The organism is Bradyrhizobium sp. LeoA1Lang, assembly GCF_055413685.1.
Window position 1 is genome coordinate 1 of sequence record NZ_JBVAPG010000062.1, and the last position, 47,193, is coordinate 47,193.

The following is a 47,193-nucleotide window of genomic DNA, read 5'->3' on the forward strand; positions in this document are numbered from 1 at the left end:
CCTCGACGCGACGATAGGAGTCACCTTCCTGCCTGGCATCAAGCATGGCATTTGCCATCGTTACACCTCCACCGATCCGCTCATGCCAGGCTGTATCGCGCGCAAGCCGAAGGATGGCTAGGTGGGGGCCTCATGCCGGTTACGAACAATAGTTCGACCGACATTGGATCGCTTACGCCGAGGGTCTTACGCCCCAGAATATGTGAAGGGTCGCCGGTCTTGAGCGACCGCAGGACGGCGCAGATCGTCGTCTTGCCGTAGCCATTGGCGCCCGAAACGAAAGTATGCTTGGTAAGTTGCGGATTACCGCTGGCTGTTGAGTTACGGAACCGCCCGATATTCCTGATAGCGACAATCTTTTTAAGCATGCATCACTCCCCCTGCACCGTTTAACCTATGGTTGTGCAACGGAAAAGGGGGAACGAGCAACGAGGGTAGCATTGAGCTTCTGACCAAATAATCTTTGGTCGATATCCTTGGGCGAGCCGGTCACGCCCGCGGGCCTGGTGCGATCTATTATTGTTTGTGCTTTCGTGAACCCTTCTTTCCCGGTGCCGCGCCTGCGTTTCCGGGTGTAGATGCGCGCAGCAACTTGTCGAGCTGTTGCTGAACAACACGACCGACTTTGAACGGGTATTTTCGCCAGTAGCTATAGAATTCGGCCGCCGTGGTGAACTCGCCCTTGCTATCTCGGAGATCTTGTATGCGGTTTTCCTGGTGGTCAAGAAGAAGCTCGAGGCTCGGTGGGCATCAAGCCGACCCTGGATCCGTAGAAAGTCGAGGGGCCTTCTATCGGATGGCAGAGATAACCCATCTTGGTCCCCGGATAGAGAGAAGCGCCAAACGTTTATGCTTGCGAGTTCGGCTTGGGGTCCAAATGCAGCGGTCGAATCCCCGCACAAGCTCTCTCCAGACCACCTCAGAAAGCCGGTATCCGGCCTGGACTTCAGTTGGTGGGGTACGGTGGTGAACTAGTATAGCGCAAGACGATTTTGACTGTTTTTTTCGCACAAGAGCAGCGCGGTTGTCCTTATCGCAAATCAAATCCGGGCATATTGATGATGCAGTCCGCCTGGATTAGCTGGCAGATAATGCGTCCCCTTCTTTGGATGGTGCGTGGTACAGGTGCATCCATGTTCAACGACAGGTGAGTTCGCGAGTCGTTGTAGTAGCCCATATACGACAGCAGCACGTGACGACGATGAACTTCCGGCCGCGATGCTCGATGAAAGTCAAAAGCTCTCCCAAACGGAATGCGTGTTGGCGCGCGTGAACTCCTCGATGAGAAGCACATGGGGGCGACCAGGATCGTCCAAAGCCCTTTGATTGATAATCCGAAACGTCTTATTTCTTCGCTCGAAACCTTGTCCGTCAGGGCGCGGCACGAACCCTTCAAAAAAATCTTCATAGGTAGTGCTCTCATGGAATTGGATGTCTTTGATTCGAAGCGGGTCTCCGTCAGTCAGCACATCTGCTGCTAGCCGTGCTGCGCGTGATTTGCCCGTACCCGGCAAACCCGAGAGGACAACGAATTTTGTTTTTCCAAATTCGGTCGCCGCCTGGGCGATCTTGCTGATCAGAAGCTGATCGTAATCTTTCATGTCTGGCTTGGCGGTCCTGTCGACTGGCCGCATCAAATAGCGAATATATGCGGCGCGGTTCGTGCGTGCTTCCGGAGGAATACTGGGAAGCGGGCTGCCAAGTAGCTCGTCGAGTATTGTGACTGTCGACGGTGGGAGCGTCCGAAATCCGTCAACGTCCGCTTCGGAGGGAATTAGCAAGCCCCCTATCCCAGCACGATTGAACCATGGTGTAATGTGCCTCGGATCATCCGTCAGCGCGGATCCGAGCGCGTTTAGGGAAGTGCCGGAATACCCAGCGTGTTGCTGGCGAAAGCTTGCGATCTTGGCAAGCGCGGTCGGAACTTCGTGCTCATAGTGCAAATGACCGAGCACGCGATTGACGTCCTGCCAATGCAACCGGTCGCCTAAATGACGAAATGCGCGCCACATCGCGCGCAAAGGCAGAATGTCAGCGTCCTCTGGAACGCCGTCCGGCGGTCTGCCCCTGTTGTCTGGTTTGGCGAGAAGAACGCGATTCGCAACCTCGGCGCCTAATGCTGCAATGTGCCGATTTGTACCCACCAAGGCCTTGTCGAGGCTGGACCAACCGTCTATTACGGCACGCCCAAACCGCGTTGTCCGAAGCGTGCCGTCATCTTCGACGGTGAGCAAACCCATCTCTTCGAAGGCGCTCTTCCAAGTTCGAAGACGTTGCTCCGATACATTCGGGTCTGGAGCTTGGCCCCCGGTTTTTCTACTAGAGAAGAGATCGACGGCGCGTTTGAGCTGCTCTCTCGCCCCTGCGTAATCGTTGGTCCGAAACCGCTGACCATCCGTCATCAGGAACGCCCACAAATAGTGCGGTGCCGTGACGTCTGGAATGACGAGATCGACGTCTGGCGACTCGTGGCTTGATGTTGGCCAAGGCATCTTAGGGAACTATCGGGAATACTGGATCAAGCTGCTTGTTTGGAGTCGCAGGAGTTTTCGGATAGGAATGTTGCGATGCGATCGTAAAGGTCTTGCGTCTGCCTAATCTGGCACTCCCAAATCACGCATGGCATCCAACCTAGCTCTTGCAGGTCCTTTAGCACCCGCTCATCACGAGCGACATTCCGGGCGAGCTTTCGTTCCCAGAAATCTCGGTTTGAACCTGGTATGGTGGCCTTTCGGCATCCTGGATGCTGCCAAAAGCAGCCATGCACAAAGATGACTTTGCGAAGTCGTGGGAAAACTAAGTCGGGGCAGCCGGGTAAAGTGCGTCGGTTAAGGCGAAAGCGGAATCCCAGCGAGTGGGCAAGCCGTCGCACGGTTCTTTCGGGCTGGGTATTCTGACCGCGCACCCGGGCCATCATTCTCGATCGCTGCTCCGTCGTAAATCTATCGACCATTTGACGCCGTCCTGCCTGGGACTAACTACTTCACCAAAAATGGTGAGCTTGCTCACTGTAAGCATCAATTATGACCGATTCCAAGAAAAGAGGCGAATCGCGTCGCTTTAGCGTTGCACGTTGCTGACCTGCTGGTGCATCTCGCGTCCCAGCGCAGAACCCCTCGCTTACCCCCTTCCCGTTCAGCAATTGGTGCCGCCCAGGCGCCTGTGTGCGGCCAGTCCGTGCGCCCGATCGCCCCCCCGGCAGGAGGGGAGTTCAGCCAAATTCCGGCGAAAAGCTGGCCGATTTCCTTGGACGACCAATTAAGATGTGGGTATGCGCTTGGTCGCCGCGCTTCGCGCTTCCTCGCTTGGCCAATTTCTGAGGACAGAGGCCGCTAGTTTGCACCTCGCCTCTGCAGCGGGTTCGGCAGCAGCAGGACCTACCGATCATAAACTGGAATCACGGAGGTGCGCGGCTGATCGGCGCTCTCCGAGATCATCCTCTCGACTCGTCGAGCAGGTCGTTGCGAAACTCGCCAAGAGCCCGGCCGACGACCTCGATCATGTAAGCGCGATCCGCCCTTATCCCGGAGGCGATCACGAAGGACCAATCTATCGGCGTTGTATCCAGGCCACGCGGGCGCGGCGGCGGCTCCGGCTTAGGCATGTTTCGGGACCAGCGCTCCAGCACCTCCCCTTGGGCTCACCAGGCGCGCGCCCGCCCCTTGGCGATCCTCAGCGCTTCCTCGTATGTCACCAATCTGCTCCCTCGATAACTGCCACCGGGCCGGGCTGGACGCACCATGCGCACCTTATCACAAACCTTCAAGATGATGAGGCACGTCTGGAATGCAGACAGCATCGGAGCGGCTGGTACGGGAGGTGACCCGCTGACGATGTGCAGGGGCGCCGTGTCCTCCATATGCAGCTCTACGGCGATAGAGGTCGCCAATTCGAGGTTGCCCGCGTACCCCGCGGCCATACCTCGCGGAACAATCCCAATCACCGTGCCGGGAGCTAGCATCGAGCCGCTCAATACCGCGTCCTGAAACTTTGGGCCGGCCAAAACGCGAATCTTGGTGGCTAGGGAAGCCGTGGTGACGATGATCATATCGTCAATGGCGATGCCACTCTTCGAGATCGCATCCGCCAATAGCGCACGATCATCGGCCACGCGGGGGCGCGCACTTCTCGCCGCGCTCGGGATCGGCGTGATACCGTGCAAGATACCGACTGGAGCGATCGCCATTGCTGCGTTGCTCGAGAATAGAGCGGCGTCTACGCCTGATGCGTACGTTGGTCTGCGGCGGCCGAACAGGTCGTCTTGATGATCCGGCAATAGGATTGCCAGCCGATCGTTTATGGCCAGATTGCATTCATGTCTTCCGCCAGCCGACCGACTGCTCTAGCGAGCTGCTTGCGCTTTCACATTGGGCTAAAGTGTGGTGCCAGGGCCATCAATCAGGCATTTACTGGAACTACTCGGCGAGCAACTTGGTCAGATGTACGGAGAGCGCTTCGGCTATTCGCGCCAAAACAAGCAAGCTTGGATTGCGTTTCCCACGCTCAATGCCTCCGACATACGTCAGGTCTATCTCGGCTTCGAAGGCAAGTTTCTCCTGGGTCATCCCTCGTTCTTGGCGAATCCTCCGCACATTTTTGCCGACGATTTTGCGCCAATCCTGCATTGCAGGATCGAACATGGTGGGGCATATAGTCTCTAGGGATTATAGTCCCCATCAATGGAATTCCATCATCAAGGCGACACCAATCTGGAAGAAGTTGTCATGTGGCCAGATCACATCCCACGTCTCAGCCCCTTCGCCGAATGCGGGGAGACCACTTCGACGGTTGGATATAAAGATGTATCGAGTGGGATGGTGGTGGCTTCAGTCGAGCTTCCTGCCGAGCTGATCGAACGCACCGTTATTGCGAATGTCTCGATTGAAATAAGCTTATCCGGGGCTGGAGAGATAACTTCCACCGCGAGTGGCCTGGCGTCCAACTACTGCTTTACAAACAGAACTATTTCACTTGACGAGCTCGTCAATATGCTCCTGGAGCCCAGCAACCTTCACATGGAAGAAACGACGGAGGTCGAACTAAGAGTACTGCTCGAAAGACTTCAAAAATCGATCTGCGCCGTACAGCACGCGATTTCTACCATGAAAACCACCGCAAGCTAGCAGGCGGATGTTAGGACGATGCGATATCGGCGGTGGCTGTCCTCTTGGCCTTTCGAAACTCGGTATCACTATCGAGAAAAGCCTCCAACATAAACGGTATCAGCTCCGCGACTTCCTCCCGGCTGCCGTAAGTCTCAGCATAAAAGTCGGCATACTCGCGCAGCCGCTTCGCGAGACTAGGCGCAAGCACAACATTCATTTTCACCGGCGTCCGATCAGGTAACTTCGCAAGCTTCATATCGTCATCTGCCCTTAGCTGCCGATTGAACATCCCGGTATGGCTTCAGCAAAAGATCCTTCGAAACAATCACCCGCAGCGGCCATCCCGGCCGCACGGTAATCGTCGGCTGCACGTCGAGCTCGCGCTCGACAAGGCGCTGCCCTGCGCGATTGGTCGTTTGCTGCGTGCTTTCCCGCAACGCTTTGACGAGATCGCTCTCGTCATTGCCGATCGATAGCTGGGTCCCTACCCCGATCAACGTGGCCAGAGCCACGCCCTTGAGCAATTGCCAGGTGTGGAAATCGACCTCATCCTCGAGCCCGGCATAGCCCGCAACATCGGTGGCCGGAAGGTTCTCGATCACGATTGAATTGCCGTTCGGCAGGATGAGTCGTGTCCAAATCACGAGCGCCCGCTTCTGACCGAATGCAACAACGCTATCGTATTTGCCCACGAGCCGCGTCCCCTGCGGGATCAGGAGATGCTCACCCGTGACCGTATCGTAGACGTTCTCGGTAATCTGGCCGATGGTAGCCCCGGGCAAGTCCGAATTCAGACCCGTAACAAGGCTCGCCGGAATGATCGATCCGGCCATCACCGCGTAGGTGGACGGAGCCGGCACGAGAGCATGAGGATTGGTGGTCTCGGTGTCGGCCTTCGCTCCGACAAAGGCTAACTTCCGCGCTTGGGATGAAGGAATGATCTCGGCGGAACGATCAACCATCGCCCGTGCCGCCTGTGCCAGTTCGGCAGCAGACGGCGCTGAGTCGGAAGCCGGCGGGCGGAAGGCGGATGCCGGATTGGCCGCAAGCTCCATCGTGCCTGCCTGCTTTCTCTTCTCCTGCTTCTCCGACAACCGGAAAAACAACCCCGACTCCTTTGCCTGTTGGGCGATGCGCGCTTGCCGGATCCGCTCCGCGCGCTCGGCATCCTCCTCCGGATTGGTGCGGAAGCCCGCCTCGGGCGTTGCAGCCACCCCCGCCTTCTTCTCGTTCTCGGCAAAGGCCCGACCGACATCGCCGGGCGACGGTGGCCCGAGCCGCGGCACGGAGGGCGGCAGGTCCTCATACGACCTGGGCAGCTTGCTCAACCCCTCAGCCGTCTGCTTTCGGTCGGTATTATAGAGTTCCGTCCGCTCCTCACTCTTGAACAGACGCGGTGGACGCAGCGCAATGATCGTAGCCCCGGCAATGACAAGCGCCACCACCGCGCAGCCGATCATCAAGGCACGTTTGTTGAGGCGGCGGATCGGTCTCGGGCGCGCCCGCAGCTCCAGGGGTTCAGGAGAATCCTGGTCCAGCCGATCCGTCATGAAGCGCTCCCGGTGCTGATTGCCTGCGAGACGGGTCGCGCGTCGATCCGGATGATCCGGACAATGCGTTGCGGGTTCTCTCCCATGCGCAGTTCGGCGGCACCAAACATTCGATCGACAATGTAATAGGAGCCGCGAACGCGATAGTTCACGAGATTGGGGCGACCGTCGGCTCCCGCCACGAACAGAGGCGGCGCCTCGCCCTGCGATAGCCCCGAGGGCATCTGGATGTAGACCTTGCGGCCGTCGTCAAAGGCGCGCAGCGGCCGCCACGGCGGATCGTCGCCTTCGATACGGTATCGGAAGTTCAAACTGTCGAGCCGCACTCCGCGGTCGGCGACCCGTTGCTCATTTTCCTGGGCGGCGGCGTTCTGCTTGTGCAGCGCGACAAGCGTATCGGTGGGATAAGTCCACGAAATCGACGCCATGTAGGTCTGCTTGGTAGACACGAGCTCGAGGTGGTAGGTGCGCCGATCGGTCAGGACCACAAGATTGGTCTGGATATCCGGCAGCGTCGGCTTGATCAGGATGTGAACCCGTCGGGCGTTCCCCTGCCCGCTCGAGGTATCGCCCACCACCCAGCGCACCGTGTCGCCCGTGGAGACATCGATCAGCTCTTCGCCCGGCTGGAGCGCGACGGTCGAGACCTTCTCGGGGCTCGCGTAAAGCCGATAAAGCGCCCCCTCGGTCCAGGGGTAGACCTGGATGGCATTGATGTATCCGGCGCGCGTCGGCTCCATCCGCGCCGCCTTGTTCGCCTTGGCGATCGCCTGCTCCGGCGGAAGCTTTTCGCCCTTCTCGCCCCTTGTCGGGTAAGGCTTGAGCTGACCAGGCAGCGGCAGGATCTTTGGCGTCTCAACCACCTCGACCGGCTTTGGCGGATCCGCCTCGGGACTGGCCTGCTCAAAGGTCAATTCGTCATAGGGTGCTTCAAGGTTGAGCTTGGTCGCGCATCCGCAGAGCATCAATGACAAGGCGAGCATGCTGGCCGACGCGAGTTTCGTGGGGGCGGCAGAATTCATTTGGCGTCTCCGATGAGGTCGCGTGACCAGTTGAGGGAATGAACGTAGAGCCCGAGCGGATTTTTGCGCAGCGTCTCGGCGTCGGTCGGCGGCTTGAGCACCGTGGTGACGAGACCGGTGAAGCGCTCGGTCTTGGCGATGGAGCCGTTCTCGTAGGTGTTTTCCTTCCAGCGGATCTCGAAACTGTCGCTGGAAGCGCGCACCACCGAGGTGACCTCGGCCGTCACCGTCTTGGAGCCGATTTTTGCAAACGGGTCGGTTTCGCGCGCGTAGTCGTTCAAGGCCTGAGCGCCACGGTCGGTCGTAAAGTCGTAAGCGCGCAGCCAGTTCGTCCGGACGATGACAGGGTCGATCGACAGCGAGCGGACGTTTTCGATGAAGCGCGCGAGAAAATGTGCAATCTGCGCGTCTGACGGCTGGTAGCCTTCGAGCGCAGGGCCGACCGCGCGGACTTCGCCGAGCCGGTCGACCTCGACGACGTAGGGAACCACGCCGGAGCGGGCGATCTGGGTCAGAATCGTCAAGCCGAGCACACCGGACAGCCCGACGGCCGCCAGGGCCGTGAGCCGCCAGTTGCTGGCCTGCACGCGTGCGGAGCCCAGCCGCTCGTCCCAGACCTGGGCCGCTTTCTGATAGGGCGTAACCGGCTCGGGCGTCTCACCGTATCGAACGGAGGCACGACGAAAGGGATGGGCTGCCATATGTCAGTCCTCCCCGAGCTTCGGACCAGAGGAATGACCGCCCTTGTCTCCCTCTTTCAGGGTATGGGCCGCGAGCTGCGCCGCTTCTCTGACGTGGCGCCGCTGTGGTGCCGCCGATGTCCCCGCCGCTCCTGATGTCGGTGCGCCGCTTACCGAGCTCCCACTGGCTGCTCCGGAGAGCTGTTCTGCCGCCGTGGCACGGGCCGGGCTGCTAGCAGCCGAAGCTGCCCCACTGAGCGACGCCGCAGATCGAACCGCCGCCATCGATCCGCCGGCGGCCATCCGAAGTCCGCCCGCGGCAACCGCGCCGCTACCGATCACGACCGCCGCTGCACCCGCCACCGTTCCGGCAGCCGCGCCGGCTCCAAGTTGAGGCGCACCCGAAACAAGGCCCGCCGCAATTCCGGGTCCGAAGATGCCGAGCCCGAACAGCGAAAGCGCCGCCAGCAACAGGCTCATCGCGGAAGCGACGTCGATCGGCCGCGTCAAGGTGCTCGAGAGCTGGCCGAAGATGGTGGAACCGATGCCGATGATGATCGCAAGCACCATCACCTTCACGCCGGAGGCCACGACGTTGCCGAGGGTCTTCTCCGCCAGGAACGCCGTTTTCCCCCACAATGCAAACGGCACCAATATAAAGCTCGCCAGCGTCGTCAGCTTAAACTCGATCAGCGTGACGAAGAGCTGGATCGAGAGCACGAAGAAGGCCAGTACGATCAGGATCCAGCAGAACAACAGGATCAGGATCGTCGGCAGGTTGGTCAGGACATCGAAGCCTGTGAACTGGCTCGTCTCCTCAAGAAGCGGGTGCGCGGCGGTAAATCCTGCCGAGGCGACGAACCCGGGCCGGGCCAAATCGGCCGCGCTCAAACTTCCGCCGGACGCCTTCAGCCCGATGCTGGAGAACGAGTTAAAGACGATATCCGCAAGGCTCTTGAAGTTCCCTATGATGAAGGCGAACGCCCCCACATAGAGCACCTTCTTCGCAAGCGTCACCAGGATCTGGTCATCGCCGCGAACGCTCCAGGCGAGCCCGGCGAGCGTCAGATCGATCCCGATCAGGGTCGAACTGAGGAACGAGACATCGCCGGACAGGAGTCCAAAACCTGAATCGATGTAGCGCGAGAAGGTCTCGGTAAATCGATCAATGACGGAGAGATCAGCCATTGGATGCCCCCTCACTTCCCGCCGGTGTAGGCATGGCCGTCGCCGATGAAGCGAACAAACCGCTCTTGCGCTGCCGCGACGGAGGCTTGCTGCTCGGCGGCTCGTAACGTGTCGGCGCGTGCCTGGGTCAGGGATAGGGTCTGCGCCTGCAAAGCCTGCTTGAGCTGCAGGCCCAGCAATTCATTGGTTGATTGCTGGGCCTGGACCGATCCGTTTGCGGCTGAGGAATTCGCCATCAAGGTGCCCAGCGTCTGCCGGTCCGCATCAAGCGTGGATGCGATCGTTGCCTGGGTCACAAGCGACTGCTTCAGTCCTTCGTAGCTATTGTCCCAGCGCGCTGTCGCGTCCTGCACCATGCGATCGGAGGAAGCTGCCGCCGTGTACTGCCGGGGATAAAGCCGTCCAAAGTCGCTTTGGGATTTCTGAACATCGAACGAAAGGCCCTTGGCTTGCGCGATCAGATCGTTCATGCGCGCGATCGTGCTCGTTAGTTGACCCGCCACGCTCGACGGCAACCTTTCGAGATTACGGGCCTGGTTGATGAGCATCTGCGCCTCGTTTTCGAGGCTCCTGATCTGGTTGTTGATCTGATCGAGGGCCCGGGCCGCGCTGAGCAGGGTCTGGCTGTAGTTCCAGGGGTCGTACACGATTGACTGGGCCTTAACCTGTGACGTGCCTTGAACGCCGACCGACAGCAACAAGGACAGCGCCGTCGCAGCCCTTGACGGAACGAACGGACGGAATCCGCGCAGACGAGATCGCAGCATGACTTGCTCCAACTTCTGAATGACTTGCGTTGCGCGTCAGGAGCGGCGCGCCTGTTCGAAGGTTCTGATCAGGTTTGCAGCCCAGTGCAGATCGCGTTCAGCGAGATAGCGCTCGGCAAAATGATGTGGGCCAGTCTTGGCCAAGACGTTTTCGATGACGCGCTGATCCTCGGGGGAGGATGCCGCGGCGAAGGCCAGCGCCACCGGCCCGAGGCCAAGCTCAAACAGGCGGTTGCCGGCGCGCGACTGCAGGTAATAGTCGCGCTTGGGAAAGGCCTCCGCGATGAGCCGAATCTGGGTGTCGTTCAGACCGAAGCGGCGGTAGGTCTCGATCTGGGTCGGCTCGAGGGCGCGCGGATTGGGCAGGAAGATCCGGCTTGGGCAGGATTCAATGATCGCCGGCGCAATCTGGCTGTCGGCGATATCGGCAAGCGACTGGGTGGCAAAGACGACCGCCACGTTCTTCTTGCGCAGCGTCTTCAGCCACTCCCGGATCCGGCTTGAAAACAGCGGATCGTCGAGAAATACCCAGGCTTCATCGAGGACGAGCAAGGTTGGACGGCCGTCGAAGCGCGCCTCGAGCGTGTGGAAGAGATAGGTCAGCACGGGCGCGACCAGGCCCGGCAGCGCCATCAGTTCCTCCATCTCGAAGGTCAGAACGTCTGAGCCGGAGAGTCGGTCGGCATCCGCATCGAGAAAGCGCCCGAACGGACCTTCGAGCGTGTAGGGCTGCAGCGCCTGGCGCAGCGCATCGCGGGCAAGCAGCGCGACGAGGCCAGTCATCGTCCGTTGCGAGACGGGTGCAGAGCCAAGGCTCTTGAGCGCCGACCAGACGGTCTCCTTGACCTCCGGCGTCACGGTGACGCGCTCATGGGCGAGAACACCGCACAGCCAATCAAGCGCCCAAAGCCGCGCCCCCTCCTCCCCGACATCCTTGAGCGGCTGAAACGCGATCCCGCCCCTGGCGCCTAGCTCATACCAGGCCCCGGCCAGCGCGAGGGTCATCGCGCGAGCCGAGCGCCCTTTGTCAAAGATGACGAGCTGCGCGTTGGGATAGCGTCGAAACTGGAGCGCCAGAACCGAGAGCAGCACCGACTTACCTGCCCCGGTGGGGCCGACGACAATGGTGTGCCCGACGTCGCCCGCATGCAAGGACAGCCGAAACGGGGTTGCTCCCTTGGTCTTGGCGACGAGAAGCGGCGGCCCATCGAGGTGCTCGCACCGTTCCGGACCGGCCCACACCGCCGATAACGGGCACATATGGGCGAGGTTGAGCGTATGGACGATCGGCTGGCGGATGTTGGCATAGGCTTGCCCCGGCAGGCTGCCCAGCCAGGCCTCAACTGCGTTGACGCCCTCGCGGATGGTGGTGAAGCCCCGGCTATTGATGACGCGCTCGACGGCGCGGATTTTCTCATCGGCGTAGCGCGCGTCTTCATCACTGATGGTAACCGTCGTCGTGATGTAGCCGAAGGCGACCAGGTCATCGCCAAGCTCGGACAATGCGGCATCGGCGTCGGCCGCCTTGTTGCCGGCATCGGTGTCGATGAGAACGGCCTGTTCGTTGAACATCACCTCCTTGACGATGGCGGCAAGCGACTTTCGCTTGGCGAACCATTGACGGCGGTAGCGCGACAAGGTCGCGTTGGCCTGACTGCGGTCGAGGGGCAGGAAGCGGGTCGCCCATCGATAGGGAACCCCTAACCTGTTCAGTTCATCGAGCAGGCCCGGAAAGGTGACCGCGGGAAAGCCGAGCACCGTCAGCGCGCGCAAATGGTTGCGGCCGATGGCCGGGGATATGCCGCCGGTCAACGGCTCATCGCTCAGGAAACAATCGAGATAGGCCGGAATATCCGGCACGGCGACGAGATGTCGCTTGGTCGAGACGCAGCTATGCAGGTAGGTCAGCGTCTCCTCATCGTTCAGGGGCCAGATCTCGGGCAGGACCGAGGCCATCAGGTCGATCGCGCGGTCGGTCTCCTGAATGAAGCGTCGAAGGTGATCCCGATAGCTGGGCCGCTCGTGCCGCTGGCGGCGTGGGGTTTCGATCGATCCGTCCGAAGCGTCGTGCTGTGCCGGATCATCCTCGTACGCCTGGTCGTGAGCAGGCTGGGGCCGCCCGCTGCGACGCCATCGCATCTCCCCTTGCCTCTCCTGCGGACGTTCCAGAAACAGCCCTTCCAGCCGAGAGACCCGCTCCGCCGGCGGCAAATACATCAATGTTAGATGCAGCACGCTCTCGAAATGCTGCCCGCGCGGACGTGACGGGTCGTCCCACCCCTCACTGGAGCCCTCAAACGCGGCTCGCCGTTCTTCGTCGACGAGCCACGACACCGAATCCGGAAACTGCGAGCGCGGATAGTCCGACGCCGGAATCCGCGTGGCGTCAAAGAATAGCGCCCAACCCGAACCAAAGCGCTTCAGCACGTTGTTGACCCGCGAGGCCACGCTCATCAGCTCGGCCTCGGTTGCGCTGTCGAGATCGGGTCCCCGGTAGCGGATGGTGCGCTGGAAACTGCCGTCCTTGTTCAGGATCACGCCCGGTGCAACAAGGCAGGCCCATGGCAGCCAGTCGGCGAGCCGGTACGCATCACTGCGGAATTCTCTCAAATTCAGCATGCAAGCCAGCCCTTGTGCTTGGTGTGGCGGATGGCGACTTCGACGAAGGCCGGGTCGCGCTTGGCGAGCCAGACCGCGATGCTGTGGCCGACGATCCAGAGCACGAGGCCCGCGAGCCACAGCCGCAAGCCGAGCGCGAGCGCGGCGGATAACGTGCCGATCAGGATGGCAGCGGCGCGGGGCGCGCCACCGATCAGGATCGGCTCGGTGAGCGAGCGATGGAGGACGAGTTCAAAACCATCGGGGCGCATCAGATCAGCGCTCCGCCGCCGAACGAGAAGAAGGACAGAAAGAAGGAACTCGCCGCAAAGGCGATGGAGAGGCCGAACACGACCTGAACCATGCGGCGGAAACCACCGGAGGTATCGCCGAACGCGAGCGAGATTCCGGTTACGGTGATGATGATGACGGCGACGATCTTGGCGACCGGACCCTGGACCGATTCCAGGACCCGCTCGAGCGGAGCTTCCCACGGCATGCCCGAGCCGGCGGCTTGGGCTTCCGAGGCGATTGCAAGCATGCAAGCCGCGGCGGCGCCGACTTCGATCAAGATTGCCTCGCCCAGCTTACCGACGCTGCGAAGGCGAAAACGCACATATGAGTGCAGTCCAGTCAGCATGTGATGGTCTCCTTTCAGGGACGATGGCTTGTGTTTGGAAGTCCGGGCGGGGTTTCGAGCAGGTAGTCACCGGAGGGATCGAGGCCTTTGAGCTCGGCGATTGCTTCGATCCGGCGAGCGGGCCCCCGTCCCTTGATGAAGACGATCAGACCGATCGCTTCGGCAATGAGGCGGCGCGGCACCGTGGCGACCGCCTCCTGGATCAACTGCTCGATACGATAGAGCGCCGCGCGCGCCGAGTTGGCGTGGACGGTAGCGATGCCGCCGGGGTGACCGGTATTCCAGGCCTTGAGCATGTCGAGAGCTTCGGCGCCCCTGACCTCGCCGACGATGATGCGGTCGGGCCGCAGGCGAAGGGTCGAGCGCACGAGATCGGCAAGGCTTGCGACGCCCGGCTTGGTGCGCAGCGCCACGGCGTCCCTGGCATCGCAGCGCAGTTCGCGGGTGTCTTCGATGATGACGACGCGTTCGTTAAGACCGGCGATCTCTGCAAGAAGCGCGTTGGCAAGCGTGGTCTTGCCCGACCCCGTGCCGCCCGCGATCAGGATGCTCCGGCCTTCAGCCACCGCCGCCGTGAGCACCTTTGCCATCAGCGGCGAAGCGATCTGCGCCTTCACATAATCGGAGAGCCGAAAGGTCGTGGTCGCCGGCTTGCGGATCGCAAAACAGGGCGCAAGCGAGACCGGCGGCAGGATGCCTTCAAAGCGCTCGCCGGTTTCGGGAAGCTCCGCTGAGACGATTGGCGAGGCCCCGCTCGCTTCCGCGCGGACATGGCTCGCGACCAGGCGGATGATCCGCTCGGATTCCTGGGCGGTCAGCACGACTCCTGTGTCGGCGCGGCCCACTTTGTGCCGGTCAAGCCAGAGCTTTCCGTCGGGGTTGACCATGACCTCGACGACATCCTCGTCTTCCAACGCAAGCGCGATCGCCGGTCCCATTGCGGTTCGCAGCATGCCGCGGCGCCGTTCGCGGGTTTCGGGCGAGAGAAGGTCAGACATTGCCGACCTCCTCCCGCCCAGCTGGAGACAGCCCCGGCTGCTCACCCGCCGCCTCTTGCGAGCGGGATTCGGTCATGCCCCTTTCGGACGCTCCCAGAGGAGCTCCTTCCTCGATATTCCTCATGAACAAATCTGGCTTCGACGTCGTGACGCGGTCCATCACGTCGGCAACAAGCCGGCTGCCGGAGGCAACGCGCTTGCCGACCTGGGCGACGAACATTTCGAACCGCTCCCGCCCGAGCGCACGCGCCGCGTCCTGGTCGCCCGATGGCAACGGCGACGTGATCGTCAGGTAGTAGCGGACGAATAGCGCAATGGTCTCCGCCATCACCGTGAGATCCCGCTCCGTGCGCTCCAATTGCCGACTGATGCGGTCGAGCCGTCTGACCAGCGCCGCATCGCCGGCTGTGTCGCGCTCCGGATTCAGGAAGCGATCGAGCGCAGCATCGACGATCGCTGACTTGTTGGTTCCCGGGCGCCTGGCTGCAAGCTCGAGCCGCTGCGCCACGCTGTCGGAGACATAGGCTGAAAGTTTTGGTTTCATGGATGGGCCTGTCAGAACGCAGGGAGAAGGTCGTCGTCATCGCGTGTGACGGCGTGGGCACGACGAATTGAGCTCGAGCCGTTCGCCGCACGCTGCATCTGGCTGCGATCGGCATTCGCATCGGTCTCGTCGTCAAGCAGCCGATCTTCGAAAGGTCGGCTCTCGTCGGCTGCGGGTGAGCCCTCTTCAAACAGTGTGAGCTGCTGCTTGAGGTCCCCCTCGTCGCTACCGGCCTGCATCAGCTCGCGATATGGCAGGGTCGCGAGGCGAAGATCGACGAAACGCACTTGATCATGCCAATCGCCTCGTCGTGCGGGTGGGAGATCTGGATAGATGTTGCCGGCAAGAGGCGGTGGCGGAAGGAGCCGCCTCAAAAAATTTGCGTCCTCGTAATGCCGAAGCTTGCGCGCTCGGACCGGCGCAAGGCCCGACACCAGGACGATCGCCTGATCATGCGGCAACTGCATCACTTCGCCGGGCGTGAGTAGCGGCCGCGCCGTCTCCTGGCGGCTGACCATGACGTGGCCAAGCCATGGCGCCAGCCGATGACCGGCATAGTTGCGCTGGGCGCGCAACTCGGTCGCAGTACCTAGCGCATCCGAGATACGCTTTGCCGTGCGCTCATCGTTCGCAGCAAAGGCGATGCGAACGTGGCAATTGTCCAGGATCGCGTTATTCTCGCCGTAGGCCTTCGCGATCTGATTCAGCGACTGCGCGATCAAGTAGGCGCGGATTCCATAGCCCGCCATGAACGCAAGCGCGCTTTCGAAGAAATCAAGCCGGCCAAGCGCAGGAAATTCATCCAGCATCATCAAGAGCTGGCGGCTCTTGGAGGCGCCGGCAGTCGCGTTCAGCGTTTCCGTCAGGCGGCGGCCGATCTGGTTGAGGATCAACCGGATCAGAGGTTTGGTGCGGCTGATGTCTGACGGCGGCACGACGAGATAGAGCGTGACAGGCTTGGCCGCAGCTACCAGATCGGCAATCCGCCAATCGCAGGCTTCCGTGTTTCGGCTGACGATGGGATCGCGGTACAGCCCAAGGAAGCTGACGGCCGTCGACAGCACGCCTGAACGCTCGTTCTCGGACTTGTTGAGGAGCTCCCGTGCGGTCGCGGCAACGACGGGATGCACCTTTGGCTCTGTCTCGGTCCCGAGATGATTGGTGGCCATCATGATCCGCAGCGTCTTCTCAAAGGACTGAGCGGGATCGGCCAGGATCTCCGTGACCCGGGTCAACGTCTTCTGTTCTTCGGCATAGAGGACGTGGAGGATCACCCCGACAAGCAGGGAATGGCTGGTCTTCTCCCAATGGGTTCGGCGTTCGAGCGCCCCTTCTGGATCGACCAGGATGTCGGCGATGTTCTGAACGTCGCGCACCTCGGCCGCGCCCTTGCGGACCTCGAGCAACGGATTGTAACGCGCGCTTCGTGGATCGGTCGGATTGAAGAGCAGGCAATGCGAGAAGGTGGACCGCCAACCGGCGGTCAATTGCCAGTTCTCGCCCTTGATGTCGTGCACCACCGCAGACGAAGTCCAGGACAACAAGGTCGGCAGCACGAGCCCGACGCCCTTGCCCGAACGCGTCGGCGCAAAGCACATGACGTGCTCAGGTCCGTCATGACGCAGGTAGTTGTTCTCGAGCCGCCCCAGAAACACACCCTTGGCGGCGAAAAGACCGGCGGATTTGATCTCCTTGAGGGAGGCCCAGCGCGCCGAGCCGTAAGTCGTCACGAGCTGACTTTGCCGCGCGCGCCAGACCGAGTTGAGAATCGCAAACAGCGCGCCCGCAACCCCGCCCGCCGCAGCAATGGCGCCGCCCTTCTCAAAAATCTCCGGCGCATATGCCTCGTAGGCAAACCACCATTCGAACAAGCGCCAGGGCAGATAGATCGGATAGCCTGAAAGCGAGAACCACGGTTCGCCAAGCCGCACCTGAAATCCGAGAGCTGCTGCCGTCCACTGCGTCGCACCCCACGTTGACGCGACGACGATGCTGAACACGACGACGATCTGACCGACATAGATTTTTGCTGGAAACATTCGGCTTGCCCCATTCACCCCCGTCCCAAGTGAATGGCGCGATGAAAAGAGCGAACGGACGTCGTGTTCAATCGAAATAAAAAACCGTGCCGTCAGCGAGCGCGATATTGATCAAGCGTTGTACAAGCGAGGAGCTTTCGATCATGATCGAGGCAGCATCAGCAAGTGCCTCAACAGCCCGTGAGCCATTGGTTCAAACAGGATTTCGCTGATGGTTCGCTTCTCGAATGCTCGCAGGTGGCTCGCATTAACATCGAAACGAGGTTGCGAGTCGCTTCGGCGAACGATCGCCGACGTATCTGGTCTACGTCGTGCTTGGCGGGGATGCCCACGAAGTGGGAGGTATTATAACACCTCTGGCCGGATTGCCAAAGTTGACAAAGTTGCTTCGCGCTCCCATATTTGCCTTGGAGTTCCGTTCATGCCCAAGACACAGTCGAAACCTTCCACCGCCGGAACCAAAAGTCCGTCCGCTCACGGCGACGGCGTGATGATGGTGCTCAAGCACAAGCCGGCCGCTCTGAAGAACCTCGCTCTTCCCGCGGACGCTCAAGTCGCGATCGTCTCCAAAAGCGCAACGGCTCTGCAGAAAATCCGTGAGCGCAACAAGCAGCTGGCTGGTCAGGCGTTCCGGTTCTTCTCCGAAGCCGGGAAAAAGGCGGCTGTCGTCAACAAGGAGGCGTTCGCGCCCGACGCTCGCGCTCTCGCTGTCCTCGAGGGAGTCCGCATTGCGCAGGAGGACCTTCGGCGGTCAGGGGGCGCCTACGATCTGGACCAGGTCAGGACGCTCCTGCGGGGCATTTCTCGGCAGGCCATCGACAAGCGCGTGCAAGAGGGCAGCCTCCTTGCTGTTCCCGGTCCCAGCAATCACAAAAGCTTTCCGACCCTTCAGTTCAATTCGGACGGCACTGTCGTCGAGGGCCTCAAGTCAGTTCGTGAGGCTCTGCCGACCAAAAATCCCTGGACCGTCCTGAATTTTCTGGCCCAGCCTGATGATCGGCTGAATGGCCGTAAACCGATCGATCTGCTCAAGGAAGGCAAAATCGACCTCGTGGTTGAGGCCGCCCGGCGAATGGCCCAGCAAGGCGCGTGAGTGCACCGCTGCCGCCGGACGATCTGGCTCGCCGTCGTCCCCGCCTGGTCCGACTGCGGCGGGGCACCGTCCTTCATCGGTTTTACACGGCCGAATACGATCCGATCTTTTTCGACACGTCGCGCCTGGGCCGGCTGAACGCCCCTGACGGGAGTTACGGCGTTCTCTATGCCGCTCGGGAAGCATATGGCGCATTCGCAGAGACGTTCCTCCGCGTGCCGGGACGAACCCTGATTGATGCCGGCCTGCTCCGGCGCAAAGCATACGTTCGGCTCGAAATTGCAGCAGACCTTGAACTGATCAGGCTCGCAGGCCCCTCGCTTGCGATCCTCGGTGCGACCGCCGAGGTTGTACATGGCGGCCTGCCTTACGACGCGCCGCAGGCCTGGTCGAAGACACTATTCGACCATCCGCTTCGTCCCGATGGCATCGCCTACTACGCCCGCCATGACGACGAGGGCCTTTGCTACGCGATCTTTGACCGCGCGCGCAGCTCGGTCCGAGAGATCGACCGGGAAACCAACCTGGACCAGGACTGGTTCTGGCAGCTCGCGCGGCGATACAAGGTCGGACTGGCGCCCGGCTGACTCTCGTCGAAGCCGGCCGATCCGCGAGGCTTCGGCCGCGATGGGCATGCCCGCGAGCTGACGAAACAAATTGACCAACGCGTTGGGGCGGAATCCTTCACGCTTCCGCCGAACCGCCGAAGCTGACTGCGAGGGCAGCGTATAAATGATTACCGAATCTTAGGGCATGTTCCTCAGACGGCTTCTCGCGAATTGTCTACCTGCAAGCGGGAACGAGCCGAGAGAGCCGGCGAGCGCAGGGCGAAGACAGTACGGCTCTTCGACTAGCGCCCGATGCCCCGTTTCATTCCGATTGACCAGGAAATCCCCTCCCCACCAACGCTGCCCGTGACGAGTTGTCCGCGGGCGCGCTCCAAAACCGGCCGCCATGGCACGAGCGCAAAATCATGCGCGCGCTCGATCACAGCGAACCGACCGCTGTTCAGCGTCAGCATGCGCCGGTACACGCCAGTGACCTTGTCGCCGGCATTGACCTCGACATGCTCAAGTCCCGTTCGGGCGGAAATATCCGCTGCAGTCCGGACAAGCTCACGGGTCTCCAGCGTCCGTAGCAAATCCCGCGCATAGCGCACCTGGCCATCGTGCTCGCGGGCCAGCCCCTGCTCCATCAGCCATTGGCGCCTCGCCCGCAGCGCCGTCTCGACTTCCGCCCCCATTCCGGTCGATCCGAGAGCCTCGGGCGCTCTGGACAGGAGCTGGCGATCCAGCCAGGTCGCCCCCACGCTTTGCGGCAGGTCCTGAAGACCTTGCCACGACAGCACTGCAATGCGAACCGGATTGCGTGAACGGTGGAGCGCCTCATATCGGAGCGCGCGGTCAAGATAATCCTCGCCAACGTTCCAGCTGCCGTCAGCGAGCCTGTCAACCATCCCTTCGCGCCGCAGCGCTTCCAGCCGGCGCACATGGGATGCGACATACTCGCCTGAGGCTTGCGGGTCGAACCGAGAGTGCAGCCTATCGCTGTAGATGCCATGCTGGGCAGCGGCGATATTCGCGATGGTGCGGTCGATCTCCCGCGGCTCGGCCGGACGAGACCTGAGTTCGACGATGGTATTGCGGACGGGCGGCTCGTCATTGGCGGCAAGAGTACCAATCTCGGCGTAATGCGTTCGTCCGTCGATCCCATCGAGCACCACATAGCGGCGCTCCCTCAATTCATCCGAAAATCCTTCGCCTACGATCCTTCCGATCAGGCGCCGGCTGCCCTGCTCCGGATCGAAGATCGCGTAACTGCTTCCTGCCCGCGAAAGTCCTGCTGCGCCAAGCTCCCGATGCATGGTCTTGATAATGTCGCCGCGTTCACCCATGCGCCTGAGCTTTGGTTCGAGCTCAGCGTCGATCCGCCATCGGCCAGCGCTTTCCTCTTCCGCCAGGCCCATCCGCTCGAGGGTTCGCAGCCGCCCCATCCGTGCCGTCGGCCAGGTCGGTTCGCTTGCGGGTCTTGCGCCAAGACTGAGGCTCCCATCGACCGCCTCGCGCAGGATGGCGCGATCGAGGCGCGTGAATCGCTCGGCGGTGATCTCCTGCCCAAGCTTGCGGGCGGCTTCGATGTCCGTCTCCGGTCCGAGCTCGCGGGTGATGAAATCCGACGCCCGCGCTCGCAAGCCGTGAGCAATATAGTCACGGGCGATGACGAGGTCATCTCCTGCATCATCCTTGCCGCGCAGCACGATGTGACTGTGGGGATGGCCGGTGTTGAAATGATCCACCGCGACCCAGTCGAGCCTGGTTCCGAGGTCCTGCTCCATCTGCCGCATCAGGTCGCGGATGAAGGGCTTCAGATCCGCTAGCTCCGCGCTATCCTCCGGCGCCACGATGAAGCGAAACTGGTGGCGATCCCCACAGCTCCGCTCCGTGAACGCCTTGCCATCGGCGCGGTCGCTTCCCGCATCGTAGAGCTCGCCCGGCTCGCCGGCGCGCGTGACGCCGTCGCGCTGCACATAGCGTAAGTGCGCGCGGACGGCGCTCGTCACGCCCGCCTTGATGCGCACGATGCGCGCCTTGATCACGACGCGACGCTGGCCTGCATGCCGCCCCCGCCCGGCGAGGACCGTACCTTGCGCGCCGCCGCGACCGATGCGGGCACCCGTGAACGACGAAGCTCGCCGCGAGCTGGGAACTGCCTTCTCTGCCTCCTGGCGGACACGCCGCAGATAGCTCGTCGCTCGCGTTGCCTTGCGGTTACCGATCCGCCCGAGCTTCACTTCGAATTCGTCGTCGATCTCTTTCATGGCTGGCGCTCGCGATCCAAGGAGAGCTGCCGATATGTGGCGCATTGGTGGCCGTGCCAAGACGCAGACGCGGCACGCCAACGAGGTCACCACCTTGCAACTGCCTTGGCGACAGAGCCTGCCTCGCGAGCGACAAATCTTGGATGTGCAGGCAACGGCTTATGCGCAATCGAGCGCCAGTGCTTTTATCTTGCCCTCCCGCTTAGCTGCTTAGCTGCCCACTGATTGCTTCACGCTGGATAACGGATCGATTTGTAGAGCATCGCTGCGCGGCGATACGGCGTTCCGCAACAGGCGACGGCACCTTCGTCCAAGTTGAGAGCGTGCAAGCTTGAGCGCAAAATCCATTCCCGGAAATCGCCGCGTCGGCCTCGCGAAGCCGTCCGTGTCCTCTAGATCTCCGGAAACAGGCGTGGAAACAGCACGTCGAGCGTAGCAATCGGAAAGTGCAGCGACACCGGCCCCTTGGGCGTTTCGGACGCAAGAAGACCGGTCGCGACGACATCGTTGAAGACGCGCCGTGCCGTCCGTTCGGGCAGGCTGGTGATGCGCGGGACTTCGCCGCGCTCGAACTGTCCGCGTATGAGCGCTTCCTCCAGAAGACGGGCGGCTTCAGGCTTGAGCTTCTCGCTGCGGTCGACGAAACTCCGCAATCGCTGAGCCAACGTGTCGATCTCGAACAAGCCTGACATGAACGTCACCTGATCGAGGCACACGCGCAGGAACCAGAGAATGAATTCGCTCAAAGCGCGTTGCGAGAGGTTGCCACGGCCATCGAGATCGCCCTGCCGGGGCGTGTCGGCGTGGTCCATCATCCGCCTGTAATCGCCTGGGCCGGTAAGACCACGCGCCAGTCCGCGCGAGATCGACCACAGTCCACGGGCTCCGATGCCGGCCTGATACGCCATGGCGTGGCTCATCAGGCGGCTGACACGACCATTGCCGTCCGCGAACGGATGAATGTAGTTGAAGCGATGATGCGCCGCTGGAATGGCGATGATCCGCGCCGCCTTGCCCAGGCGTTCGAAGCGATAACGCTCCGCGAAATATTCCATAAAGGCCGCGACACGCTCGCTGGAAGGTGGCTGATGCCGGCCGACCGCAACGTCGTGCTCGTTTCGCGACCGCCAGGTGCCGGGCTCCATCGTGAACTTTGTGCCATTGCCGCAGATCCGAAGCATTTCGGGGGAAGCGTCGCGATAGAATTCGCGATGGAGCCAGAGAATGAAATCGATCGAGGCCGGTTCAGGCAGGCGATTGTCGAGCGCCATGGAATCGATTTCGGACTGCACATGGACGTGGGCGGCCGCCTCGATCTGCAGATTGCGCCGCCCTTCGTCGTTGTCGAAATGACCGCCGATCGCGCGTTCGATATCCCGTGGCCGGGTGTTATGACCTTCGATCAGGTTGCTGTAGTAGGTGTTCATGATCCGCACGAGATCCGCCAGATGGGCCGCGGTCTGCGGATGGAGCGCGTAACCGAGCTTGGCGGTTGCCGCCGAAAGGCTCCGCCACCACGTCCGAGATGGCTTCGGAAATCTCCTCCAGCCTAGCGGGCTCGATGCGTTCGACGGTTTCGGGACGTGGGTTCATGTCGGCCGATTTTATGCCATGCTAAGGCATTAAAAATGAATAATTTTCTTGTTAATGGCGGCCGCTTTGGCCGGTCCTGTGGCCGATTTTGGCGAGAAGCTTGGAAGTCAATTTTGGCCGATCCATAACTTCATATAAGTAATTTAAACAACTGCAGAAAATCTTACCTGATGGCCATTTTGGCCGCTTACTTGGCCGATCCCCGCGAAATCCCGCCGGCTGCCCGCCCGGGGCACCCGGCTCCTGCGGCACATGATGCCGCGCTCCGCGGTGACTGTTAGAGCATGATCCAAAAACGTGGAAACCGGTTTTCACTCGCGACAAAGGCAAAGCGTTTGCGTGGGAAGATCATGCACAAACAAAGAGGGATGACGATGCGAAGAAAAGTCACCCGGCTTTAGCCAGGTGGATTCCAGGTCCAGATCGGCCGCGCCACGCCGACAATATCGCACCTCAACACCGGCCCGAAATATCGCGAGTCGAACGAATGCGGGTGTGGCTGCAGCAGAAAGAACTCGCCCTCGACGAGCCTCAAGCACCCCTCCCAGGCCGGCAGCGGCCGCCCGTCGCGGTCCTTGTCGAGCACCTCGGCGATGACCTTTCCGTTGATGGCAATGGTGCCAATCGGGTCCTTGGCGCGGCAGACTTCGTCACCGCCGATAGCGGCGACCTGTTTCAGCAGCGGCACCGGCACGGGCAAGATTTTGTGCGCGATGATGAACAATTCGATCGCCGGCGGCGGCTTGAATACTGCGAGCTCACCGCGCTTCGGCAATCGTGGCTCCAGATAATAGAAGCCCAAGGGCGCGCTGCCCGAGGCGTTGTAGATCAGAAGCGGTACCGCGGGTGCGGACGACACCAGCATGGCAATGATGCCGGCGCACGTGGTCGAGAGAATACCGACCTGGCGCGGCAATTGGGTGCGATCAATCGGCATTGGAGGTCGACCTCCGCTTGTTGGCCTGCGACCATTCAACGAGATCTTCGATGTGGTAGCGGACGTAGCGTCCGTGCTTGCGGTAGGCGGGCCCTCGCCCCTGCACCCGCATCTTCTCCAGCGTGTTCTTGGTGAGCCTCAGCCAGGCGGCGGCCTCGACGGTATTGAGGAACGGCTTGTCCGGCACCTTTTCTTCATTCTTGGTCATTTCGACGCTCCCTATTCCATACCTCCCTGGGATTGAGGTAGGAGAGGAAGCGTCGTCTGATTGTGAGCGGTTTTGGGAGTGGTGAAGATGAGAGGCGCCCGTTTCGCCATCCCGCGCGAGCCAAGCTCGTCAAGCGGGCGACGATCGGCGTGCGCAAGACCGGCATCCGACAACGGCCAGCCAAGTTCTAAAGTAGCTTCAGTTCTGATTGAATCAGAACCGAAGCCCTCGATTCCTGTTTTGATGCGTGTTCTTCACGCGAGCCGGTACCGACTTCGCTTGAAACGTTCTAATACAGCAGATCGCGATAGCCGCCCTTCATCAACTCGGTTCCCTTGGCGACAAGCCGGCGCGTGCGATCCTTGAGAAACTGACTGGGACCGAGCCATTCCTCGGCAACTTTTTTCTCTCCGAAGATCGTGATCGCGATCTGCCGGTAGGTCTTGCCGTTGAGGCTTTCATCGAGCGCGATCAGCGCGTGATGGAGGCGTTCATCGCCGCTTCCCGCCTGCCTTGGAACCGTTCTCACGTCAGCTTCAGTGAAGCGCTGCAATCGCTTCAAGAGCTCGGTCTGCGCCGCAAGGTCAGCAAGGTCGTGCAGTTCGAAGACCGGCGCAAAGGAGGCGGTCAGGACGGAGAGGCCGTGGATTTCGACGGCGACATAGGCACCGTTTCCCTTGATCAGCACGAGTGGAATGCCGTCCACGTTAATGACGGCCCTGCGTTCGACCTTGAAGCCGGCCAGTGAGAACCGGGCGGCGTCTGCATCTGACCTCGGCTTCCGTGCATCCAGGCGGACGATCCGTTTCAGCGCATGGGCGTGCCAGAACACCGGCACCTTGGGTGCATCCAGCCCCGGGTCGGCAAAGGCGGAGAGACCCCATTTTTCGGCGCGGGGAAAGCGTCGCGGCAGCCGCAAGACCTGCGTGCCGTCCTTCAAGGTAATGCAGGGCAGATGTCGCGGAACGGCGCTGCGCCATTCGCCGATGTAGTCGGGATTGCGGCGCAAGAACTCCCAGGCCCAGTCGCTGGCGTCGAAGCCTGTCGCGTCAAGAGACGCGGCGCGGGCGCCTTGGCGCGCTTGATTGCTGGCGTCGTTCAGAACCGCCCCCGGGACGTTGACGTCTTCTCGAGCCGATCGTTTCGATCAAATGGGGCGAGAGGACGGCCCCCGCGAGCAGTTGTCGCGGGGGCCGTTTGGCGTCAGTCCGCCGGGTTCCAGATCAGGGCGAACACGCTGTCGTCATCCTGGCCGGCGGCGCGGCCGAGATTGGCGTAAAGCTTGCGCGGACCGAACTCGGGCGCGGCGAGCGACAGGCTCACATAGTCCCTGCCGCTGTTCTCGCCCCGGCGGATCCAGCCCGCGCCGATCTCGACGCCCTGGGTCACGACGCGGAAGTCGGGATGGGTATCGGCGGTCTTGTCCCGGTTCGGGATGATGTCGATGTCGGCGCGGATGGAGACGGTCCGGAGCTGGCCCTTGTAGCTGCCGTTGTCGTTCTTGGTGACGTATCCGATGGCGGTCATGGTCTTGTCCTCATCTGTTGTTCGCGAGGAGCCGATCCCCTCGCGATGGCGAGACCGTGATGGCGGGCGCAACGCCTTCGAACCCGCATCCACGCGGGGCAGAGCGAATGCGGAGCACCCGACCCGGCAGCTTTTTTGAGAGCGAAGCGGCCGCGAGGAGCCGGAACTGTTCCGGCGGGGAAAAAAGCCGACGGCGAGGGTTTTGAAGAGGCGGGGCGCTTGCCATAGGTCTGTTTGCCACGCGCAGGGAGATCGGACCCGCAGTCAACGGATAAGGACAAGGCCCTGCCCGATCGGGCCGTCGCAGCGCGACATGCGGCGAGCAAGACCAGCACAGGACCGTCTCCATCCGCGCCGACATCGACCTCATCCCGAACCGGACGACAGCGAAAAGCCCTGCCCTGTTTTGCGGAAGAACCCCGCGCGACGTCTGCGCAAGGCCGGTTCGCAGCCGTGAGAACAGCGGCAAGGACGATGTGAGCCTGTCGCCTGCGGCGCCCATGTCGGCCTCCGCACGCGCCCTGCCAATCTGGGGCGCGCTGCATCCGGGTGACGACAGCGTTCGTCCTGATCTGAAATCCTGCGGACTGCCGCCATCAGCCCTGGTGACGACCGCTCGGCGGGGCCATTCCGTCGCCCTGACGCATGATCTTTTCATGCGGGACGACTCCACGCCATTCACGCGGCGCGATGAGGGCCTCCCGATATCAAGCCGGCAAATTCGATGCTATGCTTTCTTCATGCAGGCCGATTCACGGGGCCCGCGCCTTGATGATTTTCTTTGAACGATTGATGGAAGGCCCCATGGCCAAGAAAGCGAAAAAGGCGAAGAAGACCACCGCGAAAAAGCCAAGAAGAAAAAGAAGTAGTTCGTTCGCCGACGGGCCCGACGGCCTGTTCGCGCTACGCGTCGGCGTCCGGTGGAATCCGCTGTGACCACCATCTTGATCGCCTGGTCAAACGGGTCGCGCCGACGGCGGGGACCGACCGACATTCAATATTTGCCGTGAATGTGTCGGCGGTGGAGAGCCGCCGGCTAGACATGATCCGATGAGATGGAATCGGACCATGATCTCATCTCTTTGTTTAAGCATGATCTTCCCACGCAAACGCTTTGCGTTTGTCGCAGGGAAAACCGGTTTCCACTTTTCCGGATCATGCTCCAAAGCGGGGCTGCCCTGTTGATAGGCGCAACCGCGGACTGATATTGTCTGATCTGGTCAGTCGCATTCGGATCGATCTTCAGCCGCCATGCCGTTCTATCGTCCCGAGGAAAACGACCTCGCCTCCGCTGGTGGCGCCGGTTTCTCTCCCGAGGACGTGCCACGCGCCGTCGTCGCCGTCGGCGTCGACATGGTCACCAAGGGCATGGAGATGGCCATTCACGAGCATCGGAAGGCCCAGCTTGTCCTGACCTTGCGGGGCGTCGTCAGGTGCGAAGCCGACCAAAGCGTCTGGATCGTGCCGCCGCGCTGCGCGGTATGGATTCCTGGCAATCTTCCCCACAGCGTGACCCTCGCCGGAAATGTCGAGGTATATCTTCTGTTCGTCGAACCGGATGCGGCCTCGGCGCTGCCCAGGCAATGCTGCACGCTGTCGATCTCGCCATTGCTGGAGCGTTTGCTGCTGCACGTCACCGAGATGCCGGTCCTGTACGACGTCGACGGCGCCGACGGCCGGATCGCCACGGTGCTGCTCGACCAACTGTCTGTAGCGCCCGTCGAGAAGCTGAACTTCCCGATGCCGGTCGACGCCAAGCTGCGCAAGATCGCCGCCGCGATGATGGCCGATCCCTCCGACCGCGCAACGTTAGACGAGTGGGGCCGGCGCATGGCCGTTGCCCCGCGGACCCTGACCCGCGCCCTGAAACGGGAGACCGGCATGAGCTTCGGCCGCTGGCGCCAGCAGCTCCATATCCTCATTGCCCTGCAGCGTTTAGACCAAGGGGCGTCGGTCCAGACCGTGGCGCTCGATCTCGGCTATGAGGGCGCGAGCGCCTTCGTCACCATGTTCCGCAAGGCCCTGGGCAAGCCGCCCGCCCGATGTCTGTCGGAACGCCGCATCGCCGCGTGATCTCCGTCGTATCGCGCGAAGCCCCACGCGCGCACTGACCGGAAATCGCAATATATTGTCCCGTTTGCGGAATGCGGTCAGGCGGGCGATCTCCTATCCTGCCTCTGAGCACTGACACCTCTGGCGCGCCGGGGGGCGCATTCTAGAGCATGATCCGGAAACGTGGAAACCGGTTGTCCCTCGCGACCAAGCAAGGCGTTTGCGTGGGAAGATCGTGTGCAAAACAAAGAGATGAGATCGTGATCGGATTCCATCCAATCGGATCATGACCGAAGGAGCCCGATACATGGATTCACTCAGCAGCGGCCCGGTGGCGGAGATTCTCCAACGCCTCCATCGGGAAGCCGAAGCGGCCGATGCACCGTTGATGCAAACTTACGCGAGCGAGATGACCAATGCCGAGCAGGCGATCACCCGGGTCATCGAGGCGGAGACCAAGGATCTAACCGGACTGTATCATGGTTTCGCCGGCAATTTCCTCAGCGTCTCCCCGGAATTCGGGCGGTTTCTCTACATGTGCGCCCGCAGCTGCAAGGCCAGGCGCATTGTCGAGTTCGGCTCGTCGATGGGGGTTTCCGCCATCTACATGGCGGCAGCGCTGCGCGACATGGGCGGCGGCCGTCTGATCGGGACCGATCTCGAACCCAGCAAGGCGGAGCGCGCGTGGGCGAACCTCGCTGCCGCCGGGCTGGACGACCTGGTCGAGTTTCGGGTCGGCGATGCGCGCGAAACCCTCAAGCCCGGCGTCGGCGGCGACATCGACATGGTGATGCTCGACGGCGCCTTCATCCTCTATCTTCCCATTCTCAAGCTGCTGGAGCCGCATCTGAAGCCCGGCGCGATCATCATCGGCGAGAACGCGTTCTCGGAAGCCTCAGGCTATATCGACTACGTGCGCGATCCGCAGAACGGTTATCTCTCGCTGCCGCTGCCTGTCGATCCCGGGCGCGGCAACGAATTCACGGTGAAGACGAAGTGATCCGCTCGGGGCTGCGACCTCGACATGTCGGTGAATGGAGCGAATTTTTGATGCAACCCGTTCGCGGGCAAATTTCTACGCCGCCGCTCGCGCCCCCGGGCCGACTCACGCGGACGCTGCTGCGATGGCTGATGCGTCCTGCGCGCGTTGCCGCAGTCGAGACGCTCTCGCCGCAGTTTCGGCTGGCCGAGCTGGAAGGCGAAGCGCTCAGGAACGTCGCCTGGACGGCTGGCCAAAAGGTCCAGGTGGCGATCGGCTCGGGCCTCAGCGCGCGGACCTACACACCGATGTCGTGGGACGCCGGCAACGGCAGGATACGCATGCTCACCTTCGCGCATGGCGACGGTCCCGGCAGCCGATGGGCAAGGGACTTGAGCGCAGGCGACACCTGCCAGTTCTTCGGTCCGCGCCGCTCGCTCGATCTATCGGGCCTTGAATCGCCGGTGGTCCTGTTCGGCGATGAAACCTCGTTCGGCCTGGCGGCGGCGCTCCGCGAGTGCCCGCAGGCCGACGGTGCAATCCATATGCTCGAGGCCTCGGACGTCGCGGAGTCGCGGCCGGTGCTGGAGGCGATCGGCCTCGGCCAAGCGACGTTGATCGAGCGCATCGCCGACGACGCCCATCTCGCCGCGGCCGAAGCCGAGATGTTGCGCCTTGCCGCACGCGGCGCGCATTTCGTTCTTGCCGGCAAGGCATCGTCGATCCAGCGCGTAAGCCGGGCCCTGAAAGCAGCCGGCGTCGCATCATCGCGGGTGAAGACCAAGGCCTATTGGGCGCAGGGCAAGACCGGGTTGGACTAGATCATGATCCGATTGGACGGAAGCGGATCATGATCTCATCTCCTTGTTTGAGCATGACCTTTTCGGAAAACCGGTTTCCACTTTCCGGATCATCCTCTAGCCATCCTGTGCCAGTGGAGCGCCGTGCGCTCCGGCTGTTGAATTTGCCTGCGTTGGTGATCCAGGCCCGACGCGGATGGAAACGGTGCTTCCGTGAGCTCTGGAGCATTTTCGGTTGTGATTGAATCAGAACCGAAGCTCTCGCTTCCTGTTTTGACGCGTTTTCTGCGCAGATAGGTCTACGCAATCTGCGTAAACGTGATTGCCATGCGAACCGGTGTCCACCTCGCTTGAAAACGCTCTAGCGCAGCCCGTGCATGATGGACGTCGTCAGCAGCACGGCGGTCGACGCCAGCGCCGACAGGCCGACGATGGCCTGAGCGAGGCAGATGCGCCTGAGCGTTGTTGCTTGCGGGTCCGGAAACCCCCTGAACGGGCTCGCCATCTCAGGCTCCATGATGCGGTGCACGCGCTTGCTTTTTGCGAGCTATAGAGCGAGTCGCCCGATCGCGATCCACTAAATTTGCAGCCTGCCAGGTTGACTCGTCCGCGACTCGGCAACGGAAAATTCGGCTCCGGATCAGGCCGCCGCGCCCGAATCGGGCAGCACAAGCTCAAGTAAACAAAGCATTAATGGCTTTGCATGCGCCGGCACTTTTCCGTGTCGTGTCCGGGATCAAATGGCTGATCGGAAACGCATGCATCGCGGCGCGGAGCTTTCGGCACAAGGGCGTTCCTCGCCATGCAGATGATCGCGGATGATCGTGTTCAGCGTGTTGGCGGGCTCGACAGATTTGCACCCGCATCGGGCGGCGCCGCATCATCTGCCTCTTTCATCACGCCACCGAACGAGGTCGACGCGCTGATGATCGTCATGGGCATCTTCCTGGTGGCCGCCGTGCTCTGGTTCGGACATTGACCGGCGCCCTGATGAGCTCGCTGAGGGCAATGTTGCGCAGTCGAGGTTCGCTCTCCCTTTGTGGTGCGGGTGGGCCCAGTTGGTTGCGTGCGGCCGTGTCGACGAGGTCCGAGGTCGAGAGGCTTTGTGATCGGCGAGATGGCCTGTGGTCGCGCCGGCGGCTCCAGCCGCAGGCCGCAGCCAGAGGCGGGGAATTCCCGGCGGGCATCAGCTCGCCGGCTTGCGTGATTTGGCTTTGGGCTTGCGCCGGTCTCGCCGATAGACCCATCACGACGCGTCATCACCTTGGGCTGCTTGCGCGGCGGAGCCGCCCGCGCCGAACGCCAGCAGGAAGTCGGCGGCTTTGGAGGCTTTGCTCGCGGCGCGGAAGACGGCGCGGCTGTCCTCGCGAAGGACGTTCAGCCAGGCGCCGAGATAGTCGGCATGCCGCACGGTCGGCTTGATCGACAGCGCAGCGCAGACGAAGGCAGCCGTCAGTTCTGCGACCAGCTCTTCATTGGCATAGAGCCTTGACCCGAACGCGCCGGACAGATCACGGTTGAGGCGGCTGGCATGGCCGGTCCAATGGCCGAGCTCATGAAACAGCGTCCGGTAATAGTTGATCTGCTCGAAGAAGGCGGGCTGCGGTGGAATCTGGACGCTGTCGTTCGCGCGATCGTAGAAGGCTTTGGCGCCGCCGATGTGGATCGTGGCGCGGGTTGCCGCGGCCAGCGCCTCGGCCTGCGGCACGATCTCGCGATCCGGCAGCGCGGGTGTGTGCGCAAAGCAGTGGTCGGGCAGGCCGTCGCATTGGTCGACGTTGAAAACCGTATAGCGGCGCAGGAACGGAACGGCGGCCTGTTCCTCGTCCGCTTCCGTGCTCTCGGAGCTTGCCTGCTCGGCCGCTCGCCGGTCCCGCTTCGGAACAAAACGGTCGGCGTAGCAAACGGTGACGCCGTGCTGGCCTTTGCGGACGCTTCCGCCGAGGGTTGTTGCCTGGCGAAAGGTGAGCCAGCGCTGGCAGGTAAAGCCGGCTTCGAACAGCCTGCCCCACAGGATCAGGATATTGATGCCGGAGTACGTCGTGCCTGTCGCGGCGTTTTGCGGCAGCGCGAACCCCTGGCTGCCGCCACCGGTGCCCCACGGCCGCGCCCATGGGAAGACGCCCGCCTCAAGCTCGGCGATGATCCGAGAGGTGATTTCTTGATAGAGGCTTTGTTTCGTCGTTGTGGCACGGCGTTGCGCTGACGTTTTGGACATGACGATCTCCGCTCGCTCCTCTTCCACGCCCGGCCCCCGGAAGGCGGGGTGGGCGGCGAAGAGCGACCGGACAGCCCCGAACAGCAGAGGCAGGCAGCACCGGAACGGCCGGAGCGGATGCGGAGGACCGCGGCCAACGCAAATGATCGTCATGAGCGGCTTTGGCGGGGCGTGGTTGCGGCCTGCCGGTTCGGGGCTATACGGGAGCGCCGCCCACCCCGCCGCCGCGGGCCAGATCAAAATGTGCCGGCCGCCGGCGGCCGGCTCCATCAGGTCTGCTTGTTCGCCGTGGCCGGCGCATCCACGACGCGCTTGACCATCCGATTGGACGGAATCGGATCGATCCGATCTGTTTGTTTGAGGTGACCTTCCGATGCAAACGCTTTGCGTTTGTCGCGACCGGTTTCCACTTCTCAAGATTGTGCTTTTGACACCCTTTTTTCACAAAGGCGCGTGCGGCCAATGAGGATCGCAGTGCGGCGGCTGCGCCAGGGATTGAAGCCGAAGGCCGAGACCGCAAGACGGGCTCGGTTCACGAGAGCCCGGCCCGCAAGCGGGAGCTTGCGGGAGGCGCCTGCTACGAAAGCAAGCCTTGAATTTTTCGGCTCACGGCCGGATCGTCCAGCGACACCGCCCATTCCAACAAGGCCTGCCGGATTGTGGTCGCGACGATTCCATGGTGGGCGAGCCGATCGAGAACCAGCGCACGGTCGGCTTCCAGGCGCGCCACCGCCAGGTCTGCGAGCAGCCGGATATCGTAACCCTGTCGTGCCCCCTCCAGCGCCGCAATGAGGACCTCTTCCTCCAGAAATCCTCCGCCCAGGAAAATGACACTGACATCGGCGCGGGCAAGACGCTCTGCAAATCGATGATCTCGCCACAAGGTCAGAGCGTCCAGATCAACATGCTCAAGTGAAGCGGTGATCTGATCCGGAAGCGCGTCCCGTTCATACGCGCCGACCGCGAACTGAGGCACGGCAAAGAACTCGTGACAGACCGGAAGCAGGAACAGACTTCCGCTGCGCAGCGCGGCAAGCGCATCCGTTCTGCCACGCGTCGGGTTCAACAGAACAATGCAGCTATGGTGAGGATCGGCCAACATCGGTTCATCCTGTTTGAGCCGTGAACTCGAGACTGACCAGGCCGGCCGTCGCCCCTGCACCGGGAAGCACAACAACGGCACCGTCAAGACCGGCGTGATGGTACATCGCCTCAACCACCCGATCGGAATCGTGCAGCAGTCCGGCCAGCGCGGTGGTTTGACCAAGTACCTGCGGCGGAGCCAATCTTTCAAGCGGCCACCCGGCGCGCCTGAGGATGCGCTCCATCCTGGTGTCAGTGACGGTTACGATTGACCGAGCGCCCCTTGCTCGCATGGTCTCCAACATCGCAGCGAACAGGGCGAAGGTCGCTCGATTGACACCCGCATGGCCGATCTGAGGCGCACGCTCGGTGTCGACGCAGAATCTCGAGCTCTCCAGGACGTGCTCGCTTCGTGGTGCGTCCTTGCAACCGAGCAAGACCGCAAAGGTATCCGACAGCATGTTCGGACCGGTGGTGGGCAGAAGCCGCACACAGCCCAAGACCGTCCCCTGCTCCGAGATAGCCAGAAGATACGTCGGATCCAGGGTGTCATATATGTCGATTTCAAAATCTCCCGACACGGAGACGGTCCAGCCAAGACGATCCTTGAAGACGCGGCGGCGCAGCCGAAACATCTCGGCAAGCAAATGGAGATGCTGTCCGGCCTGACGATGATCGAGAACAATGACGCGCATGGCGAGCTCCCTTTAAGCGAGAGCGCAGCAGAGCAGAACGCGCGCCGTCGAGCGCCTGTGCTATTTGACAGGTCACCTGCCAAGGTCAGGAAGCTTGAGCAACCGTTAGCAAGCAAGCAGAAGCGTTTCCAGACGAAGTGAATACGCTTTTTTTGAGCTGAGCCGTATCCGGAAAGGTCGGCGCCCGCGGCGCTAGGACAGAAGGCCGCGACGGAGCGCCAGTGCGACACAATGCGCAATCGATACCGCGCCGAGCTTGCGCCGGGCGTTCTCCACGTGAAACGCGATGGTGCGAGGCGTAACGCCAACCAGGACTGCGGTCTCGGCCAACGTCTTGCCGCGCGCGGCCCATGACAGACACTGCCGCTCCCGCTGGCTGAGAATGGCCTCACCGCTGCCGGCGTCGTCTGTTGCGACTGGCGGCTTGGAAACATGGGTGTGGAAGTAGAGGCCGATCAGTTGCAGGATGTCGCCTGAGCTAGCGAGCAACCGGTCGAGCTGCAAGTTAGGATCGTCGGTTGCCAAGGTGAATGCGGCGGTTCGCCCGAAACCGCTTCTGATCGGGATGGTGATGCCGGACTTGATGCCGAAGGTCGCGGCCTCGACGAAGAACCGTCGCTGCTCGTTGCTGCGCAGGCGGATTGGTCCCTGCGTGGTCCAGCCGAACAGGCTGTGTTCATGGCGGGCGCGGTGAATGACCGGATCAAGGCGCTGATAGTTCAGACGGAAGTAACGGTCGGTCCAGGATCTCGGATAAGAGGAGATCAACTTCGGCGCGTTCTCGGTCATGCTCAAATACGCAAACCATCGAAAGCCGAGGCCGTGCGCCGACCGTGCTGCCAACCGTTCGAATTCGCGATCATCCCTCGCCGTTTGCAGGGCGTCGATAAACTCTTGAAACAGGTGTTCGGGCCGGCTCATGTTTGAATCCACCGTCTAGAACGGTGTTCCTTGCTTTCACGCCCTCCTTTCGCCAGGGCGGGGTTCGAGCGAAAATCAGGACAGTAGCTTTGTCGATCCTCTGGCGCCTTGAAGCGCGCTAATTGACGTTGAAGTTCACCGGCACGGTGATCGTCCGGCTGACGCCCGGCGGTGGCGCCGGAACGGGCGAGGCCCGGTGCACCAGCGCCACCACCTCCTGATCGAGTTCTGCGAATCCGGACGATCGCACCAGGCTTGCCGACAGCACCTTGCCGGCGCCGTCGATCGTGAAGCGCACATAGGCGATCCCGCGCGCGCCGCGCTCTCTTGCGTCCGACGGATAGCGCTTGCGGCGCTCAAGATGAGCCGTCAGCAGCGACTGCCAATTGGCGGGCGACATTGACGACAGTCCCGAGGCGGTCTGCGCGGCGGCAATGCGGTCCGATTGCCGAGCCTCCACGTGCGCCTGCCAGGCGACCTTCGATTCGGCAGCGGCTTGCTGCTTGCGAAGAGGCGGCTTGTTCTCCTTCGGTTTTTGCTTCTTGGTTTCCTGCTTCGGCTTCGGCTTCGGCTTCGGCTGCTCCGTCGGAAGCTGGACCTCCGCTTTATCCAGCACGACGGTCTTCTCCTTGATCTCCTGGTGTTCGGCCGGCCGGACCGGCCTGGTGGCCGGTTCGGCCGTCTGCTCAGGCGGCCGTTCTTCGCCTCTCTGCTCCTTCCGCCGCACGCTTTCTTCTGCCAATTTCTGGTCCGGCGTGATCTCGTTCCGCGCAGCCTGGATTGCTTCCGGCGCGGCCGCGAGCTCGATCATGATCGCGGCCGGCGGTGAATTGTCTGCAGCCACGACCACCTTCCCGCGCAGCAGCCAGGCCACGGCTCCGGCATGGACGCCGACCGTAACGAGGCCCGCAGCCAGCCACAGCAGGGCTTCGCTCACCTTGGCCCGGCGCGTGATCGAGCCATTGAAGTCGTTCATGGCGCAGCCACCGCAGGTGATGGGCGGGCCTCATCGGGTTCGCTCTTGCTTGCTGACGCCGCTTCGAGGCCGACCAGCGCGACCTTCAGATAGCTCGCCTCGCGCAGCAGGTTCATCACCTCCATGAGATGTTGATAGTCGACGGTCCTGCCAGCGCGCAGGAAGACGCGCGCATCCTTGTTGCCTCCAGTGAACGATTCGATCGCCGCTTGCAGTCTCTCCCGTGGCACCGGGTCGTTGCCGAGATTGAGCGTGAGGTCCTGCTTCAACGTCAGGTAAACCGGCTTGTCGGGAGGCGGCGCCGGCGACGCGGTCGAGGCCGGCAGATCGACATGAACATCGACGGTCGCGAGCGGCGCCGCGACCATGAAGATGATCAAGAGCACCAGCATCACGTCGATGAACGGCGTGACGTTGATCTCATGGTTGTCCTCGAGATCGTCCTTGAAGCGATCGCGGATGCCGCCGGCCATAACGCCTACTCCGCGGCCACGGCGGAGGTCGAAGGCTGGCGGGGGCCGGGCATCTTGCGCAAGTCCAGATCGAGGCTGACGAGCCGTTCGACCTCGGCGGCCGCATCGGCGAGACCCTGCCGATAGCCGGTGACCGCGCGCGCGAACACATTATAGATGACCACCGCCGGAACAGCGGCGACGAGACCGACCGCGGTCGTGAGCAGCGCCTCGGCGATGCCGGGCGCCACCACCGCGAGATTGGTGGTCTGCGTCTGCGAGATGCCGATGAAGGCGTTCATGATCCCCCATACTGTGCCGAACAGGCCGACGAAGGGCGCGGTTGCACCAATGGTGGCGACCAACCCGGTGCCGCGGGTCAGCCGGCGGCCAGCCTGGGCCTGGATGCGGGCGAGACGCGACGCGACGCGCTCCTTCACGCCGGCGTCCCCTGCGTGAAGGAGGATCCGGGACGACCGACGCAGTTCCTCGCCGGCGGACCGCACCATGAACACGGTGGGCCCACCCCGGTTTGCAAGAACGCGATCAGCGTCTGCAAGGCTCTCCGATGACGCAATGACCTGAGTTGTCCGCGTCGCTCTAGCGCGGGCACAGACAACCTCGACAGTCTTGGCGAGAGCCACAGTCCAGGTCGCGAGCGAGGCGAAGGCAAGGCCGATCATCACCGCCTTCACCACCCAGTCGGCCGCCATGAACATGCCCCAGGGCGACAAATCATGCGGCAGGCCGGCCCGGCGCTCCGAATCCGGGCCACGTGATGCCACGGAACGGTCGCTTGGCGTGGTCTCGGCGGGAGACGGCTTGACCGTCTTCATCGACTCTGCCGACGGCGCAGCAATGCTGGTGTCGGGCGGCGCGGCCGGCTGTTGGGCCATCCCGCAGGACATTGCCATGGTCAACACGACGAGCAGCAGCAACGGCGTGATCGTCCATTCTCGCCTCGGCAATAGTATCATGCCACGTCCTTCCAATCGTCCATCAATCGATGCCCGTAACGCGGGTCGTTGGCCCATTCGCATCCTCGCCGCGATCGCGCTTTGGTTGTGCGCCATCGACCCGCTCACGAGGCGATGCGCGCCACCGGTCGGCTCCGCACTGAAACGATCCGTCCCCGTTGGCTGGCAATCCGCCCATTCTCGTCAGGACGAAAGCTCCGGAGGATGCGTCTGTCGAACAGCGCAACGATGGCCCGCATGGTCCGACGACATTGTCCTTCGGATAGAAATGCGAAGACCGTGCAAGTGTTCACGAACATCAAGAACAAGGCGCTGAACACCAGTTCAGAAAGTGTTGTCGTCATGACTCACCCCAGCGCTTCGTTGCGGCTTTTAGGCGTTTGGCGCGGCGCGTTGCAGGAGGCTTTTCGATTTCGATCGTGGCCATCCTTGCTATTCTTCCCTGAAGGCACGGTTGATCTGATCCGAAAGCGGTTTCACAAGATAGGAAAGCGCGGTGCGTTCGCCGGTCTGGATGAAGGCCTCGGCGGGCATTCCCGGAACGAGCTTCCGTTCGCCAATACGAGCGAACTGTTCCGGCGGAACGGCGATCCTGATGACATAGAAGGATGTGCCCGTACGTTGGTCCTGCGTGAGGTCCGCAGCGACACGGCTCACTGTCCCGTCGAGCTCCGGCGTCGTGCGCAGGTTGAAGGCGGTCAGGCGCAGGATTGCATCCTGCCCGAGATGGACGTCGTGGATGTCCTTTGGCGAGATATGCACCTCCAGCGTCAGGCGGTCTTCGTCGGGAACGATCTCCATCACTGTTTCACGTGGAGCGATGACCCCGCCGACAGTGTGAACCGACAGGTTGTGCACCCAGCCATCCTGGGGCGAGATCATGTCGATGCGCCGCAACTGATCCTCAGCGGCAATCCTGCGTTCGGAAAATTCACCAATCTGCGCCTGCGTATCGCGCAGGTCGCCGGTGACCTCGGTCTTCAAGTCTTGATCGACCTGCAAACTCTGCAATCTTGCTTCGGCGATACTGCCCGCCGCCTGCGCCTGCCCCGCGACGACCTGGCCGCGATAAGCGTCGAGTGTCGCCTTGTCACGTTCCAGTTCATTAAGCCGCTGGACGGACGTGACGCCTTTTGCCAGCAGGTCGCGCAGATCCACCAACTCCCGCTCGCGAACTCGTATTCCATGCTCAAATGCTTCCTGCTGGTCTTTCAGACCGGAAATTTGGTGCTCGTATTCCTTGATACGCTCCCCAAGCTGGGCCTTCTTGCTAATCCGCGTGTCGTGCCGTGACCGAAACAGATTCTGTTCGCTCTGCATCGCGCGCGCCACTTCGCGGTCGTTCGCATGCTCCGTGAGAAGGGGCGGAAACGTGATCGTGTCCTTGTCGTCGCGCTCGGCCTCAAGCCGAGCCTCGCGGGCGGCCAGTTCGTTGAGGCGCTTGCTGACGATGGCCAGGTTTGCACGAACCTGGGTGGCGTCGAGGCGGATCAGCACATCGCCTGCTTTGACCAGCTGACTCTCGCGAACCAACAATTCGCCGACCACACCACCGGTCGGATGTTGGACCATTTTCACATAGGAGTCGACGACGAAGGTGCCGTCGGCGACTACGGCGCCAGCCAATTCTGTAGCCGCCGACCATCCGCCGATGCAAGCGGTGAATGCAAGCACAGCGAAAACGCCGAAAATGAGGTGGTGCCGGATGGAGCGGACCACGGCGACAGCATCAGCGTTAGACATCGCCTTCCTCTGTTGGGACCGGAGACGTGTCGTCGGGCGCCGCTACGACTCGAAGCGGTCCGAGCGAATGTGTCCCCCTCTGATCAGCGGGTGAGCTTTTCAACCCAGGCTGGACAGAAGTCGGCCTCATCATCCGCGGCAGGATCTCATCGCGCGGGCCGAAAGCTCTTGCGCGACCGTTTTCCATCATCAGAACAAGATCGACAATGCCGAGCACACTCGGCCGGTGTGCGACGACGATTGCTATTCCTTTGCGCGCACGCACGGCGGCGATCGCCTGAATGACAGTGCCCTCTCCTTCGGTGTCGAGATTGGAATTTGGCTCATCGAGAACGACGAGGAACGGATCGCCATAAAGCGCCCGTGCGAGACCAATGCGTTGACGCTGTCCCGCAGAAAGGGCCGATCCCCCCTCGCCGATTGGCGTGTCATATCCGTTGTCGAAACGAAGAATGAGGTCATGGACGCCAGCCGCCTTCGCCGCCTTCACGACATGGTCGGGATCCGCAGAGGGATCGAGACGCGCGATGTTCTCGGCGATTGTCCCGTCGAACAGCTCGACATCCTGCGGCAGGTAGCCGATGTGGCGGCCAAGACTTTCGTTGTCCCATTGCTCGAGCGAGGCGCCGTCAAGGCGCACCGTGCCATGGGCGGGATGCCAGACCCCGACGAGAACGCGGGTCAGGGTCGATTTGCCACTGCCGCTGGGACCGATGATACCGAGCGCACTGCCGGCGTGAATACCGAAATTGACCTCGACGACCGTTGGTTTTCTATGGCCCGGCGCCACGATGCCGACCCTCTCAGCGGTGAGATTCGCCTTCGGCTTCGGCAGCGGGGTCATGTTTGCTTGAGGTGCGACGAACGACAAGAGATCCCGCAGGCGCGCCCAACTTTGCCGAGCGATCAAAAGGGACCGCCACGTGGCGACCGCGAGATCGACAGGCGCGAGGGCGCGCCCCAAGATGACGGAACTGGCGACCATGACGCCGCCCGTGGCACTTTGTTGAGTGACGAGATACCCACCGACGCCAAGGACCGCCGATTGCAACATGATCCGAAACACGCGCGCGGTGCCGCCGAGCGCGTTGCCAACGTCTCCCGCCCTTCTGTTCGCGGCCAGATACTTCCTGTTGACCGCGATCCATCGGTCTGCACTTCGTTCACCGAGCCCTAATGCACGGATTACCTCCGCATTGCGGCGCGACCCGTCCAGGATCGCGTTGCGTTCCATGCCGTATTTGATCGTCTCCCGGACCGGAGCCGACGACAACTTGTGGGTGAGGATGGTCAGGGCCGTCAGAATGGCGGCCCCCGCCAGCGCGGTGAGGCCGATCCATACGTGGAGGCCGAAGCAGATGGCTAGATAGAGCGGCGCCCATGGCAGATCGAAAAAGGCGGCCGGCCCCTGGCCGGACAGAAAGCTGCGAATGTTGTCGAGGTCGCGCAGGGCCTGGAGACCATCACCCGGTGCGCGTGTCTGCAAAGCAAGCCGCACAACTGCCTCATGGACACGGCGGGAAAGCTCATGATCGAAAAATTCACCGGCGCGCAGCAGCACGCGCGACCGAATGATTTCGAGAAGCAATTGAAAACCATAGGCGATCATCGCCAGCACGGAGAACCCCAGCAGGGTCGGAATGCTGCGGCTTGCCAGCACGCGGTCGTAAACCTGGAGCATGAAAAGCGGTGCGGTCAGGCCGAGGATGTTGATGACCCCGCTGACCAGCGCCAGCGCGACGGCGCCTTGTTTGAAACGGGAAACAGCCGCCGCAGCCAACGGCTGCGGCGGTGTCCGCTTCATTGTTCGTGGCGCTCGTGGTGCCATCAGACGAAGGCGAAGTCGGACGCGGACAGGCTCGAGACGCCGTCGACCGTGACCGTGCTGTGCAGGCTCGCGTTGGTCGGATCGGTGTAGGTGATGGTGTTACCTGCGACGTTCACATGGCTGTCGCTGATGAACTGGCTGTAGTCGGACCAGCCATAGTTCTTGAAATCGATGAGATCGTTGCCCTGAACGAAGTCAGTGATCGTGTCGTTTCCGAAACCGTGGCTGGAATCGTAGAGGCTATGATCCCACTTGAACGTGTCGAAGTCCGAGCTTCCGCCGTTTCCGGAGAGCGCGTCGTTTCCATAGAAGCTGTACAGGTAGTCGTCGCCGGAGGTGCCGTTCTGGGTGGTGCCCGTCTCGCCGAGATAATCGACTAGCCCGGCAAAGGGCTGACCGAACTCGGTTTGGCCATAAACACTGCCGCCATGGGAGAGCACGTAGATTGCCTGATTGAACGTCGTATCCGGGCTCGTGCCGCCGGAGCCGCCGAGTTCGATCGAAAGTTCGGGCGTGGTCAATCCGAAACCAGAACTGCTGCTGCCAGTAAGACCGTGGCCAAAGTCGAGTTCGGTGATGGTGCCGCTGAATCCGCCGGGAGGCGAGTAGGTGAATCCCGAGCCATGCAGGATCACTCCGGAGTCGCCCGAAACCCCGCTATTGCCTGCCGCCCATTCCGAGTAGGGTGAGGAGGTCGGATAGAAAGCACCGTTGTCATTGTAGTTGAAGTCGTTTTCCCAGGCACCGGTAAGATATCCCAAAAGATCGCTGCTGGCCGATGTAAGGTTGATGGTGGAAGTCATCTTTACCTCTTCTCTTGCTCAAACGTTCGTCTTGCTGACGAACCTCGGACCCCACGTCGAGAGGTGGGGAAACTTGGACTCTAGCAATGCAGTCGCCGTCCGGGCCGGCGCGGAATAGGCATCCGCCTCGGACTTGTCGTAACGCGCGTCGATCTCGGGGTGAAAGTGCCGCCCCCCTTGAATTAGAAGCGATAGTTCACGCCGATCTTGATCGCATGAAAATCAAGATCGTTTTCCGCCCTGCGACCGTTCGTCGTCTGGGACGAGCCAGGAACTGTGACTGTCTGGGTGCGATAGAGGCGACATCCGCCGCCGCGGGACGGAGGAAAGTAAACAGCGCAGATTTGGGTCTGTACCGCGTACGGCAGCGTCACGCCGGCGGTCGCATTCGGGAAGAGAAACTCCCTATCTCCGAAATGATCGTAAGAATACTCTCCTCTAAGAGACCAGTTATTGGTCAGCGCATATTCGAATCCCCCGCCGAACGTCCATCCGCTACGTGTCCCTGAGGCCTCTTCGCGAAAGTTGAGTTGAGTGCTAGGCACGCTTCCACTGACGGCCCGATACTGACTGCGAACTTCGCTTTCGTTCAGGAACGTCAGACCGCCCATCGCATAAACAAGCACGCGATCGAAAGCGTAGCCGACGCGGGCGCGCAGCGACGCCGTCCAGTCGAACTGGTAGTCGGTCTTGGCCTGCAGGAAGCTGCCTGTCGTGAGCTTGGGGGCTTCCGTTGCAATGGCGTCCTGCGTCTTCCGGAACTTGGTCCAGGAATAATCTCCCTCGATACCGATCACCACGCGGTTCGAGAACTGATAATTGAACCCGCCCTGCAAGCCTCTCGTCAGATCGCGGAAGCTCAGGTCAGCCGACTCCGTCGCCGGGATAGCTCCGGGCGTTCCATCGCCGGCCGTCGTGACTCCCTTGGTGCGGGCCAGGCCGTAACCGAGGTGGCCGCCGAGATAAAGACCGGTCCAGTCGCTCCCCGGAGCGCCGTCCGAGGCATTTCCGAGTCTCGCGTTAGGAAGATGACGAACGAGAGGCGTCGTTTCGTTCAGCGTCGTCGTGTAGCTGATCCGGGCGGTTCGGCCGGGCGACGGGACGGCGATCGAGGTGAGCGCGCCGAAATAATATTGGTCCGTTAGATTCTCGATGCTGAAATTGATCGTCGAGTCGTCATCGATCTTGTAGATGCCGAACAGGTCATACACCTGATATGAGGGCCAAGTGAATGTATCGCCGCTGGTTGGCGGCCAGACGCTGCCCGAGCGTGCCGATGAGAACTGGACCCGTCCGCCCAACGTCAGCTTCTGATCGAACAACCGGATGCCGGCCGTCACGCTGCCGGCATAATTCGGCGGGACATAATTCGCAGCGTAATCGTTTTTCAGTGCGCCCGTCGGGCTCGCCAAATCAAACTGTGACGTCGGCGGTGCGCAGCTTCCTGCTGTCTCGCAATATTCAATCTTGGTGTATTTGGTGAAGGCGCCCTCGAGGAAAAACGCGCCCGAGTCATAGTTTCCGGACATTTCGAAGCCGCGGAAGTTGGCGCCGTTGATATTGTACCATACGTATTTATGGTCCGCAGCCGACCCGGTTGATCCGCTGCCGGTCTGGTAGCGGACGATATAGTCATCATAGTGATTGTCGAAATAGGCGAGCTTGACGCGAAGCTTGTCGCCGGATTGGAGAACGTTGTTACGCAGGATATTCAGGCCGGCTTCGTAATCCTTGGCGATCTCGGGCTGCAAATCCGGATTATTCCAGAGCAGTCCCTGATAATGCCAGTGCGTTTCACGGAGGCTCGGAGGGCGGTAGCCTTCCTTGTACTGGCCGTAGAACTGGATTCCCTCCATGGGCGATATAACGACAGCGGCATTGGGACTAACACGCCCGCCTGACCGATCAGGAAACTTGGTGAGGTATCCTTCGCCGCTGGAATTGTAATGGTCATAGCGCAGCCCTGCGGAGAGCGTCAGCCGGTCGATCGGCCTGAGGCTTGCGTTGCTGAATGTCCCCGTCATCAGTCGCACGCCCGAAGGGCCGTAGGCTTCCCAGCCCTCCGACCCCGACACCGAACTCGGAAACTGCTCGGCCGTAGCGCGCTCACGCGTGAATTCAACGCCGTTGTCCCAGGTGAGCTGACCGAGCGGCGTGGTGAACACGGAGGTGTTGCCGACATCTCCGCCGAGCGTAGTGTCGCCGTAGGGACCAGGAAGCACGCCATGGCGTTGCGACGCAAGATCGGTCAGCCAGAGGTTGGCCCGCATTTTCACATACGGACTGTCCGACGGCTCATACTTATATTTGGCCGTGTAAGTATCGACACGGGTCTCGGACAGCGGGAATTGTCCGTAGGGTAAAATTCCCGACACTATCGCAGCCTGATAGCTCAGCTCATCAATCTCACCGTAATGGGAGTTGTAGGAGAGATAGTCGAGTTCAAGCGACTGGCCGTCGCCCCACTTCACCTTTCCTTTTGCAAGAAACGAATCCGTGTTTTCGGAGGTGTTGAAGACCTCCTGGCCAGGCTTTACGAGCGAATTGGCATTTGCGGTCGTCGTAACCGCGTTTGCAGGACGGAATGTGATTCCATCAGGGACTTTTGTTCCGGCGAAGTAGTTACCTTGCACGTGCTTGGAATAGGCGACAATGAATTCGTAGTTCTCCTTGATCGCGGCGACGGCCGCACTGCCCGAATATGTGTCGCCGTTGAAAAAGGATGGCCGGCCATTGGCTGCCGTGTTGACAGCATTGTTCGACAGGAAACTTGGCGACTGCTCCGCTACCCCGTTGGTGACGAGGCTGCCTTTGACGCGCGTACCAAATGTCTGGCCGTCCTTGACGATGTCGCCTGCTTCGAGGGTGCGGAAATTGACGTTGCCACCGATGCTCCCAACACCCACTCCGCTGCCCGGTCCCTTGGAAATGTCGACACCGCCGATCAGATCGGGATCGACATAGGTCTCGTCGCGGTTTCCGATATAGCCCCGATAGGAGCTCGTGTTCTGGCGCGCACCGTCAATCGTCGTGCCCACGCGGCCCATGCCTTGCAGGCCCCGGATATTGGGATTGATCGACGTGCCGACATGATTGCCCGCCGAGATTACGCCGGGCGTATCGATGAACACGTCGCCGGCCGACGCCGGCGGCAGGCGATCGAGTTGCTCGCGCGAGACGTGCGAAACCGATCCGGGGGTCTCATAGGGCGTATCGCCGTTCGTCGTAGAACGATTGGCGGTCACATTGATGGGATCGAGAACAAGAGAACCGTCGGCCGCCGGCCGGCCGGCAGCGTCTGATGCGTCGGCTGAGGGTCGCCCGCCAACGACGGCCGTTCCTTGCGAGGTGATGCGGTAGCTCACGCCGGTTCCGCGCAGAAGCCGCTCGAGCGCCTGCTGCGGCGTGAAGCTACCGACAACGGAGTTGGATCGCACACCCTGCGACGCTTCGGAGGGAAATGCGACCTGAAGTCCGGACTGGCGGCCGAACTGGCTGAGCGCGTTCGTCAGCGGCTGAGCCGGAATGTTGAACTGACGCGCCGGAGCGGTCGTATCTTGCGTTTGCACGATCTGAGCGAAAGCAAGGTGCGCGTATAATACCGGCCCGGCAGACAGCGCGCAGACGCCAGCACTCCGGAGCAATCGGATAGTCGCGCGCTTCGACCTACTTTGTGTTACCGATCCAATTCTATTTGTTACGCTCCCAGTATGCATCAACTCGCTCGTCTTCACTTGTCATTGCGCAGCCACTCCGTAGGCATGCACTTCCGACCGCAAAGACGTAGAGCTGCCGCAAGATTCTCACGGTAGCGCTCGTTTTGGAGGAATTATAAGATTTGCGAGCGAACCAATTACAGACGCGACACGATCCGCACGAACGGGGTCAGGGCCCGGACTTTGCCGCCGAAGGGCTCGACGAGCCCAGCGAGCGCGCGGTCAGGATCGCGCAGATCGAACAGCCCGCTCACCTTGCGGCCCGCAAGGCTTCTGTCGGGAAGCAAAATCGAGGCCGAGAAATAGCGCTGGATCAATTCGATGGCCGATTCCACGGTGACGTTGGACAGAATGACCTTTCCTTCACGCCAGGTTCCGATTTCCTCAAGGGATACCGGCTCGATGCTTACATTACCTGTCATGTGATCGACGACGAACATTTGGCCAGGCTTGAGAACGGCAGATGGTTCGTCCTTCGCGGCGGGCGTGGCTTCGATGGAGCCGCGCAGCAGCGCAACTTTCGTGCTTGTCGATGAGGCCTGGATATTGAAGGCGGTGCCATGCACCTTGATTTCGACGCCCCGCGCATCGACGAGGAACGGCCGCCTGGTATCGGGTGCGACGTCGAAGAAGACCTCTCCTGCCAGCAGCGTAACGCGGCGCTCTGTCGTTCCGATATCGGCCTTGATCGCACTGCCTCCGCCGAGCTCGACGACGGAGCCATCGGCCATCCGAATATGTTCGGTGTGGCCGGCGGCGGTACGATAGTCGGCGTGGATGGCAATGAGGATTGCTGGAGCTGCAATCCACAGCACGCATGCCGCGACAACCGCGGCGACAACAATCTCGCTTGGTCGACGATATGATCTGCGCACCGTCCCGGAGCGTGGAGAAAAGCCGGGTGCGGAGGTGTGCGCCACGTGCAATTTCAAGCGCGGATCGACGTCTTCCCAAACCTTCTGATCGTAGGCGGGTTTGACCGCGCCGAGCACGGTCCATGTCTTGTTGGCGCGCTCCCACGCGCGCCGGTTCTGCTCGCAAGCCGCAAGCCAGGCTTTGAATTCATCGAATACTGCGGAGCCCTGGGACGCGTCTTCCAATCGTAGAATCCAGCCTGTCGCCTCCTCGAGCAGCTGATGCTCCGTATCGTGTTTCGCAGCCAACGTTCCAATGTTCCCTGTCGCGGTGCTGTGTCGCCGTCTACCAATGAACAAGACAAAGCCGTCAACCCGAACGAAGTCGCTGGCTTCACATGTTTCTTTACAAGACTATTCGCGGCCGTCCGAGTCCTGTTCGAGCCGAATCGTGACCGTTGCTACGGCCGCTTGGATGAGACGGTAGACCGTCGGAACAGAGACTCCGAGGTGGGCAGCCACCTCTTCGACCGAGTATCCGCCGAACCTGTGCATTTCCAGCGCAATGCGCTGTTTCTCCGGCAGCCCGGCGATGATGTCCATGGCTCGGCGCTCGCTCTCATAATAAAGAACGGTTTCCTCAGGCGTGGGGGCGGCCTGTGAGCTGGCCCAGACCGGCGCATTGTGGGCGCTTCGCAGATTTTCCAGCCGCTTCCGCCGCAGCACGTCAACGGCCAGATTGTGCACGATACGGAACAGGTATGATCGTGGACGGGCGCTCGGCGTTCTCCCGTCACCTGTCGGGATGAATTTGATGAATGCTTCCTGGACCAGGTCCTCGGCGCCCTCGCGAGAGCCGAGCAGGTACGAGGCGTAGTCGATGAGAACGGCGCGATAGGACAGATACAGAGCGAAGCGTGGATCAAGCCCTTCCTTCATCAGAGCCTTCTCCCCCGATCACGCACAATCCTGCCGCGTCCCGGTCCCGGCCTTGCCTCCATTCGCCCTTGGGCCATGACACTGGTCGGGCCCTGCCGGCCAACGCGTTGTATGACTCTTGACCCGGTCATGCCGCCCCTTCGGCCCGCTAACCTCTTGATTGATCAGGGCGCCCACTGCACGCGAAACAGTTAGAAACTCAGAAATTCGTTCGCAACGACAATAATCTATAATGCCTCTAGCTAGGGTTGAACTTGTCCGCCGCAGGCCGGTGGCTGTGTTCCATTCAGAGCTACGGAAAACGGCCGGAAGAGACTGCGCACGCCATGATCAATGGCCGCTGCGTACCGATCGACGGGGATACATGGACGACGATGGTCTTGTCCGCGTCGTATCAGGGGTATGATCGTCTCCAGTTTCGAGAGCATCACTTCAACCGGGGTCGAGAACATGACCGCGCCGCACTGGAGGCGGCGCAGTGCGCAGCCATCAGCAGCCGAGCGAACCCGGTTCTTGCTGCGTCTAACGTTGAAAGACCTAGATTTTTGATCCTGTTCTAAACGATTGTGCCCGTTCGTTTCTGGCGTAGCCGGGCTTATTCTACGGTTGGCCCCCGAGGCTGGATTGATTTGACCGCCGATCTTTCAGTTGGTTGCGGGGACACGCAACACCCGATTCTTGCGATTGATCGAAGCGTCAATCCCACGATTGGCCGCTTAAATTGGCCGTTGCCCTGCCGTTCCAGAGCGTCACCAAGGTCAGCAATCCGACGGCTGCACATGCGACGCGCATTCCGGCACGAGGATTGCCTATGTTTACGGCTTCGATTTGCATGACTTCAGGCACATCT

At 61.6% G+C, this 47,193-nt stretch carries 45 protein-coding genes and 1 pseudogene; 8 read left to right on the plus strand and 38 right to left on the minus strand.

Features of this window, described 5'->3' with window-relative positions; all coding sequences use genetic code 11:
- Window positions 1-1,232 precede the first annotated feature (1,232 nt).
- From ACZYOF_RS21215 to ACZYOF_RS21230, 4 genes are all read right to left on the minus strand, one after another.
- On the minus strand, window positions 1,233-2,402 hold the full coding sequence (locus ACZYOF_RS21215; protein WP_463717005.1) for an AAA family ATPase: 1,170 nt from the start codon (window positions 2,400-2,402) through the stop codon (window positions 1,233-1,235).
- Between the two features lie 116 nt (window positions 2,403-2,518).
- Complete coding sequence (locus ACZYOF_RS21220) at window positions 2,519-2,953, minus strand: very short patch repair endonuclease (RefSeq protein ID WP_463331816.1); 435 nt, start codon at window positions 2,951-2,953, stop codon at window positions 2,519-2,521.
- A 687-nt stretch (window positions 2,954-3,640) separates the two neighbouring features.
- Window positions 3,641-4,186, minus strand: coding sequence for a hypothetical protein (locus tag ACZYOF_RS21225; RefSeq protein ID WP_463331817.1), 546 nt, complete (start codon window positions 4,184-4,186; stop codon window positions 3,641-3,643).
- A gap of 229 nt (window positions 4,187-4,415) precedes the next feature.
- Window positions 4,416-4,640, minus strand: a complete 225-nt coding sequence (locus ACZYOF_RS21230) for a helix-turn-helix domain-containing protein (RefSeq protein ID WP_463331818.1) — start codon at window positions 4,638-4,640, stop codon at window positions 4,416-4,418.
- A 39-nt stretch (window positions 4,641-4,679) separates the two neighbouring features.
- Between ACZYOF_RS21230 and ACZYOF_RS21235 the strand changes: the two genes are divergently transcribed.
- Window positions 4,680-5,123 carry a hypothetical protein gene (locus ACZYOF_RS21235; RefSeq protein ID WP_463331819.1) on the plus strand — a complete coding sequence of 148 codons (444 nt, stop codon included), beginning with the start codon at window positions 4,680-4,682 and terminating at the stop codon, window positions 5,121-5,123.
- 10 nt (window positions 5,124-5,133) lie between these two features.
- On the opposite strand, the gene ACZYOF_RS21240 is transcribed toward ACZYOF_RS21235, so the two are convergent.
- The 12 genes from ACZYOF_RS21240 to ACZYOF_RS21295 all read right to left on the minus strand — a co-directional run bounded on the left by ACZYOF_RS21240 (window position 5,134) and on the right by ACZYOF_RS21295 (window position 17,131).
- The gene (locus ACZYOF_RS21240; RefSeq protein ID WP_463331820.1) at window positions 5,134-5,361 is read right to left on the minus strand and encodes a DUF2274 domain-containing protein; all 228 of its coding nucleotides are present in this window, start codon (window positions 5,359-5,361) and stop codon (window positions 5,134-5,136) included.
- A gap of 4 nt (window positions 5,362-5,365) precedes the next feature.
- Window positions 5,366-6,655 (minus strand): TraB/TrbI/VirB10 family type IV secretion system protein, encoded by a 1,290-nt coding sequence (locus ACZYOF_RS21245; RefSeq protein ID WP_463331821.1) that lies wholly within the window; start codon window positions 6,653-6,655, stop codon window positions 5,366-5,368.
- On the minus strand, window positions 6,652-7,677 hold the full coding sequence (trbG, locus tag ACZYOF_RS21250) for a P-type conjugative transfer protein TrbG (protein WP_463331822.1): 1,026 nt from the start codon (window positions 7,675-7,677) through the stop codon (window positions 6,652-6,654). The genes ACZYOF_RS21245 and trbG overlap by 4 nt, the downstream gene beginning before the upstream one ends.
- Complete coding sequence (gene trbF, locus ACZYOF_RS21255; RefSeq protein ID WP_463331823.1) at window positions 7,674-8,378, minus strand: conjugal transfer protein TrbF; 705 nt, start codon at window positions 8,376-8,378, stop codon at window positions 7,674-7,676. Before trbF ends, trbG begins: the two co-directional genes overlap by 4 nt.
- Window positions 8,379-8,381: 3 nt before the next feature.
- On the minus strand, window positions 8,382-9,545 hold the full coding sequence (gene trbL, locus ACZYOF_RS21260; RefSeq protein WP_463331824.1) for a P-type conjugative transfer protein TrbL: 1,164 nt from the start codon (window positions 9,543-9,545) through the stop codon (window positions 8,382-8,384).
- Between the two features lie 11 nt (window positions 9,546-9,556).
- Complete coding sequence (gene trbJ, locus ACZYOF_RS21265; RefSeq protein WP_463331835.1) at window positions 9,557-10,312, minus strand: P-type conjugative transfer protein TrbJ; 756 nt, start codon at window positions 10,310-10,312, stop codon at window positions 9,557-9,559.
- A 36-nt stretch (window positions 10,313-10,348) separates the two neighbouring features.
- The gene (gene trbE / locus ACZYOF_RS21270) at window positions 10,349-12,931 is read right to left on the minus strand and encodes a conjugal transfer protein TrbE (protein ID WP_463717006.1); all 2,583 of its coding nucleotides are present in this window, start codon (window positions 12,929-12,931) and stop codon (window positions 10,349-10,351) included.
- Window positions 12,925-13,182, minus strand: coding sequence for a VirB3 family type IV secretion system protein (locus tag ACZYOF_RS21275; RefSeq protein ID WP_463331826.1), 258 nt, complete (start codon window positions 13,180-13,182; stop codon window positions 12,925-12,927). Before ACZYOF_RS21275 ends, trbE begins: the two co-directional genes overlap by 7 nt.
- The gene (locus tag ACZYOF_RS21280) at window positions 13,182-13,451 is read right to left on the minus strand and encodes a TrbC/VirB2 family type IV secretion system protein (protein WP_463331836.1); all 270 of its coding nucleotides are present in this window, start codon (window positions 13,449-13,451) and stop codon (window positions 13,182-13,184) included. Before ACZYOF_RS21280 ends, ACZYOF_RS21275 begins: the two co-directional genes overlap by 1 nt.
- 113 nt (window positions 13,452-13,564) lie before the next feature.
- Complete coding sequence (trbB, locus tag ACZYOF_RS21285; RefSeq protein WP_463331827.1) at window positions 13,565-14,548, minus strand: P-type conjugative transfer ATPase TrbB; 984 nt, start codon at window positions 14,546-14,548, stop codon at window positions 13,565-13,567.
- Entirely contained in the window at window positions 14,541-15,092 is a 552-nt protein-coding gene (locus tag ACZYOF_RS21290; protein WP_463717007.1) for a CopG family transcriptional regulator, read from the minus strand. Before ACZYOF_RS21290 ends, trbB begins: the two co-directional genes overlap by 8 nt.
- An 11-nt stretch (window positions 15,093-15,103) precedes the next feature.
- On the minus strand, window positions 15,104-17,131 hold the full coding sequence (locus ACZYOF_RS21295) for a conjugal transfer protein TraG (protein ID WP_463331829.1): 2,028 nt from the start codon (window positions 17,129-17,131) through the stop codon (window positions 15,104-15,106).
- Window positions 17,132-17,552: 421 nt separating this feature from the next.
- Here ACZYOF_RS21295 and ACZYOF_RS21300 point away from each other — a divergent pair, with 421 nt between their 5' ends.
- Together ACZYOF_RS21300 and ACZYOF_RS21305 are read left to right on the plus strand one after the other, a co-directional pair.
- On the plus strand, window positions 17,553-18,224 hold the full coding sequence (locus ACZYOF_RS21300) for a hypothetical protein (protein WP_463717008.1): 672 nt from the start codon (window positions 17,553-17,555) through the stop codon (window positions 18,222-18,224).
- Window positions 18,221-18,811, plus strand: coding sequence for an RES family NAD+ phosphorylase (locus ACZYOF_RS21305; RefSeq protein WP_463331831.1), 591 nt, complete (start codon window positions 18,221-18,223; stop codon window positions 18,809-18,811). The genes ACZYOF_RS21300 and ACZYOF_RS21305 overlap by 4 nt, the downstream gene beginning before the upstream one ends.
- Window positions 18,812-19,074: 263 nt before the next feature.
- On the opposite strand, the gene rlxS is transcribed toward ACZYOF_RS21305, so the two are convergent.
- From rlxS to ACZYOF_RS21335, 6 genes are all read right to left on the minus strand, one after another.
- Window positions 19,075-21,042, minus strand: coding sequence for a relaxase/mobilization nuclease RlxS (gene rlxS / locus ACZYOF_RS21310; RefSeq protein WP_463331832.1), 1,968 nt, complete (start codon window positions 21,040-21,042; stop codon window positions 19,075-19,077).
- A 392-nt stretch (window positions 21,043-21,434) separates the two neighbouring features.
- Window positions 21,435-22,469 carry a Fic family protein gene (locus ACZYOF_RS21315; RefSeq protein WP_463331794.1) on the minus strand — a complete coding sequence of 345 codons (1,035 nt, stop codon included), beginning with the start codon at window positions 22,467-22,469 and terminating at the stop codon, window positions 21,435-21,437.
- Window positions 22,470-23,032: 563 nt separating this feature from the next.
- On the minus strand, window positions 23,033-23,572 hold the full coding sequence (locus tag ACZYOF_RS21320; RefSeq protein ID WP_463331795.1) for a S26 family signal peptidase: 540 nt from the start codon (window positions 23,570-23,572) through the stop codon (window positions 23,033-23,035).
- Complete coding sequence (locus ACZYOF_RS21325) at window positions 23,562-23,780, minus strand: helix-turn-helix domain-containing protein (RefSeq protein ID WP_028168173.1); 219 nt, start codon at window positions 23,778-23,780, stop codon at window positions 23,562-23,564. The genes ACZYOF_RS21320 and ACZYOF_RS21325 overlap by 11 nt, the downstream gene beginning before the upstream one ends.
- Before the next feature lie 289 nt (window positions 23,781-24,069).
- Window positions 24,070-24,882 carry a DNA -binding domain-containing protein gene (locus tag ACZYOF_RS21330; RefSeq protein WP_463331811.1) on the minus strand — a complete coding sequence of 271 codons (813 nt, stop codon included), beginning with the start codon at window positions 24,880-24,882 and terminating at the stop codon, window positions 24,070-24,072.
- Between the two features lie 101 nt (window positions 24,883-24,983).
- On the minus strand, window positions 24,984-25,307 hold the full coding sequence (locus tag ACZYOF_RS21335) for a DUF736 domain-containing protein (protein ID WP_028168174.1): 324 nt from the start codon (window positions 25,305-25,307) through the stop codon (window positions 24,984-24,986).
- A gap of 804 nt (window positions 25,308-26,111) precedes the next feature.
- Here ACZYOF_RS21335 and ACZYOF_RS21340 point away from each other — a divergent pair.
- The 4 genes from ACZYOF_RS21340 (at window position 26,112) to ACZYOF_RS21355 (ending at window position 29,159) form a co-directional block, all read left to right on the plus strand.
- Window positions 26,112-26,243: a hypothetical protein gene (locus tag ACZYOF_RS21340; protein WP_463331796.1), complete on the plus strand. Its 132-nt coding sequence runs from the start codon at window positions 26,112-26,114 to the stop codon at window positions 26,241-26,243.
- A gap of 315 nt (window positions 26,244-26,558) precedes the next feature.
- Window positions 26,559-27,380, plus strand: a complete 822-nt coding sequence (locus ACZYOF_RS21345) for an AraC family transcriptional regulator (protein ID WP_463717009.1) — start codon at window positions 26,559-26,561, stop codon at window positions 27,378-27,380.
- Window positions 27,381-27,666: 286 nt separating this feature from the next.
- A complete protein-coding gene (locus ACZYOF_RS21350) occupies window positions 27,667-28,359 on the plus strand; it encodes an O-methyltransferase (RefSeq protein ID WP_463331798.1) in 693 nt (230 codons plus the stop codon).
- Between the two features lie 131 nt (window positions 28,360-28,490).
- A complete protein-coding gene (locus ACZYOF_RS21355) occupies window positions 28,491-29,159 on the plus strand; it encodes a siderophore-interacting protein (RefSeq protein WP_463331799.1) in 669 nt (222 codons plus the stop codon).
- Between the two features lie 340 nt (window positions 29,160-29,499).
- Here ACZYOF_RS21355 and ACZYOF_RS21360 read toward each other — a convergent pair whose 3' ends face one another.
- Window positions 29,500-29,643, minus strand: a complete 144-nt coding sequence (locus tag ACZYOF_RS21360) for a hypothetical protein (protein ID WP_165435596.1) — start codon at window positions 29,641-29,643, stop codon at window positions 29,500-29,502.
- Window positions 29,644-29,940: 297 nt separating this feature from the next.
- On the opposite strand from ACZYOF_RS21360, the gene ACZYOF_RS21365 reads away from it, so the two are divergent.
- Entirely contained in the window at window positions 29,941-30,117 is a 177-nt protein-coding gene (locus ACZYOF_RS21365; RefSeq protein WP_463331800.1) for a hypothetical protein, read from the plus strand.
- A gap of 267 nt (window positions 30,118-30,384) precedes the next feature.
- Here the strand turns inward: ACZYOF_RS21365 and ACZYOF_RS21370 are convergent, their stop codons facing one another.
- The 15 genes and pseudogenes from ACZYOF_RS21370 to ACZYOF_RS21440 all read right to left on the minus strand — a co-directional run bounded on the left by ACZYOF_RS21370 (window position 30,385) and on the right by ACZYOF_RS21440 (window position 46,343).
- Window positions 30,385-31,356, minus strand: coding sequence for an ArdC family protein (locus ACZYOF_RS21370; protein WP_463331801.1), 972 nt, complete (start codon window positions 31,354-31,356; stop codon window positions 30,385-30,387).
- 577 nt (window positions 31,357-31,933) lie between these two features.
- On the minus strand, window positions 31,934-32,458 hold the full coding sequence (locus ACZYOF_RS21375; RefSeq protein ID WP_130229736.1) for a cysteine hydrolase family protein: 525 nt from the start codon (window positions 32,456-32,458) through the stop codon (window positions 31,934-31,936).
- Between the two features lie 4 nt (window positions 32,459-32,462).
- Window positions 32,463-33,134 carry an acyl-homoserine-lactone synthase gene (locus tag ACZYOF_RS21380; protein WP_463717010.1) on the minus strand — a complete coding sequence of 224 codons (672 nt, stop codon included), beginning with the start codon at window positions 33,132-33,134 and terminating at the stop codon, window positions 32,463-32,465.
- A 192-nt stretch (window positions 33,135-33,326) separates the two neighbouring features.
- Window positions 33,327-34,055 (minus strand): autoinducer binding domain-containing protein, encoded by a 729-nt coding sequence (locus ACZYOF_RS21385; RefSeq protein WP_028168181.1) that lies wholly within the window; start codon window positions 34,053-34,055, stop codon window positions 33,327-33,329.
- 118 nt (window positions 34,056-34,173) lie between these two features.
- Entirely contained in the window at window positions 34,174-35,031 is an 858-nt protein-coding gene (locus ACZYOF_RS21390; RefSeq protein WP_463717011.1) for an energy transducer TonB family protein, read from the minus strand.
- Complete coding sequence (gene exbD, locus ACZYOF_RS21395; RefSeq protein ID WP_463717012.1) at window positions 35,028-35,504, minus strand: TonB system transport protein ExbD; 477 nt, start codon at window positions 35,502-35,504, stop codon at window positions 35,028-35,030. Before exbD ends, ACZYOF_RS21390 begins: the two co-directional genes overlap by 4 nt.
- A gap of 5 nt (window positions 35,505-35,509) precedes the next feature.
- Window positions 35,510-36,460, minus strand: coding sequence for a tonB-system energizer ExbB (gene exbB, locus ACZYOF_RS21400; RefSeq protein WP_463717013.1), 951 nt, complete (start codon window positions 36,458-36,460; stop codon window positions 35,510-35,512).
- A 104-nt stretch (window positions 36,461-36,564) separates the two neighbouring features.
- A complete protein-coding gene (locus ACZYOF_RS21405) occupies window positions 36,565-36,804 on the minus strand; it encodes a hypothetical protein (protein ID WP_394567929.1) in 240 nt (79 codons plus the stop codon).
- An 88-nt stretch (window positions 36,805-36,892) separates the two neighbouring features.
- A complete protein-coding gene (locus ACZYOF_RS21410; protein WP_463717014.1) occupies window positions 36,893-38,203 on the minus strand; it encodes an HlyD family type I secretion periplasmic adaptor subunit in 1,311 nt (436 codons plus the stop codon).
- Window positions 38,196-40,007 carry a type I secretion system permease/ATPase gene (locus ACZYOF_RS21415; RefSeq protein ID WP_063623437.1) on the minus strand — a complete coding sequence of 604 codons (1,812 nt, stop codon included), beginning with the start codon at window positions 40,005-40,007 and terminating at the stop codon, window positions 38,196-38,198. Before ACZYOF_RS21415 ends, ACZYOF_RS21410 begins: the two co-directional genes overlap by 8 nt.
- Before the next feature lie 23 nt (window positions 40,008-40,030).
- Window positions 40,031-40,834: a hypothetical protein gene (locus ACZYOF_RS21420; protein WP_051397185.1), complete on the minus strand. Its 804-nt coding sequence runs from the start codon at window positions 40,832-40,834 to the stop codon at window positions 40,031-40,033.
- A gap of 182 nt (window positions 40,835-41,016) precedes the next feature.
- A complete protein-coding gene (locus ACZYOF_RS21425; protein ID WP_463717015.1) occupies window positions 41,017-44,403 on the minus strand; it encodes a TonB-dependent receptor domain-containing protein in 3,387 nt (1,128 codons plus the stop codon).
- A 284-nt stretch (window positions 44,404-44,687) separates the two neighbouring features.
- Window positions 44,688-45,542, minus strand: coding sequence for a FecR family protein (locus ACZYOF_RS21430; RefSeq protein ID WP_463717017.1), 855 nt, complete (start codon window positions 45,540-45,542; stop codon window positions 44,688-44,690).
- Between the two features lie 24 nt (window positions 45,543-45,566).
- A pseudogene (locus tag ACZYOF_RS21435) lies at window positions 45,567-45,764 on the minus strand (FecR/PupR family sigma factor regulator); the annotation flags it as partial.
- Window positions 45,765-45,818: 54 nt separating this feature from the next.
- Complete coding sequence (locus tag ACZYOF_RS21440) at window positions 45,819-46,343, minus strand: RNA polymerase sigma factor (RefSeq protein WP_463717016.1); 525 nt, start codon at window positions 46,341-46,343, stop codon at window positions 45,819-45,821.
- Window positions 46,344-47,193 lie beyond the last annotated feature (850 nt).

What these genes read in the sequence shown, in the direction of transcription:
- trbE (WP_463717006.1), bottom strand. Translation starts at nt 12,931, where the DNA reads ATGCTGAATTTGAGAGAATTCCGCAGTGATGCGTACCGGCTCGCCGAC.
- trbL (WP_463331824.1), bottom strand. Translation starts at nt 9,545, where the DNA reads ATGGCTGATCTCTCCGTCATTGATCGATTTACCGAGACCTTCTCGCGC.
- ACZYOF_RS21390 (WP_463717011.1), bottom strand. Translation starts at nt 35,031, where the DNA reads ATGAACGACTTCAATGGCTCGATCACGCGCCGGGCCAAGGTGAGCGAA.
- ACZYOF_RS21335 (WP_028168174.1), bottom strand. Translation starts at nt 25,307, where the DNA reads ATGACCGCCATCGGATACGTCACCAAGAACGACAACGGCAGCTACAAG.
- exbB (WP_463717013.1), bottom strand. Translation starts at nt 36,460, where the DNA reads ATGATACTATTGCCGAGGCGAGAATGGACGATCACGCCGTTGCTGCTG.
- ACZYOF_RS21215 (WP_463717005.1), bottom strand. Translation starts at nt 2,402, where the DNA reads ATGACGGATGGTCAGCGGTTTCGGACCAACGATTACGCAGGGGCGAGA.
- trbF (WP_463331823.1), bottom strand. Translation starts at nt 8,378, where the DNA reads ATGGCAGCCCATCCCTTTCGTCGTGCCTCCGTTCGATACGGTGAGACG.
- ACZYOF_RS21385 (WP_028168181.1), bottom strand. Translation starts at nt 34,055, where the DNA reads ATGAGCCGGCCCGAACACCTGTTTCAAGAGTTTATCGACGCCCTGCAA.
- ACZYOF_RS21245 (WP_463331821.1), bottom strand. Translation starts at nt 6,655, where the DNA reads ATGACGGATCGGCTGGACCAGGATTCTCCTGAACCCCTGGAGCTGCGG.
- ACZYOF_RS21350 (WP_463331798.1), top strand. Translation starts at nt 27,667, where the DNA reads ATGGATTCACTCAGCAGCGGCCCGGTGGCGGAGATTCTCCAACGCCTC.
- ACZYOF_RS21365 (WP_463331800.1), top strand. Translation starts at nt 29,941, where the DNA reads ATGCAGATGATCGCGGATGATCGTGTTCAGCGTGTTGGCGGGCTCGAC.
- ACZYOF_RS21410 (WP_463717014.1), bottom strand. Translation starts at nt 38,203, where the DNA reads ATGTCTAACGCTGATGCTGTCGCCGTGGTCCGCTCCATCCGGCACCAC.
- ACZYOF_RS21235 (WP_463331819.1), top strand. Translation starts at nt 4,680, where the DNA reads ATGGAATTCCATCATCAAGGCGACACCAATCTGGAAGAAGTTGTCATG.
- ACZYOF_RS21325 (WP_028168173.1), bottom strand. Translation starts at nt 23,780, where the DNA reads ATGACCAAGAATGAAGAAAAGGTGCCGGACAAGCCGTTCCTCAATACC.
- ACZYOF_RS21375 (WP_130229736.1), bottom strand. Translation starts at nt 32,458, where the DNA reads ATGTTGGCCGATCCTCACCATAGCTGCATTGTTCTGTTGAACCCGACG.
- ACZYOF_RS21290 (WP_463717007.1), bottom strand. Translation starts at nt 15,092, where the DNA reads ATGAAACCAAAACTTTCAGCCTATGTCTCCGACAGCGTGGCGCAGCGG.
- ACZYOF_RS21220 (WP_463331816.1), bottom strand. Translation starts at nt 2,953, where the DNA reads ATGGTCGATAGATTTACGACGGAGCAGCGATCGAGAATGATGGCCCGG.
- ACZYOF_RS21360 (WP_165435596.1), bottom strand. Translation starts at nt 29,643, where the DNA reads ATGGCGAGCCCGTTCAGGGGGTTTCCGGACCCGCAAGCAACAACGCTC.
- ACZYOF_RS21295 (WP_463331829.1), bottom strand. Translation starts at nt 17,131, where the DNA reads ATGTTTCCAGCAAAAATCTATGTCGGTCAGATCGTCGTCGTGTTCAGC.
- ACZYOF_RS21225 (WP_463331817.1), bottom strand. Translation starts at nt 4,186, where the DNA reads ATGGCGATCGCTCCAGTCGGTATCTTGCACGGTATCACGCCGATCCCG.
- ACZYOF_RS21380 (WP_463717010.1), bottom strand. Translation starts at nt 33,134, where the DNA reads ATGCGCGTCATTGTTCTCGATCATCGTCAGGCCGGACAGCATCTCCAT.
- ACZYOF_RS21420 (WP_051397185.1), bottom strand. Translation starts at nt 40,834, where the DNA reads ATGACTTCCACCATCAACCTTACATCGGCCAGCAGCGATCTTTTGGGA.
- exbD (WP_463717012.1), bottom strand. Translation starts at nt 35,504, where the DNA reads ATGGCCGGCGGCATCCGCGATCGCTTCAAGGACGATCTCGAGGACAAC.
- ACZYOF_RS21370 (WP_463331801.1), bottom strand. Translation starts at nt 31,356, where the DNA reads ATGTCCAAAACGTCAGCGCAACGCCGTGCCACAACGACGAAACAAAGC.
- ACZYOF_RS21355 (WP_463331799.1), top strand. Translation starts at nt 28,491, where the DNA reads ATGCGTCCTGCGCGCGTTGCCGCAGTCGAGACGCTCTCGCCGCAGTTT.
- ACZYOF_RS21320 (WP_463331795.1), bottom strand. Translation starts at nt 23,572, where the DNA reads ATGCCGATTGATCGCACCCAATTGCCGCGCCAGGTCGGTATTCTCTCG.
- ACZYOF_RS21300 (WP_463717008.1), top strand. Translation starts at nt 17,553, where the DNA reads ATGCCCAAGACACAGTCGAAACCTTCCACCGCCGGAACCAAAAGTCCG.
- ACZYOF_RS21340 (WP_463331796.1), top strand. Translation starts at nt 26,112, where the DNA reads ATGGCCAAGAAAGCGAAAAAGGCGAAGAAGACCACCGCGAAAAAGCCA.
- ACZYOF_RS21440 (WP_463717016.1), bottom strand. Translation starts at nt 46,343, where the DNA reads ATGAAGGAAGGGCTTGATCCACGCTTCGCTCTGTATCTGTCCTATCGC.
- rlxS (WP_463331832.1), bottom strand. Translation starts at nt 21,042, where the DNA reads ATGAAAGAGATCGACGACGAATTCGAAGTGAAGCTCGGGCGGATCGGT.
- trbJ (WP_463331835.1), bottom strand. Translation starts at nt 10,312, where the DNA reads ATGCTGCGATCTCGTCTGCGCGGATTCCGTCCGTTCGTTCCGTCAAGG.
- ACZYOF_RS21275 (WP_463331826.1), bottom strand. Translation starts at nt 13,182, where the DNA reads ATGCGCCCCGATGGTTTTGAACTCGTCCTCCATCGCTCGCTCACCGAG.
- ACZYOF_RS21315 (WP_463331794.1), bottom strand. Translation starts at nt 22,469, where the DNA reads ATGAACACCTACTACAGCAACCTGATCGAAGGTCATAACACCCGGCCA.
- trbG (WP_463331822.1), bottom strand. Translation starts at nt 7,677, where the DNA reads ATGAATTCTGCCGCCCCCACGAAACTCGCGTCGGCCAGCATGCTCGCC.
- ACZYOF_RS21405 (WP_394567929.1), bottom strand. Translation starts at nt 36,804, where the DNA reads ATGACGACAACACTTTCTGAACTGGTGTTCAGCGCCTTGTTCTTGATG.
- ACZYOF_RS21345 (WP_463717009.1), top strand. Translation starts at nt 26,559, where the DNA reads ATGCCGTTCTATCGTCCCGAGGAAAACGACCTCGCCTCCGCTGGTGGC.
- ACZYOF_RS21280 (WP_463331836.1), bottom strand. Translation starts at nt 13,451, where the DNA reads ATGCTTGCAATCGCCTCGGAAGCCCAAGCCGCCGGCTCGGGCATGCCG.
- ACZYOF_RS21415 (WP_063623437.1), bottom strand. Translation starts at nt 40,007, where the DNA reads ATGAAGCGGACACCGCCGCAGCCGTTGGCTGCGGCGGCTGTTTCCCGT.
- trbB (WP_463331827.1), bottom strand. Translation starts at nt 14,548, where the DNA reads ATGTCTGACCTTCTCTCGCCCGAAACCCGCGAACGGCGCCGCGGCATG.
- ACZYOF_RS21230 (WP_463331818.1), bottom strand. Translation starts at nt 4,640, where the DNA reads ATGTTCGATCCTGCAATGCAGGATTGGCGCAAAATCGTCGGCAAAAAT.
- ACZYOF_RS21240 (WP_463331820.1), bottom strand. Translation starts at nt 5,361, where the DNA reads ATGAAGCTTGCGAAGTTACCTGATCGGACGCCGGTGAAAATGAATGTT.